This is a genomic window from Nonomuraea thailandensis, from assembly GCF_024172165.1.
Taxonomy (GTDB): domain Bacteria; phylum Actinomycetota; class Actinomycetes; order Streptosporangiales; family Streptosporangiaceae; genus Nonomuraea; species Nonomuraea thailandensis.
In genome coordinates this window covers 9835776-9891990 of the sequence record NZ_JAMZEB010000002.1, presented here as the reverse complement: position 1 = coordinate 9891990, position 56215 = coordinate 9835776, and the positions used below count along the sequence as shown (strand labels likewise).

Sequence of the window (56215 nt, the reverse complement as noted above, 5' to 3'; positions counted from 1 at the left end):
AGACGGGTCTGCTGCTGGGCTTCTTCCTGCCCGGCGACTCGCTGCTGGTGGCGGCGGGGATTTTCAGCTCGGCGTCGGTGGCCACGGGAATGGGCATCGAGCCCCTCTCCTTCCCCCTCCTGCTGATCGGCACGCCTCTGTGCGCCATCGCCGGCGCGCAACTCGGGCATTTCCTCGGGGCGCGATTCGGCCGCAAACTCTTCGACAAACCGGATTCGCGGTTGTTCAAGCGGGATCACGTGCTGCGGGCCGAGGTGTTCTTCGAGAAGTTCGGTCCCGCCAAGGCGGTGATTCTGGCCAGATTCGTGCCAATCGTGCGCACGTTCATGAATCCCGTCGCGGGCGTGCTGGAGATGACCCCCAAGCGCTTCTTCCTGTGGAACGTCGTCGGCGGCATCGTCTGGGTCGAGGGTCTCATCCTGCTCGGCCACTTCCTCGGCGGCCAGGTCGACCCCAAGCAGATCGACCGCTACATCCTGCCCGGCGTCTTCCTGATCGTCTTCATCTCCCTGATCCCGATCATCGTCGAGGCCGTCAAGCACCGCCGCGCCGCCAAGGCGCTCCAGGTCCCCAGCGGCAAGCACCACCGCGTCCCCTCCAGCTTCGACGGCCAGGTCTGACGTCCCTCCTGGGCGGATCACCGCGAGGTACGCTGCCCCTTGTGGGACGCCACAGGTCAGATCCGATGGGCCTCGCCCGATTAGCGCTCGCCGTCCTGGCGGTGGGAGCCGTCGTGACGCTCCTGGTCGTCGGCGGTCGCGCGCTCCTCGACCTCCTGGACGCGCCGCCTCCCGACCGCGAGCCCGCCGCCGCCCCTGCCTCCGGCACGGCCACCGGCCCGGCCTCCGCCGCGCAGGTCCCCACCGTGCGCATCGAGTGCGTCGCCGAGACCTGCCCCCTCGTCACGGTCCGCGTACCGGGGGGTGACGTGCTGCAGCACCGGGAGATGAGCCGGGGGGAGGAGGTTCGCTACTTCGAGCCCGAGCTCGACGTCGTCCTCAGCGACGCGGGCACGGTCCGCGTCACGGAGAACGGCGCTCCGCGCGCCCAGGGCAGGGCGGGCGCCCGCGAAGCCTTCACCGTCCGCGCCGACTGACCCCGTTGCGGGTGCCGCCCACCACCGTCGCGGGCCGCGCGACCGCCACCCGCCGTGCCCGCGCGACGCAGTCCCGCGTGCCCGCCCATCACTCGCCTGTGTGCCGTCCGGCATGCGCGAGTGCGCTGCGTGCCGGTGCGCCGTGCGCGAATGCGCCGGTCCACGCACGCCGCACCCCGGCCCCCGCCCGTGACGGCGCCGGGTCGGCTAGACGGTGTGCGGTGGTGTTCGGCGCAACACGTGCGGCGCCCAGGGCGGACGGCGCCCAACGCGTGCGGTGCCCAGGGCAGGAGGCGCCCAACGTGTGCGGAGCTCAGGCGGGAGGCGTCCAGGGCAGGCGGGGTTCAGAGGCCGAGGTCCTCCAGGGTGAAGGCCGTCCGATACTCCAGCCCCTCACCCTCGACCCGCTCCCGAGCCCCCCGATCGACGATCGTCGCCACGGCCACCACCTCGGCCCCCGCCTCCCGCAACGCCTCCACGGCGGTCAGCGGCGAGCCACCGGTGGTGGAGGTGTCCTCAACGGCGAGCACCCGCCGCCCCTTCACCTCGGGCCCTTCGATGCGCCGCTGCATCCCGTGCGCCTTCTGCGCCTTGCGCACCACGAACGCGTCCAGCGCCCGCCCCCGGGCCGCCGCCGCGTGCAGCATCGCGACCGCGACGGGGTCGGCCCCCATCGTGAGCCCGCCGACCGCCTCGTAGTCGAGGTCGGCCGTGAGATCGAGCATCACGCTGCCCACGAGGGGCGCGGCCACGCCGTCGAGGGTGATGCGACGCAGGTCGAGGTAGAAGTCCGCCTCCTTGCCTGAGGAGAGCGTGACCTTGCCGTGGACGATGGCCTTGCTCTTGATCTCGGCCAGCAGGTTGTCGCGATCAGTCATGCGTCCAAGCTTAGGACCAGCCGCCGCGGCGGCCTCTGCCCGTCACGAGCTCATGCTCCTGATCAGCGCCAGAGCCTGCCCGTACGCCTTCGGCAACGGCCGCACCCGTACCCGGGGCCGGTGCCCGTACAGGATCTCGGAGTCGCGCAGCCGCGCGACCTTCCCGCGCAGTTCCCCGTCCATCCGCGTCACGGCCCCGACCCGCACGGGCCCGAGCAGCGCCAGCGTCTCGTCGCCAGGGAACGCCCGCCGCAGCGCGGTGGCCAGGTTGAGTGCCGCGGCGAGCCGTTCGGCCAGTTCCGCGGGCGGCGCCGACGGCTCGGCGGCCACCAGGCACGTCCCCCTGGCCGTGCCGCGGTAGAGCTGCGCCAGCCTGGTCCGCAGGTACGCCGCCGTGACCAGCCCCGTCAGCGGGTCCTCGCAGTGCAGCTCCCCGAGCGGCGCGAAGCTGTGCTCGGCCCACCCGGCCGCGAACGAGCGCAGCGCGGCGAACGGCGGCCCGCCCGCCCCGGTGACGGCGAACAGGGCGGCGAGGTCGTTCATGCCCTCGGCGACGCCGACCCCGGCCGCCGCCCGTGCCGAGCCGAGTGCCCAGCACGCCTGTGACAGGTCGCAGGCGCCGCACACCGCCTTGACCACGGCCTCCACCTCGGGCGTCCACCAGTCCTCCGCGAGCGCCCAGCCGGCCGCCATGCTCCTGCGACGCCAGCGTGACAGCACGTCCGCCTCCATTCGTCCCCCTCCGTGGGATCTCCCCGGGAGTAAAGACGCGGGCGCGGTTTAGTCATGACGGGGAATGCGGAATGATTGCGCGGGGCAACCCCGCGTAATCGTGAGGTCACTATGGGTGTCGAATCGCCGCAAAGCGATGCAGATCTGCTTCAGGCGGTCAGGGAGGGCAACGCCGCCGCGTACGGGGAGCTCTACGAGCGCCACGTCGCCGCGGCGCGCGCGCTGGCCCGGCAGCTCGTCAGGGGCGCCGAGGTCGAGGATGTCGTGGCGGAGTCGTTCACGAAGATCCTCGACCTGGTGGGCAGGGGCGGCGGGCCCGACTCCGGCTTCCGCACCTACCTGCTCACGGTGGTGCGGCGCACGGTCTACGACCGCTCCAAGGTCGAGAGCCGCCAGGTGACCACCGGCGAGATCGAGCTGTACGACCCGGGGGTGCCCTTCGTCGACCCCGCGCTCGTCGGGCTGGAGAAGTCGTTGATCGCCAGGGCGTACCTGTCGCTGCCCGAGCGCTGGCGGGCGGTGCTGTGGCACACCGAGGTCGAGCGGGCCAAGCCGGCCGACGTGGCGCCGCTGCTCGGCCTGTCGGCCAACGGCGTGGCCGCGCTGGCCTACCGGGCCAGAGAGGGGCTGCGGCAGGCGTACCTGCAGATGCACCTGGGCTCCCCGCCGCAGCACGACTGCCGGCCCGTGCTGGGCAAGCTGGGCGCGTACGTGCGGGGCGGGCTGGCCAGGCGCGACTCCAAGGCGGTCGACGAGCACGTCAGCGCGTGCGAGGAGTGCCACGGGGTGCTCCTGGAGCTGACCGACGTCAACCGCGGGCTGCGCGTCATGGTGGGGCCGCTGATCGCCGGGCCGCTGTTCGGCGGGTACGCGGCGGCGCTGGCCAAGCCGGGCGTCGTGGGCGCGGGCGGCGCGCTGCGGATGCTGGGCCGGCTGCGCAGGGTGCCGAAGCAGCAGCAGGTGGCGATGGCCGGCGGCACGGTGGCGGTGACGGCGGCCGTGCTCGCCTCGCTGCTGCTGGTCGCCGACGAGAAGCCGATCGTACGTCCGCCCGCGATCACGCCGGTCGCCCAGCCGCCGGTGTCGGTGGCGCCGGTCCCCGTCCCGATGCCGCTGCCGACCGAGCGGCCCGCCCAGGTGCCGCCGCCGGTCAAGAAGGACAAGCCGGGCAAGGCGCGGCTGCGGGCCACGATCGACGCGCTCGGCTCCCTCGTCCGCGCCCAGCCCGGCATCGTCGGCATCCGCCTGCGCAACTACGGCGAGAGCGCCAGCGAGAAGCTGGCGGCCCAGGTCGACCTGCCCGACGGCGTCACCCTCGTCCCTCCCGCGCGGCACGGCCACAGCGCCGCGCGGCTCGGCCCTGTCGGCACGGTGGACGGCTGGGTCTGCCGCCCGGTCAGCGGCGGCGCCCGGTGCGCCAGGCAGGCGCTGCAGGCCGGGCAGGGCACGGCGGTGTTCCTGCGGGTGCTGGTGGCCGACGAGGCGCCACAGGGCGCGGGGCCCGCCGTCCGCATCGCCGCCGGCTCGCTGCGGCTGCAGGCGCGGGCCGAGGAGGGCGTACGGAGTTACGGCGCGCCCGCCAGGTTCGCCACCGACGGGAAGGTGGCGGTCAGGGCGATCGGCAACACGCTGCTGAGCTGCCCGGCCGAGCGCGCGGGCTGCTCGGAGACCCGGCGCAGGCAGGGCACGCAGCGCGACAACGACCTGTGGCCGATGACCCCGCTCGACCAGGACGAGCGGCCCGACACGACGTCCTCCAGCGGGGCTGAGCTGTCCCTGCCGAAGGGCAGTCAGGTCGTCTGGGCGGGCCTCTACTGGTCGGCGGCCGACGACGAGGCGGGGCCCATCAGGATCAGGCCGCCGGGGCGGCGCAAGTACCTCACGGTCCAGCCCGGCGAGGTGACGATGCGCGAGCTGCCGCTGGGCCCCGTCTACCAGGCGTTCGCCGACGTGAGCGGGCTGGTCGGCGACGTGCGCAGGAACGGCACCTGGTGGGCGGCCGACATCCCGATGAAGGCGGGCGTCTCGCGCCATGCCGGATGGAGCCTGGTGCTGATCGTCACCGATCCGGCGGAGCCGTACAGCCAGGCCGTGGTGCTCGACTCGGCCACCGTGGTCGGCGGCCAGGCGCGGCGGGTGCGGGTGCCGCTGGGCGGGCTCAGCCCGGCCGCCTCCCCCGCCAGGGTCGAGCTGGTCACCTGGGAGGGCGACGCCGATCTCAAGGGCGACAAGGTCTCGCTCGGCTCCGGCGCCCTGGCCTCGGGCGGCGGCGACCGGGATCCGGCCAACGTCTTCGACGGGTCCTCGAACGGCGTGGCGGGGATGACGTTCGGCACGGACGTCGATACGGTCAGCGCTGAACTCGGGGTGGATCCCGGGCTGACGATCGTCACGGACAAGGACGTGGTCCTGTTCGGAGTGGCCGCGCTGAGCGTGCGGGCTCGATCGTGACCGTGAACGGGACAAACTGGTACGGTCTGCCTAAGTGGCCTGGCGCTACGGCGAGCCGGGTTCGAATCGTCGGGATTAACCCTCGCGCGATCACCTGCTTTCATTACCCTGAGAGAGGGCCGCCGAGTCCGGTCTCTGACGGTGCAGAGCCAGCAAGGTCGGACCACCAGGAAAGGGGCGGTGTCAGTGGATCGCTGCGCGCTGTTCGTGGACGCTGGCTATCTGCTGGCTGATGGAGCGATGGCGGTGCACGGCACACGTCATCGCGAGGCGGTTTCCTGGGACTATCCCGGGTTGCTGCAGCTGATGACCAGCCTGGCGCGCGAGCGCACGGGGCTGCCGCTGCTGCGGTGCTACTGGTACGAGGCGACGGTCGAGGGCCGCCGCACGCCGGAGCACGACGTGCTGGCCGACATCCCGGGCCTCAAGCTCAGGCTGTCCCGCATCCGGCCCGGGCGGCGCGAGGGCGTCGACGCCCAGGTCCACCGCGACCTGATGACGCTCGCCCGCAACAACGCCATCTGCGACGCGGTCGTGGTCAGCGGCGACGAGGACCTGGCGCAGGTCGTGTGCGACGCGCAGGACCTCGGCATCAGGGTGAGCGTGATCCACATCGCGGCCGACGGCGGCTGGGCCGTCTCGCGGTCGCTGCGGCAGGAGTGCGACGACCTGGTGGAGCTGGGGTCGGCCCACCTGCGGCCGTACGTCAGCCTGCTCACCGGCGTCTCCGAGTCCTCCAACGGTCACCACCAGCCGATCAGCAACGGGCACTCCACCCCGTCGCTGCCCCCCGCGCAGCCGGCGTCCCTGCCGCCCACCTCGCTGCCGCAGAGCTCCAGCGGGGGCAGCCACGCCGCGCCCTCGTCCGCCGGCAACGGCCAGTCCTCCGGCTTGTCGCGTGGCCAGTCGTCCACGCCGCCCGCGCTGCCGACGTACACCAGCTACCAGTCCGAGCCGCCGACGCCGCCGCCCGCCGCCCCCGTCACCGGGCCGATCCAGGCGCAGCCCCAGGCGTCCAGCCCGAGCACCGGCCAGTTCTCCGCGCCGTCGAGCGGTACGTACCAGCCGTCGCAGCTCGGCCCGTACACCGGCCCGCAGCCCGCGCCCATCACCCCGCCCGCCGCCGCCACGGCGGGGGCCACCACGCTGGCCGACGCCGTCAAGGCCGCGCACCGCGAGGGGCACGACTTCGGCGAGTCGGTGGCCCGCGACGCGCCCGCGCTGTGGCTGGAGGCGGTGCTGGCGCGCAAGCCGCGCATGCCGTCGGACCTGGAGGCACGGCTGCTGCAGGGCTCGTCGCTGCCGATCGACTTCCTGCTGCACGACGAGGTGCGCCACGCGCTGCGGCGCGGCTTCTGGGACGCGTTGGAACGCGCCCGCCACTGACGCCCCGCCCCCAGCGCACCTCCGAGCACGCTGGGCTAGTTCCCACCCCACCCCAGGTCCCAACGCCAGCGCATCCCCACTGCAGCGCATCCCCGGCCCAGCGCATCCCCGGCCCAGCGCATCCCCGGCCCGCGACCCTGGCACAGGCGCAATTCCGGCTCAGTGCATCCGCAGGTCCCCAGGACAGGCGCGGCTCCCCCCAGTACAGGTGCTGGTCCCGACCGCAGCGCATTCCAGCTCTCGACCTCAGCGGGCCGACCGGGGTTCCATCGCGCCTCGCAGGTCTTGGCCTCAGCGCACCGCATAGCTTCCGAGCGATGGCTCCATGAGCCTGAACACCTCGCGCGCGGCCGCCGCCACGATCTCGGCGATCCGCGCATCATCCACCCCCTCCAGGGTGAGCTCCATGATCTGGCCGAGCAGCACCCGGTAGGGCGCGGCGAGCTGAGCCGCCACCACCCGGGGCACCGGTCCCCGATCACCCGTCTCCGTGGCCAGCTCCCGCGCCAGGGCCTCCTCCCGCTGCTCCAGTAACTCGCGCAGGCGGCCCACCAGCGTCGGCGACTCCGTGATCATCCGCCCGAACCCGTCGCGGGTGAACCCAAGCAGGGGATCGTGCCGCTCGGCCGCCTCCAGGAAGACCCTCCTGAGCGCGGCGAGCGCCGACTCTCCCGGCCGCCTGCCCGCCACGATCCCCGCCAGCGCGGCCACGAACTGCTCGTGGTGGTCGAAGGCGAGGTCCTCCTTGCGGGGGAAGTAGTTCGTGACGGTCTTCTTGGCCACCCGCGCGGCCTCGGCGATCTCGGCGATCGTCGTCTGCTCGAAGCCCCGCCGGATGAACAGCCGGGTGGCCTGGTCGGAGATCTCCTGACGGGTCTCCCGCTTCTTCTGCTCCCGGAGGCCGAGGATTTTTGTGTCGGACATAAATTTCCTCTTGACTCGTATCTAGTCTGGTCATAATCTTAGGACTGTCACAAGTTTAGGACCTGAAGGGGCTCGCATGCGAGAGACGTTCCAGATCAAACTGCCCGCCTCCATCACCGCCGCGACCGCTCGTTCCGGCCGCCCGAGCTCGCCGCGCACCTCCGCCGTACCGGCTCGCGGGCTGAAGCCCGTGGCGCAGCCCCACGTCACGCGGAGCGCCGCTCCCCGGCGCGCTGCGTACTGAGACGCCGCCTACTGACGCGGCTTGCCGCGCACTGACCCCGACCCCGCAACAACCCCCGGGAGGTCCCCATGTCAGTCACCACCACTGATTCCGTCGAGGGCTACCTCAAGCAGATCGGCCGGATCCGGTTGCTGGACGCCAGGCAGGAAGTGGCGCTCGGCGAGCGCGTCGAAGCCGGGCTGCTCGCCCAGGAGCGCCTCGACCGCGAGGACGATCTGTCCGCGCAGGGCCGCGCCGATCTGTCCGCGCAGGAGCGCGCCGACCTGTCCGCGCAGGAGCGCGCCGACCTGGAGTGGATCGCTGCCGATGGGCGCCTGGCCAGGGACCAGATGATCGAGGCCAACCTGCGGCTGGTCGTCTCCATCGCCAAGCGCAGGGCCGGGCACGGCCTGCCGCTGCTGGACCTGATCCAGGAGGGCAACCTGGGGCTGATGCGGGCGGTGGAGAAGTTCGACCACCGGCTCGGGTTGAAGTTCTCCACCTACGCCACCTGGTGGATCAAGCAGGCGATCGGGCGTGCGCTGGCCGACCAGAGCCGGACGATCCGCCTGCCCGCGCACGTGGTCGAGGACCTCAACCGGGTCGTCCGCGCCCGCGCCACGATGCTGCGGGAGCTGGGTCGCGAGGCCACCGCGAGGGAGCTGGCGGCCGAGCTCGGGCTGACGCCGGAGAAGGTCGAGCAGTTGCTGCGGCACGACCGCGTGCCGGTCTCGCTGCACACCCCGCTCGGTGACGACAGCGCCGAGCTGGGCGACCTGCTCGCCGACGACGCGCCCGGCCCCGCAGCCGAGGTCGCCGCCTCCTGTCTCCGCCGGGACGTGCGGGCGGCACTGGCGACGCTGACCGAGCGAGAGGCCGCCGTCCTCATCCAGCGGTACGGCCTGGCCGATGACACGCCGCGCACCCTGGACGAGATCGGCCGCACGTTCGGCGTCACCCGGGAGCGCATCCGCCAGATCGAGGCCAAGGGCATGCAGAAGCTGCGCCGGCCCGCCTGCTCCCGCGCCCTGGCCGACCTGCTCGCCTGACGCCTGGATCATGACCAAGTACATCTAGTGGAAGCGCGCCCTGCTCACCCAACGTCTCACGCAAGCGAGCCCCGCTCGCCTCACGAAGGCGTGACTTCTCGCAGAAGGGCTTTCTCCGCTGATTCCCGACCCGACGACCGGGCACCCGCTGCCCGCCCACGAGCGGGTGGTCTTCCTCAAGCCGCCGGTCACCTCGCCCACCATCGAGCTGGGCGGGTACTCGCCTGGTGGGACCGGCCCGTCGAGCCGGTGACCGAGCACGCCCGCACCATCATGGCCGGCACCCCGGCCGGCATCGCCCGTATCGCCGCTGAACACGAACTGGAGAAGAGCCCTTGACGCAGACCCCCTTCGAGCCGGGCGCCGAGTTCGACCGGCAGGTCCGCACCCTGATCGACCTCGGCTATCCCGCCATGGCCGGGCTCGGCCCCGCGACGCTGGCGCCGCTGCGCGAGCTGGCCGTCCGCCACGGGGGTACGACGTGCGACCCGGAAGGCGGCCGGGTGCCGTTCGTGCTCGTGTTGTCCCGCGAGATCGCGCCGATCGAGCAGACCATGCCGCTGACCACGGTGCACGGCAGGCGCAAGCCCGGCTTCGTCGATCACTCCTTCGAGCCGGGCGCACTGGAACGATTCGTCGCCGTCTCGGAGGTCGAGCAGGTCTACCTGCTGTTCGACGTCGAGCGCGGCGAGGAGTTCTGTGGCGCCGTCCCCAGCGCCGCGATGAACGTCATCGCGGCCCGGGGCCGCACCCTGCTCACCATCGAGGAGGGCATCGCCCTGATCACGCACTTCCCGCAGCTCCTGGCCAAGAACAAGTGCTTCTCCCTCGGCGGCTCCCGCTGCGGCGACCGCCGGGTGCCCGCCCTCTGGATCAGCCGGAACGCGCCCAAGCTCGGCTGGTGCTGGGAGGGCAACCCGCACACCTGGCTCGGCATGGCCTCCGCGGGCGGCAGGCGCGCGGCCGCGTGAACACCCCCGGGCGGACATCGGTCCCGGGGGTGGTGCGCGGAGATCAGGAGAGCGCGTCGAAACCGGCGCGCAGGTGACTCAGGCGATCGGTCAGGTCGGTCAGCGGCACGGTCAGCGCCGGGTCCTGCGACTTGCGGGCCAGCTCCCTGACCCGGGCCAGCTCGTCCTCCACCGCCGTCAGCCGCCGCGACAGCTCGGGCAGCACGGACGCGTGGTCGCCCGCTCCCGGCGGCAGTTCGCCGCTGAGGCGGTCGCGGAGCAGCGACCCCTGCTCCGCCAGGCGCTTGTTCATGTTGTACAGCTCGGCGAACACCGAGACCTTCGCCCGCAGCACCCACGGGTCGAACGGCTTGGTCAAATAGTCCACCGCGCCCGCCGCGTAACCACGGAAGGCGTAGTCGGGAGCGCTGTCCACCACGGTCAAGAAGATGATCGGGATGTTACGGGTGCGCTCCCGCCGCTTGATGTGCGCGGCGGTCTCGAAGCCATCCATGCCCGGCATCCGCACGTCGAGCAGGATGAGCGCGAACTCGGTGTTGAGCAGCGCCTTGAGCGCCTCCTCACCCGACCTGGCGCGCACGGGCACCAGGTCGAGCGAGCTGAGGATGGCTTCGAGGGCGATCAGATTCTCCTCGCGGTCATCCACGAGGAGGATCTTTGCACGATCCGGCATCGATCACGACCCTTCGGGCGACGAGGCTGACGAGTCGGACGCGGAGCCCCGGCCGCGGCTGAGCCAGCCGCGCAGCCGTTCGAGCAGGCGGTCCACGTCGACCGGCTTGGGCACGTAGTCGGACGCGCCCGAGGCGATGGACTTCTCCCGGTCGCCGCGCATGACCTTGGCGGTCAGCGCGATGATCGGCAGATCGGCGAACTGGGGCATGCGACGGATGGCCGAAGTCGTGGCCCACCCGTCCATCTCGGGCATCATGATGTCCATCAGCACGAGCGCGACGTCCTCATTACGTTCGAGCTGTTCGATGCCCTCCCGTCCGTTCTCAGCGTAGACCACGGTCGAGCCGTGACGCTCCAGCACGCTGGTGAGCGCGAAGACGTTGCGGATGTCGTCGTCCACGATCAGGATCTTGGCGCCGTTCAGCGGGTCGTCGCCCTGCCACTGGCTGGGCGTCTCCGCCGGCGGCTCGACCAGCTCGGGCAGCGGCAGGTCGAGCGGCAGCGGCGGCTCGGGCAACGTGGACGTCGCCGAGTCCTCGCTCGGCGGCGTCATGAGCTGCCTGCGGGCCGTGCCCGGGTCGGTCGCGGCCAGCGGGCCGGTGTACGAGGCCGGCAGGTAGAGCGTGAACGTGCTGCCCTTGCCCAGCTCGCTGTCGACGTGGATCTCGCCGCCGAGCAGCCGGGCGATGTCGCGGCAGATCGCCAGGCCCAGGCCCGTGCCGCCGTACTTCCTGCTCGTGGTGCCGTCGGCCTGCCTGAACGCCTCGAAGATGACCTCGCGCTTGTCGGGCGCGATGCCGATGCCGGTGTCGATCACCTGGAACGCCAGCAGGTCGGTGGAGTCGTGCAGGCTGTCGTCGTCGAAGTCGACCCCGGGCGGGGCCATCGAGACGCGCAGCTTCACCTCTCCGCGAGGCGTGAACTTCACCGCGTTGGACAGCAGGTTGCGCAGCACCTGCTGCAGGCGCTGCTCGTCGGCGCGCAGCTCGTGCGGCACCTCCGGCTCGACGTCCACGCTGAACGACAGCCCCTTGTCCTGCGCCAGCGGCGCGAACGCGGCCTCCAGCAGGTCGACCATCTTCGGCAGCGACACCTGGATCGGATGGATGTCCATCCGGCCGGCCTCGACCTTCGACAGGTCGAGCATGTCGTTGATGAGCTGGAGCAGCGCCGAGCCCGCGCTGTGGATCGTGCGGGCGAACTCGACCTGCTGCGAGGTCAGGTTGCCCTCGGCGTTCTCGGTCAGCAGCTTGGCCAGCACGAGCAGGCTGTTGAGCGGCGTGCGCAGCTCGTGCGACATGTTCGCGAGGAACTCGGACTTGTAGCGCGAGGAGACCGCGAGCTGCTCCGCGCGCTCCTCCAGCGTGCGGCGGGCCTGCTCGATCTGGAAGTTCTGGATCTCGATCGCGCGGTTCTGCTTGGCCAGCAGCGCCGCCTTGTCCTCCAGCTCGGCGTTGGACCTGCGCAGCTCCTCCTGCTGGCGCTGCAGCTCGTCGGAGCGCTCCTGCAGCTCGCGGGTGAGCCGCTGGGACTCGGTGAGCAGGTCTTCCGTGCGGGAGTTGGCGATGATCGTGTTCATGGTGACGCCGATGGTCTCGACGAGCTGCGTCAGGAAGTCGAGGTGCACCTCGCCGAACGGGGTGAAGGAGGCCAGCTCCAGCACGCCGAGCACGCGGTTCTCGAACAGGATCGGCAGCACCACGATCTGCGCCGGCGTGGACCGGCTGAGCCCGCTGTCGATGGTGATGAACTGCGGCGGAACGTCGTCCAGCACGATGTGCCGGCCCTCGCTGGCCGCCTGGCCGACGATGCCCTCGCCGAACTCGAAGCGCTGGCGCGGGCCGCGGTCGGGGCGCACGCCGTAGCCGCCGATGAGGATGAGGTTGCGCTCGTGCTCGGGCTCGATGCTGTAGAAGGCGCCGTAGCGGGCCGACACCAGCGGCGTCAGCTCGCTCATCGTCAGCTTGGCCACTTCCAGCAGGTCGCGGTGGCCCTGCATGAGCCGGGAGATGCGGGCCAGGTTGGACTTCAGCCAGTCCTGCTCCTGGTTGGCCTGCGTGGTCTCGCGCAGGCTGCCCACCATCGAGTTGATGTTGTCCTTCAGCTCCGCCAGCTCGCCCTGGGCGTCGATGGCGATGGAGCGGGTCAGGTCGCCGCGCGCCACGGCGCTGGTCACGGTCGCGATGGCGCGGATCTGCGTGGTGAGGCTGCCCGCGAGCTCGTTGACGCTCTCGGTGAGCCGCTTCCAGGTGCCCTCGACGCCCTCGACCCGGGCCTGGCCGCCGAGCTGACCCTCGGTGCCCACTTCCCGGGCGACTCGGGTGACCTCGGAGGCGAAGGACGAGAGCTGGTCCACCATCCGGTTGACGGTCGTCTTGAGCGCGAGGATCTCGCCCTGGGCGTTCACGTCGATCTTGCGGGTGAGGTCGCCGTTGGCGACCGCGGTGGTCACCTCGGCGATGTTGCGCACCTGGTACGTCAGGTTGTTGGCCATGGAGTTGACGTTGTCGGTGAGGTCCTTCCAGACGCCCGACACGCCCTTCACCCGCGCCTGGCCGCCGAGCTGGCCCTCGGTGCCCACCTCGCGGGCCACGCGGGTGACCTCGTCGGCGAAGGACGAGAGCTGGTCCACCATCGTGTTGAGGGTGTCCTTGAGCTGGAGCATCTCGCCCTGGGCGTCAACGGTGATCTTCTTCGACAGGTTGCCCTGCGCCACCGCGGACGACACGGCCGCGATCTGGCGCACCTGCGAGGTGAGGTTGTTGGCCATGGAGTTGACGTTGTCGGTGAGGTCCTTCCAGACGCCCGACACGCCGCGCACCTGCGCCTGGCCGCCGAGCTGACCCTCGGTGCCCACTTCCCGGGCGACTCGGGTCACCTCGGAGGCGAACGAGGAGAGCTGCTCGACCATCGTGTTCATGGTGGACTTGAGCTCCAGGATCTCGCCCTGGGCGTCCACGTCGATCTTGCGGGTGAGGTCGCCGTTGGCGACCGCCGTGGTGACCTGGGCGATGTTGCGCACCTGGTACGTCAGGTTGCGCGCCATGGAGTTGACGTTGTCCGTCAGGTCCTTCCAGACCCCGGACACGCCCTTGACCTCGGCCCGGCCGCCCAGCTTGCCCTCGGTGCCCACCTCGCGGGCCACGCGGGTGACCTCGTCGGCGAAGGACGAGAGCTGGTCGACCATCGTGTTGAGGGTGTCCTTGAGCTGGAGGATCTCGCCCTGCGCGTCAACGGTGATCTTCTTTGACAAATTGCCCTGGGCCACCGCCGTCGCCACGGTCGCGATGCTTCGTACCTGCGAGGTGAGGTTGTTGGCCATGAAGTTGACGTTGTCGGTGAGGTCCTTCCAGACGCCCGACACGCCGGTCACCTGGGCCTGGCCGCCGAGCTGGCCCTCGGTGCCCACCTCGCGGGCCACGCGGGTCACCTCCTCGGCGAACCCGGAGAGCTGGTCGACCATCGTGTTGACGGTGTTCTTCAGCTCGAACATCTCGCCCACGGCGTCGACCGTCACCTTGCGGCTCAGGTCGCCCTTGGCCACCGCCGTGGTCACCACGGCGATGTCGCGCACCTGCGCCGCCACGCGGGACGACATCGTGTTCACGGCCTCGGTGAGGTCGCGCCAGCTTCCCGACATGCCGCGCAGGTTGGCGCTGCCGCCCAGCCGCCCTTCGGTGCCGGCCTCGCGAGCGACCCTCGTGACCTCGGAGTTGAACAGCGCGAGCTGGTCGACCATGCCGTTGATGGCCTTGCCGAGGCGGCGCACTTCGCCCCGCGCGGAGCGGTCGAGGTCGATGCGCCGGGACAGGTCGCCCTTGGCCACCGCGTCGATGACGTCGGCCGCGCCGCTCACCGGGCTCACCAGGGCGTCGATCAGCATGTTGACCGACTCGACGCTCTCCGCCCACGCGCCGACACCCGGGCCGGGCGTCAGCCGCTCGCCGAAGCGACCTTCCTTGACGACTTCTTTGCGTACGCGTGACAACTCGTTGGCGAGGTGCTCGCGGCGGTCGGCCACCTCGTTCAGCAGCAACCGCACCTCACTGAGGATGCCAGGAGGCGCGTGAGGAACCCGACGCCGGAAGTCGCCGTCACGCCAAGAGAAGAGAGTCTCAAGGATGGGAACGAGATCCGACTCGGTGTAAGTCCTCTCCTCTGGGCTTAGCGCGGCCTTGGCCGTGGTCATGGGGCCTCCTTCACTCGTCGCTGCCGCACGGCGAGTGATTCAAGTCTGTCACGATGAGTAGCTCGTAGTCCTGTCCTTGGATTTACCCCAAGTCAGCGGGAAGTGTGGTAGGCACGTTGGGATGACTGCTTCTCCCCATGCGGTGCTGGCTGCGACGTTCGCGCCCGGCGAGACCGCTGTGACGGCTGCGATGAGGTTCACGCGCGAGGTGATGACCGCGTGGGCCACCGGCGGCGTGCTCCACACTGCCGAGCAGGTCGCCGCGGATCTGGCCGAGCAGGTCGCTGACGAGCCTTTTGAGGTGATTTGGAAGCATTTCGGGGACGCAGTCCAGGTGGAGTTGCGCCAGCGATACCTCTCCCAAAGTGATCCGAAGGCTCCTTCCGTCAACGTCGAGGAGTGGGGAGTCACCTTTGCGGGCGATTCCCGTGTCCATTGGGCAAGGCTCACGCTACCTGGCTCCGCGGACCGGGTGGCAGCCGAATGGCTGGAGGAGAGCAGCCGCGGGCCCCACTGGCTGGGGTTCCTGGCCGACGCGAGTGACCTGCTAGCGGGCACGCTCGACCCCGACATGGTGCCGGCGATCATCGCCCAGGTGGTGGTGCCGCGGCTGTCGAGCTGGTGCGCCGTCTACACCTCCGACAACTCCGGGCCGCTGCGGCTGGTCTACCTCTGGCACGCCGACGAGGCCAGGATCGACGGCCTGCGCGAGCAGCTCGCGGACATGGACATCGACGCCGCCGACACCCGCGTCACCTCCATGATCCACCTGCCCGAGTCGCAGGTGCTCGCCGTGCCGCTGATGGCCCGCGGCCGCAGTCTCGGCATGATGTGCCTGGGGCGGCCCGACCGCTTCCCCGACGAGGTCATCCAGTTCGCCGAGGACATCGGCAGGCGCGCCGCGCTGGCCATGGACAACGCCAGGCTCTACGCGCAGCAGGCCGCCGCCAACCGCGCGCTGCAGCGCAGCCTGCTCCCGCCGAACGAGCCCGAGGTGCCGGGCCTCGACTACGGCGTCATCTACGAGCCCGCCGGCGAGGTCAACGAGGTCGGCGGCGACTTCTACGACCTGTTCAAGGCCGGCGACGACTCCTGGCGCTTCGCCATCGGCGACGTCTGCGGCACCGGCCCCGAGGCCGCCGCCGTGACCGGCCTGGCCCGCCACACGCTGCGCCTGCTGGCCCGCGAGGGCTACGGCGTGGCGGCCGTGCTCGGCCGGCTCAACCAGGCGATCCTGGAGGAGGGCGAGCGGGCGAGGTTCCTCACGCTGCTGCACGGCGACATCACGCCCGTGCCCGACGGGCTGGAGGTGCGGCTCGTCTCCGCCGGGCATCCCGAGGCGCTGCGGCTGCGGCCGAGCGGCAAGGTCGAGGCGGTGACCACGCCGCAGTCGTTGCTGGGGGTCTTCCACGAGGTCGTCTTCGAGGCCGACACCGTGCATCTCGACCACGGCGACGTGCTGCTGGCCGTGACCGACGGGGTGACCGAGCGGCGCTCCGGCGGGCGGCTGCTCGACGACGACGGCGGGCTGGCCAAGCTGCTGGCCGAGTGCGCGGGATTGTCGGCCAGGGCCGTGGCGGAGCGCATCCGCAGGGGCGCCGCGGAGTTCGCCTCCGAGCCGAGCGCCGACGACCTGGCGATCGTGGTGCTGCGCGCCCGCTGAGCCCGGGGTCGTGCTGGTCAAGGTGCGCCTTTCCGGCTGACTACGGGTGGCGAGATGATGACAGCCCGGCTGGCCGAGCGTCAAGGTCCGTAGTCAGGAACGGTCGCAGAGCGTGACAAGTGTCACGGTGCGCCCACGTGCTTGCGGGCGAAGTCGAGCTGCAGCGCCGTCTGCGCGATCCGCTCGGAGACCACGAGCGAGCCCCTGATGGCGTCGTAGGTGTAGACCTCGTGGTGGCGGCCCTGCTCCTCCAGCTTGGTGACGTACTTCTCGATCTGGCGCAGCGGGCAGCGGGTGTCGTTCTCGCCCGCGAGGATCAGCAGCGGGCTCTTGACCTGGTCGACGTAGGTGATGGGGGAGCTGGCCGCGTACCGCTCCGGCTGCTCCTCGGGCGAGCCGCCGAGCAGCGCGCGGTGGTAGGCACGCAGGCTCTCCGCCTCGTCCTCGTAGGAGGTCTGGTGGCAGGCGATCGGCACCGCGGCGATGCCGCACGCCCACAGGTCGGGCTGGGTGCCGAGGCCGAGCAGCGTCAGGTAGCCGCCCCACGCCGTGCCGGCCAGGACGGTCTTGTCCGGGTCGGCGATGCCGTGGTCGACCACCCACTGCCGTACGGCCGCCACGTCGGCCAGCTCGATGTGCCCCACGTCGCCGTGCAGCGCGTCGCGCCAGGCCGAGCCGTAGCCGGTCGAGCCCCGGTAGTTGACCCGCACCACCGCGAACCCGGCGTCCACCCAGGCCGCCACCGTCGGCGAGAACGCGTCGCGGTCGTGCGCCGTCGGGCCGCCGTGCAGCAGGAAGACCGTCGGGTGGGGGGCCGTGCCGACCTCGGGCCTGGAGACCAGCGCGTGGATGCGGCCGCCCTCGCCCTCCACGTCGATGTCCTCCACCGGGACGCTGGGCGGCGCCGGCGGGCCGATGGGGTTGACCACGACCTGGCCGTTGCTGGACCGGACGATCGGCGGGCGGGAGGCGCTGGACCAGGAGTACTCGACGTGGCCGCCGGGCCGGGGAGTGGCGTCGTCGATCACGCCGTGCGGGGTCTCGATGAGGGTCAGGCCGCCGCCGCGGAGGTCGTAGCGGTGCAGGAAGCTGCGGGCGCGGTCGTCGCGCAGGATGAGCAGGCCGCGGCCGTCGTCGTACCACTCGGCGTCCAGGTCGCCCGCGTCGCGCAGCCAGATCTCGCGCTGCTCGCCCGTCACCGGGTCCCAGACCAGGGGCTCCTGCCGCCGGCGGCGCTCGTGCAGGGCCAGCAGGCGGCGGTCGCCCGCGACCGGGGCGAAGGCGAGGCCGACCACGCCCTTGCCGGGGCCGTCGTGCAGCTCGCCGACGACGTGGCCGTTCTGGCGCACGACGCGCAGCGCCGGATGCCGGAAGTCGCCGTACTCGCCGTGGTTGATCGCGATGAGGGAGCCGTCGAGGGACATGGCGGCCACCCAGGCGGCCTCCGGGTGCTCGTAGAGGGTCTCGGCCGGCTGGCCCGCGCGTACCAGGTGGATGCGAAACAGGCCCTCGCCGGCCACGCTGATCGCCGCGACGCCGGTCGTGGACAGCGCGATGCCGCCGGGCTGGCCCGGCGGCAGGTCCGGCGCGACCGGCTCGTCGGCGCCGCCGGTGAACGGCTGGCGCCACCAGCCGCCGTACTCGTCGCCGTCCGTGTCGGCGAACCAGTAGATCCAGTGGCCGGTGGGGTCGATCGCGGCGTACGCCGTGCCCTTGGGCTGGTCGGTGACCTGGCGGGTGGCGCCGGTCACGCGGTCCCAGGCGTAGACCTCCCACTTGCCCGTGGCGTTGGAGCGGTAGATGGCACGGTTCGGGGCCTGGCGCGCCCAGGACGGCAGCGTCATGCGCGACGCCCGGAACCTGGCCTGCCAGCGTTCCTCCGCCTTCATCCGGCGCGCCCCCTCCCGTTGATGTCCCGTGCCTCCGGGCCCGGGATGCCGTCCAGTATTGCGCCTGTGCCGGGGAAATACTCCGAGAATGTGGGGGAATTTCGGACTAAATGCCCCATCAGTAACACCAGTCGCTCATGTCCGTCAAGGAACAGATCTTGATCGGTGTGCCGGCTCGAAGATAGACAGATGAAACGCGGCGTGCGTTACTACTTTTTGCTGTCTTTTCGCGACATTTCGGGAGACAAATGCGGCGATCCGCTGATCGAGCGTGTTCGCCTGGTGATGCCACGCACTGGGGCCCATCCCGACGACCTGGGCGATGTCGCCGGGCTCCAGCTCCATCTCGAACTCGATCGAGCGCCGCCCGGTCTCGGCGAACCCCTCCAGGCTCCGAGCCACCCTGCGCTCTTTCTCCTCGTCCACGGAGAGCAGCCCGAGCTCCTCGACGAGCGGGCTGAGATGCTCGGGCGCGGGGGTGACGACCACCGCCGCCCCTCCCGGCCGCAGCACGCGGCGGAACTCGGGCCCGTTCCTGGGCGCGAAAACGTCGATCACCACATCAGCCACCCCGCTCCTGATCGGAAGCGGGCGCCACACGTCGGCCACGAACGCCCCTGCCCTGGGATGCACCCGCGCCGCCCGGCGTACAGCGTGCTTCGACACATCGAACGCCATCCCGATGCCATCGTTGACCGTGTCGAGCACGGCCGCCAGGTAGTGCCCGGTGCCCGCGCCCGCGTCGATGATCACCGGCGCGGTCCTGCCCTCCGCGCGGTGGCCCTCGACGGCTTCCGGCCCCTGCTCGCCGCCCGCAGGCGCCGCGCCGGAACCGGCCTCCACTTCCGTCCCACGGTACGCCCTCAACTCCGCGCCGTCATTCGTTTCGGTGCAGGACTCATGTTTTGCTGGAACGTTCTCCGGCCCCAGATGTGCCCGCACGGCCTCGGCCACCGCGTCCGCCAGCGGGGCGTAGTGGCCCTTGTCGAGGAAGGCCGCCCTGGCGGCCACCATCTCGGAGGTGTCGGCGGTGCCCGGCTGTCCCGAGCCGGTGAGAAGGCTCACGTAGCCCTGCTTGGCCACGTCGAAGGTGTGGTTGCCGGCGCATCGCACGGTCGCCCCGGCCAGGCGCAGGTCGGCGCGGCACACGGGGCAGATGAGGTAGTCGACGATGTCAGCCAGCATGGGGCCCATTGTGGTGCACGGGCGCCGGTCAGGCGGCGTTGGCCGCTTCCAGGAGGAATGCGGCGTTGGAGGGGGTGGAGCGGAGCTTGTCCACGAGGATCTCCAGGCCCTGCTGCTTCTCCAGCGCGGTCAGCATGCGGCGCAGCCGCCACACCACCTGCTGCTCCGACGAGTGCATCAGGATCTCCTCGCGCCTGGTCCCGGAGGCGTCGAGGTCCACGGCGGGGAAGAGGCGGCGCTCCGCCAGCTCGCGGACGAGGTGCAGTTCCATGTTCCCCGTCCCCTTGAACTCCTCGTACAGGTTGTTGTCCATCCGCGAGCCCGTGTCCACGAGGGCGGTGGCGAGGATGGTCAGGGAGCCGCCGCCCTCGACGTTGCGGGCGGCGCCGAAGAAGCGCTTGGGCGGGTAGAGCGCCCGGGCGTCGATGCCGCCCGTGAGGACACGGCCCCCGCCGGGCGGCGTGAGGTTGTTGTAGGCCCGCCCCAGCCGCGTCAGCGAGTCCAGCAGCAAGACCACGTCACGTCCCGACTCCACGAGGCGCTTGGCGCGCTCGATGGCCAGCTCGGCGAGGGCCGCGTGGTCGCGGTCCGGGTGGTCGAAGGTCGAGGAGAAGACCTCGCCCGCGATGGTGGCGCGCATCTCGGTGACCTCCTCGGGCCGCTCGCCCACCAGGAGGACCATCAGGTGCGCCTCGGGGTGGTTGCGGGCGATCCCGGCGGCCAGCGCCTGGAGGACCATGGTCTTGCCGGCCTTGGGCGGCGCCACGATGAGGCCGCGCTGCCCCTTGCCGATGGGCGCGAACAGGTCGATGACGCGCGTGCTGAGCGACTCCGTCTCGATGGTGAGCCGCTCGGTCGGGTGGACGGGGGTGAGCCGGTCGAACGCGGGCCGGTCGCGCCACGAGGTGGCGCCGTTGACCGACTCGACCCGGACCAGCTTGTTCCCGGCGAAGGACGCGGTGACGTGGTCACCGGGACGCAGGTCCCACTGGCGTACCTTCTCGGGGGTCAGGCGTACGTCGCCCGGCCCCGCCAGGTGGCCGGCCCGGATGAAGGCGGACTTGTCGCCCACGTCCAGGAGTCCCGCCACCTGACGCACCGGTGCCGAGGCACGCTGCTCAGGAATGGTGTGCACAGACATGATGAGCCCCTCTGGGGGAGATGCGCCGGAAGCCTCGGACGAGGACCGGCGGGTGATGAAGGAAAGGTGGCCGGGCTCTCGCGAGAAGGAGGGCCGGGGCCGAACTTGGAAGATCAAGCGGAGCTGGAGCTCGACGCTTGGTGGCAAGATACCACACCGTCCGACCCATACAACGCCTAGCCCTCTTGGGCTATTCCGGGGCGGTAATCGGCGCTTCTCCCACGTCTTCGGGGTGCGGCGCGTGACAATGTTCTTCTCGGCGACGTGCAGCGAGGAAAATTACCTCGCCCCGGTGTGCCGAGCAGCACAGAACCCCCGTCAGTGCAGCGTCATCGTGTCAAGTGGCATGCAGGGTCCCTGCAACTCGGTGAGGGTTCCATAGGGACGAAACAGAGAAATCTCCTTGGGGGAGCACCATCATGAAGACCGTCAGCTGCCCGCGGTGCCACCACGAGCTGGACGAAGGCCCGATCATGTACCGGTGCGCGAACTGCCGCCGCGCCGTCTACGCCGCCGACCTCGAGAACGAGTACGTTCCGGCCCAGCCTGTCGCCGCCTAGCCCGGCCCGCCTAATCTGGCGGGATGCCGCATCAACCGATGACCGTGTCCGGCGTCGAGGTGACACCGCTCTGCGACGCCGTCGGGCCCATGGGAGCGGCGATCCGCCGCCCGCCGGCCGAGCTGTTCCCCGGCTCCGGGCTCCGTGACGAGCCGTGGGTCCTGCACTTCCACTGCTACCTGATCCGTGACGCCGCGGACCGGCTGACGCTGGTCGACACCGGTATCGGCGGCACGGACTCCCCGGCGTCGAGCTGGGCGCCCGTTCCCGGCACGCTGGCCGGTGAGCTGGCCGCCGCGGGCGTCGCGCCCGCCGAGATCGGCACCGTCGTCCTGACGCACCTGCACAGCGACCACGCCTCGGGCGCGGTCGCCGAGGGCCGACCGATGTTCGGCAACGCCCGCTACGTGATCCAGCGGGCCGATCTGGACGCCGCCCGGGGTCCGGTGCTCGACGACGTGATCACGGTGATCAAGGCCCAGCTCCAGGTCGTCGAGGGCGACGCCGAGGTGGCGCCCGGCGTTCACGTGCACCACACTCCCGGCCACACGCCGGGCCACCAGATCGCCAGGGTCGGCGAGGTGGCCATGACCGGCGACCTGGTCCTGCACCCGGTGCAGCTCGACGACCCGGCCGTCCGCTACCTCTACGACGACGACCAGGAGGCGGCCGCGCGCACCAGGGCCGAGGTGCTGGCCGGGCTCAGGGCCGAGCGGGCGATCCTGGCGACCGCGCACTTCAGCGAGCCTTTCCTGCGTCTGTGATCAGACTCGGGCACCATGTCGTGCCATGAAGATTCTCGTTGCGGCAGCTGCCGGCGTCCTCCTGACCACCTCGCTCCCCGCGTCGGCCGCCGCACCCGAGCTGTCCGGAGCCGCCGTCTACGCCGGCGCCTCCGACAACCAGCTCAGCAGGTACGACGGCGGCGAATGGAGCACCATCGCCAAGCCCGGCTCCATGCCGCAGTACGCCGCCTCCCCCGACGGCAGGAAGGCGGCCTGGGTGACGACCAGCGGCCGGCTCCAGGTGAGGAGCGGCAGCAGGACCACCACGCTCGTCAGCGGCCTCCAGGGCGGCACGCCGTGCCTGACCCCGGTGTGGTCCGCCGACTCCACGCAGGTGGCCTACACCCAGGGCAGTGACACGATCATGGCCGTGAAGGCCGACGGCAGCGCGGCGCCGCGCAAGCTGGGCAGGTCGGCGGGCGTGTGCCACCTCGCCTGGTCGGCCGACGGCCGGTACGTCGCGGGTTACACCGGCGAGGCGAACGCCCTCTACCGGCTCGACGTCAGGACCGGCAAGGCGGCCAGGGCCAAGGGAGTCACGTGGATCACCCACGTGCAGAGCCTGTCGCCGAACGGCCGCACCGCCGTCGTGGAGGTGCCCGCCAACCCCGCCACGCTGGGCGACGGGAGCTGGCCGGCGGCGTTCAAGCCGGTCCTGCTCGACATGGTGACCGGCAAGAAGCGCGCGCCCGCCGTGAAGGGCAGGCTGCTCGGCGCCACCTACCTGAAGGACGGGCGGCTGGTCGTACGGGTCGGCGGCGCCACGCACAACACGCTGGTCGTGCTCGACGGCGCGGGCAAGGAGGTCCAGCGCCTCGCCGAGCCCGCCAAGGCCAGGAAGCAGGCCCTGCTGCAGGTGCTGCCCTAACCGCCGTCTGTCCCGCGCCGGCGCGGGACAGACGGCGCCCAGGGCTCTGCCTGCCGGCCGGGGGGACCGGCCGGGCGGTCCAGGGCTCTACCTGCCGGCCAGCGCGGGCTGGTCGGCGAGCAGGGCCGCGGGCAGGGCCACCGTCGCGGTCAGGCCGCCGTACGGCGAGGGCACCAGGGCGACCTTGATGCCGTGCCTGGCCGCGAGCCTGGAGACCACGAAGAGGCCGAGCCGGTCGCTCTGCGCCAGGTCGAACTCGGGGGTGTCGGCCAGCCGGTCGTTCAGCTCGTCGAGCTCCGCGCGCGGCAGGCCGAGCCCGCGGTCCTCCACCTCGACGACCAGGCCGTGCGGCGTGGCGGAGCTGCGCACGTCCACCCTGGTCTGCGGCGGCGAGAAGAGGGTGGCGTTCTCGATCAGCTCGGCCATCAGGTGGGCCACGTCGGTGACCGCGGAGCCGAGCAGCGCGACGGACGGCGGCTGCATCACCTCCACCCGCTCGTACTCCTCGACCTCGGCCACGGCGGCGCGCAGCACGTCGAGGATCGGCACCGGGTTGCGCCAGCCGCGGCCGGGAGCCTGGTCCGACAGGATGATCAGGCTCTCGGCGTGCCGGCGCATGCGCGTGGTCAGGTGGTCGAGCTTGAACAGGTCCGCCAGCGTCTCGGGCGCCTCCGTGGCCCGCTCCATGCTGTCGAGCTGCAGGAGCTGCCGGTGCAGCAGCGACTGGTTGCGCCTGGCCAGGTTCACGAAGACCTGGCTGACGCCGTGGCGCAGCCTGGCCTGGTCGACGGCGGCCTCGACGGCCGTGGACTGCACGTCGTTGAAGGCGCGGACGATGTCGGCCACCTCGGAGGTGTGCGCCTTGACCTCCAGCGGCGCCACCTCGGCGGACGTCGGCGGCTCGGCGTTGGTGCGCAGCCGCTTGACCAGCCCGGCCAGCCGCACCTCGGCCAGCTCGGTGGCCGCGTCACGCAGCGCGGCCAGCTCGCGGACCAGGCGCCTGCGGAAGCGCAGCGAGAGCAGGATCGAGGCGACGACGGCGATGAGGCCCAGGCCGCCCGCCACGCCGATCTTGACCAGCATGCCGATGGCGGTCGGCGTCACCCGGCTCACGATGCCCTGGGTGGCCTTGCTCTGGTTGTGCTCGACGGTGACCCACAGGTTCTGGGCGTCGATGGGCCAGGTGGCCGCGCCCGCGGGCAGCCCGTTGACGGCCGCCTGCCCCTGAATGGCGTCCTCGGCGCGCAGGAACTCCTGGTAGACCGGCGAGTCGGCGAGCTCGCCGTACGGCCCGCGCAGGTCGCCGTCGAGGTGCGACAGCGCCTGGGAGAACAGCAGCCGCCTGGTCGCCACCATCCCCGTGAACGACTCGCGCTCCCGCGGCTCGACCCGGCCCCTGGCCAGCACGATCGCGATCAGCGCCCGCTCCCTGGAGAGCACCTCCTTGGCCTCGCCGAGCATGGTCACCGCGCGGGCCTGCTGGTAGAGGGCCATGTCGGGGACCAGGACCATGGCGTCGTACATGCGGAAGGAGGCGTCCACGACCTGGCTGTAGCCGTCGATGACGTCGAGCGGCGGGACGAGCGTGCCGTCCACCTCCTTGCGCACGTCGGCGAGCTGGTCGAGCTTGACGTGCAGCGCGTTGAGCTGCGTGCTCATCTCCGGCGACAGGTCGCGCAGGTTCCCGGTCAGCGCGCGCAGGGTCTTCACGGCCCGGTCGGTCCGCCCGCGCTGCACGGCCATGGTGTCCGCGCCCTGCCCGGTCACCAGGAACTCCACCGAGGCCAGCCGCTCGTTCTGCAGCTCGATGTTGACCCTCTCCGAGGGCTGCGCCAGGTTGGACGCCAGGTCGTCGATCGCGAGCAGGCGCATGCCGGCGCCGCCGGTCAGGCCGGCCGCGAACGCCCACAGGCCCACCAGGGACAGCAGCGGGACGAGCAGGAGGATGAGAAGTTTCAGCGCGATGGGGCGGCCACGCGTGGGGGACATGCGACCTCCGGGTGCATGATGAGATCGCCTCGCAGAGTACACCCCCCTTTGGAAGGATTTCTGTGCGTCTTCCGCGTTCTCTCTCCGGCTGGACCATCGCGGTCTTCGGCTTCCTCGCCTTCGCGCTCGGCCTGCTCGGGTTGATCTCGCCCGACACGCTGCTGGCCGTGCTCGGTTTCGAGGTGCTCGACGTACGTCCCGCCGGGGACTACACGCTGGTCTATATGGCCGCCAGTTCGATGGCGGCCGTGAACATGGGCGTCTACTACCTGTTCGCCGCCTCGAACGACTACACCCCGTTCTTCCGCTGGACCGTGCCTTTCAGGCTCGTGACGTTCGCGGTCTTCACCACGCTGGTGCTGACGGGGGCGGCGCCGGGCAAGTTCTTCGGCGTCGGCCTCTGGGAGGGCCTGGGGGCGGTGATCACCGGGTTCGCGCTCTGGCGTGAGGGCAAGCTGATGCCCTCACGCCAGAGCGCGGACGCGGTCTAGCGGCGCTCGTCGCTGCCGGCGACGAGACGGTCACCGGAGTGGTCGCTGTGCGCGTGCACGCTCGTGTTCGTGTGCTCGCGCTCCAGCTTCCGCTCCAGGTCCCGCTTCTCGTCCTCCAGCCGGGCGACCCGGTCGGAGGCCTCGGCCCTGGCGCTGCGCAGCCGGCGGCGCTGCCTGGCGGTCCTGCGCGAACCCGAGCCCAGCAGCCAGACGCCCAGCAGCAGGACGGCCATGGCAGCCGCCCCCGCGAGGAACATCTCCACCTGATTGGGCTCGAAGGTGTAGCCGAACAGGATGTACCTGGCGCTCTCCTCGGTGAGGACCAGAGCGAAACCAGCGCCGGCGAGCAGGATCAGGAGCACTCCCAGTACGATCATCCAACTCACCCCTTGTCGTAAGAGGCGTTTCTCCTGCCCGTAGATCGGCGCGGTATGCGCGATGATGACGTCCATGAGACCCGACGCGGGCCAGGTCCTGCACTTCTCCGAGGACCCGACGATCGAGCGCTTCGTGCCGCACGTGGCGGTGACGAGCCGGCAGAGCGAGCCGTACGTGTGGGCGGTGGGCTACGAGCGCTGCCCCGACTACTGGTTCCCCAGAGCCTGCCCGCGCGCGATGGCCTGGGTCGGCCAGGACACCTCCGAGGAGGACACGGCCCGGATCATCGGCGCGGGCTGCGGCGAGCGGGTGCACGCCATCGAGTACTGCTGGCTGAAGGCGCTGATGGAGGTGCGCCTGTTCGCCTACCGCCTGCCGGCCGACGGCTTCACGCCGATCGGCGAGCCGGCGCACGCCGTGGTCTCCACGGCGCCCGTGGTGCCGCTGGGCCCGCCCGAGCCGGTGGGCGACCTGTTCGAGCTGCACGAGCAGGCGGGGATCCAGCTCAGGGTGCTCGACAACCTGTGGCCGTTCTGGAACGAGGTGACGGCCAGCAGCCTGCAGTTCAGCGGGATCCGGCTGCGGAACGCGCGTCGATGAGGGCCTGCAGGGTCTCCAGCGGCATCGAGCCGGGCGGCAGCTTCTCGCGGGCGGCCCTGTTGGCCTCGCGCCGCAGCGTCTCGTTGACCGGCGTGGGCAGCCCGTGCTCGCGGCCCAGCAGGACGATCTCGCCGTTGAGGTAGTCGGCCTCGATCGAGCCGCTGCCCCTGGCCAGGCTCTGCCACGAGGAGCCGCCGCTGCGGTCGACGCCCTCGATGGGGCGCGCGTCGACCTTGTGCCCGCGTACCTCGGCCTCCTCCTCGGGAGTGGCGTACGCGATGCCGGCGTGCTCCAGCACGCCCCTGGCCTCGGCCCTGGCGCGCTCGACCACCTCGGCCATGCCGGGCACGTGGCCGAGGAGCGCCTCGGCGGCGTTGCCCAGGTTGCCGAGGAGCTTGGCGTACTTCCAGCGCATCACGTCCGGGACGGCCCGGCCTACGAGGCCGCGCTTGCTCAGGTCGTCGGCGATGCGTGCCGCGAGCTCGTCGTCCACACCCTGTGGATAACGGCCGACGTGCAGCATGCCGGAGTAGGGGTGGGCGTGGGCGGCGATGACGCCGGGCTGGGGGATCTGTGCGGGCAACCACACGCACATGCCGTAGACGTGCTCGAACCGCCGCAGGACCATGCGCTCGTTGGCCACGCCGTTCTGGGCGCACACCACGGGCAGGTCGGCCGGCCAGGGGGCCAGCGCGGCGATCGTGTCCTGCGACTTGGTCGCCAGGATGAGCACGTCGTCATCGCGCGTGGGCACGGGGCCGTCGGCGGCGGGGATGTTCAGGGTCTCGGCGGACTCGGGGGTGATCAGTCGCAGGCCGTCGCGCTTGAGGGCCTCGTAGTGGGCTCCTCTCGCGATGAGAAGGACCTCGTGCCCGCCCTGAAACAGGCGGGCCCCGATGGTTCCCCCGACTGCTCCTGCTCCGATCACTATGTAGCGCATTGTCTGAGGATGTCACTCCCTACTTGGCGAGTGCCACTTGGGCCTGCGCGGTCGTCACGGCGGAGCCGCGCGAGCGCTCGCGCCAGATCGTCCGCAGCACCCGCCAGCCGTCGCGCACGGCGTTCAGGTTGCTGACGCCGTGGATGCGGGAGCGCTCGTGGCTGGGGACCTCGCGGATGATGAGGCCGGCCTGGGCGGCGCGGACGTTCATCAGGGTCTCGATCTCGAAGCCGTCGCAGTCGAGGTCGAGGGCGTCGAGGTGGCGCGCCCAGAAGGCGTTGTAGCCGTAGCACAGGTCGGTGTAGCGGGTGCCGTAGAGGAGGTTGGTGAGCCCGGTCAGGACCTTGTTGCCGAGCGAGCGGATCGGACTGAGGTCGTCCGAGCCGCCACCAGGGGCGTACCTGGAGCCCTTGGCGAAGTCGGCGCCGTTCACGAGCGTGGCGACGAAGGAGCGGATCTCGCGGCCGTCGGTGGACCCGTCGGCGTCGATCATGACGATGATGTCGCCACTGGCGGCCTCGAAGCCCTCGATGAGCGCGTTGCCCTTGCCGCGCCGGCTCTGCACGACGACCCGGAGGTCGGGGCGCAGCCTTCGCGCGACGGCGATGGTGTCGTCGGTCGAGTTGCCGTCGACGAGGATCACCTCGTCGATCCAGTCGGGCAGCGTCGCGAAGACGTGGGGAAGGTTCTCGGCCTCGTTCATCGCGGGAACGATGACGCTGACGCTGGCGGCGAAAGGCTGCTTGTTCATGTCACCAAGGTTCTCCGTGACGCATGCAACCCGCTTAACAGCTCCTTGCATAGATCATGCGCATGATGAAATCTCAGGTGATTTGGGCCTCCCCCGAGCGGGAAATGATCTCGTTCACGGTTTCCTCCACGCTCTGGCGCGAGGTGTCCAGCCACAGGCCGAGGCGTGGCGTCTCGTGCCGCAATGCCGCGTCGAGCTGGGCAATCGTCCAGCCCCCGGCGTAACCGGACTTGGCGCGGGCCGCCTCGCGGCGCGCCACCTCGCCGGCGCCGGGGACCAGGACGATCACGTGCAAGGGACGCGTGGCGACCAACGTCGTGAACAACGGCAAATCCGCACCGAGAATGACATCTTGAACTATTGGTGTGAATCCGGCGTCGAAATACATATCCGCCGTGTTGGCCGCGATTCGGTAACGGAGATGGAGTTGCCGCACCGCCTCACCGGTCAATTCCGGGGTCATGTCCGCGCGCCCGCCGACCACCATGCGGCGGAACGTGTCGCCGCGCACGTGGGCCGAGCGGGGCAGCCGCTCGGCCAGGGCCTGGGCCACGGTGGACTTCCCGGCCGCCGAGATCCCCGTGATCAGGACGGCACCCTTCAAGCGCCCACCAGCTTGCGCACCCGGCCGGCGCCCACGGCCATCAGGAGCGTGGGCAGCCTGGGGCCGGTGTCGGAGCCGACGAGCAGGCGGTAGAGCAGGGTGAAGAAGGCCCGCTGCGCCGTCTTCATCTCGGGCGTGGGCTTGGCGTCCACCGGCAGCCCGGCCTGGAGCTTGGGCACGCCGTACACGAGCGCCGTCAGCCCCTCCAGCGTCCAGTCGTCGAGGCCGTCGGCCAGCAGCCGCAGCGCCTCGTGCTCGGCCGGCTCCAGCGAGTCGAGCAGCTCCTGGTCGGGCGACTCCCGCACGCGGGTGCGCTGGTCGGCGGGCAGGTGCAGCTCGACCCAGCGCTGCGCCCGGCCGAGGCGGGGGCCGGCCTCCTCCAGCGTCTCGACGCCGTCGAGGTCGCGCAGGATGCGCAGGGTCTGCTCGGGGTGGCCGGTCGTGATGTCCACGACGGAGGCCAGCGTGCGGTAGGCGACCGGGTGCGGCGTGGCGGGCAGCGGGCCGGCGGCCGTGCTCACCGCGCGGTTGTGGGCGGCCAGCTCGGCGGGCTGGGCCTGCCCGGCGGCGACCTTGCGGCCCAGGGAGTCCCACTCGTCGTAGAGGCGCTGGATCTCCTGGTCGAAGGCGATCTTGAAGGACTGGGCCGGCTTGCGGCGGGCGTACAGCCAGCGCAGCAGCGGCGCCTCCATGATCTCCAGCGCGTCGGCCGGGATCGGCACGCCGCCCTTGGAGCTGCTCATCTTGGCCATGCCGGTGATGCCGACGAACGCGTACATGGGGCCGATCGGCTGCTGCCCGCCGAACACCTCGCCCACGAGCTGGCCGCCCACGATCCACGCCGAGCCGGGAGAGTGGTGGTCGACCCCGGACGGCTCGAAGATCACGCCCTCGTACGCCCAGCGCATCGGCCAGTCGACCTTCCACACCAGCTTGCCGCGGTCGTGCTCGGCCAGGCGCACGGTCTCGCCGAAGCCGCACTCGCAGGTGTAGGCCAGCTCGGTCGTCTCGTCGTCGTAGTTGGTGACCGTGGTCAGGTCGCGCCCGCACAGGTCGCAGTACGGCTTGTACGGGAAGTAGTCGTCGGCCGCCGGCTCCGCCTCCGGGCCCTGCTTGAGGCGGTAGCGCGACAGCACGGCGTCGATCCTGGCCCGCTCGCGCACGGCCGTCAGGATCTGCTCGCGGTAGACCCCGGAGGTGTACTGCTCGGTCTGGCTGATGGGGTCGTACTCGACGCCCAGCTCCGCCAGGGCGGTGACCAGCGGGGCCTTGAAGTGCTCGGCCCAGTTGGCGTACGAACTGCCGGGCGGGGCGGGCACCGAGGTCAGTGGCTTGCCGATGTGCTCGGCCCACGACGGGTCGATGCCCGCGGGCACCCTGCGGAAGCGGTCGTAGTCGTCCCACGACAGCAGGTGCCGGCACTCCAGGCCGCGCCGCCTGATCTCGTCGGCGACCAGGTGAGGTGTCATCACCTCGCGCAGGTTGCCCAGGTGGATCGGGCCCGACGGGCTCAGCCCGGAGGCGCAGACGATCGTTTTGCCCGGGGCACGTCGCTCCGCCTCGGAGATCACCTCGTCCGCGAACCTGGAGACCCAGTCGGTCTCGGCACTGTCAGCCATCGCGCCATTCTTGCGGGTCCGCGGGATTCAAGCCAACGCGTCACCGGTCATCGGGGTCCTGCGGCCCGACGCGTGGGTCGGAGAAGACGTCCACGAGATGGGCGGGGACCCGCCCGGCTGCGAGGTCGTCGATCAGCCGGCGGGCCGCCTCCTCGGTGACGCGCAGCACCCGCAGCCCGGGTACGACCGCCACCAGGCCGTAACCGGCGTCGGCGTCCTCGTCGGCCAGGCCGAGCAGGCGCAACGCGTCGGCGAGGGTGGCCTCGGGCGGCAGCCGCACCTGGATCATGGCCATGTCAGGCGGCGCGGTTGCGGTTCTGCCTGCCCAGCGCGGCCAGGATGGCGGGCGGGTCGATGACGCCGTAGCCGTAGTCGTGGTCGAAGCCGACCGTGCTGCGGTCGTCGGCGGTGCGGTGCAGCAGCGTGCGGAGCTGCGCGGGCGACAGCTCGGCCGCGGAGCGGTGCGTGCGCACGGCGGCCACCACGCCGGCGGCCACGGGGCAGGCGGTGGACGTGCCGGTGTCGGCGGCGCCGACCGCCTCGGAGCCGGCGAAGTGCGTGTACGCGCACAGGTCGGGCTTGCGCTCCGACAGCCGCCCCGGCCCCTGCGAGGAGTAGCCGACGCGCTCGCCCCGCGTGTCGACGCCGCCGACGGACAACACGCGCGGGTGGGAGTTGGCGCCCGCGATCGACCGGTCGGGGAAGCCGCATCGCCGGTCGGGGCACTCGCGCCCGCAGTTGCCCGCGGAGAACAGGATGTCGGCGCCCGCCTCCTCCAGGCTGCCGACGATCAGGTTGAACGGGTGCGCCGGGTTGTCGGAGTAGTTGCCCGGATGGCCGGGCGGGAAGTCCATGTCGGGCGAGAACAGGCCCCAGCTGTTGGAGACCACCAGGGACCTGGAGTCGGCGGGCATGGCCTGCAGCACGGCGCGCAGGTGGGAGTAGGCGGCCACCGCGTCGGACAGCAGCCCGTCGGCGGTCGGGCCCGGCCTGCGGCTGAGCAGGACCGGGATGTCGAGCAGGGTCGCCTTGGGCGCGGCGATCAGCGTGTCGAAGGCGCACATGGAGCCGTGGTCGACGGGGTAGCGGCCGGGCGTCTTGTCGACGCCGGGCGGGCTCCAGCTCCGGTCGGCGTCGATGGTCACGTCGTGGCCGATGCGGGCGGCGACGTGGTCGGCGTTGATGCCGGTGTCGACGATCGCGATGGCCACGCCCTCGCCGTCGTGGCCGGCGGACCACAGGTCGTAGGCGTGCAGCAGCCGCCTGACCTCCTCCCAGTCGCCGACGGGCCCGCTGTCACCGCAGGTCGGATGGGACTGGATCGTGGGATCGGCGAACACGCCCGCCACCTCGCGCACCGAGGAGGACAGCAACGAGCTGCGCGTGGTGAGCTCGGCGTCGGAGATCTCGCCGCGGACGAGCACGGAGGCGTCTTCGGGCGCCATCGAGAACTGCGCCCGCTGGTGCGGGGACAGCGGCGCGCCATGGGCGGAGACCGGCCTGGGCACGGCCACGGGGGTGAACGCCCGGTCGAGGAGGACTCCGGGCAGCTCGGCGACGACGTCGGAGACCGCGCTGCGGACACCGGGGTCGATCACGGACGCGACGACTTCGGGGGCCGGGCGGAGCTGGATCAGGACGCGCATGGGTTCCCCTTCGGAGTGCTGTTACGAAACGATTACTCAACGTAACAGTGCCCCGTCCGGCAGGTGGTGACTCCTTTGTGTAAGGATGATGTAACTTTCCGTGGGCGGCGGCGGTCCGCCGCCCACGGCGTCAGGACAGCGTGGCCGCGTACGGGTCCCAGCCCGCGGGCAGCGGCTCGGGGGCCGCCGTCGTGGAGGCGATGGGCCTGAACTCCGCCTGCTCGCCCGACTCGGTGATCGCCGACATGAGCTCCAGCACGTGGAAGGCCAGCTCGCCCGACGCGCGGTGCGGCGTGCCCGCGCGGATCGACCTGGCCATGTCGAGCACGCCGATGCCGCGCCCCGCCGTGGTGCCCGCCAGCGGCAGCTCCCGCCAGTCGGCGTCACCCGGCCCGCGGACCAGCAGCGGGCCGTCGAACGTGTTGGGGTCCGGCAGCGACAGGGCGCCCTCGGTGCCGATGACCTCGATCATCCGGCGGTTCACCGCGGAGTCGAAGCTGAAGGTGGCCGACGCCGTGGCCGAGCCGGGGAAGTCCAGCAGGGCGTTGACGTGGGTGGGCACCTCCACCGGGAACAGGGTGCCCGCCTTGGGCCCGGAGCCGATGACCCGCTGGTCGCGGGCCCTGCGCGTGCCGGCCGCCACGCGGGCGACCGGGCCGAGCAGCGACACCAGGGCGGTCAGGTAGTAGGGGCCCAGGTCGAACAGCGGGCCGCCGCCGAGCGCGTACAGGAACTCCGGGCTGGGGTGCCAGGATTCCGGGCCCAGGCTCTGCGTGGCGGCCGCGACGGCGACCGGCTCGCCGATCGAGCCCGAGCGCAGGGCGCGCACGGCGGACTGCAGCCCGGCGCCGAGGAAGGTGTCGGGCGCGCCGCCCACCCGCAGCCCGCGGCTCCCGGCCTCGGCCATGACCTTCGCGGCCTCGTCCAGGTTCATGGCCAGGGGCTTCTCGCCGTACACGTGCTTGCCGGCGCGCAGCGACTCCAGCGCGACGGACGCGTGCGCGGCCGGGATCGTGAGGTTGACGACGAGCTCCACCTCGGCCAGGGAGAGCACGGCGCCGAGGGTGCCGGACACCCGTACGTCGTGCTCCCTGGCCACGGCGGCGGCCCGGTCGGTGTCGAGGTCGGCGACGGCGACCACGCGCACGTCGGGGAAGGCGTTGAGGTTGCGGAGGTATTGGCCGCTGATGACTCCGGCGCCGACGATGGCGACGCCGACCGGGCCGTTGCTCAAGAGCTCTCCAGGGAGGTGAGGTAGGCGTGGCTGTCCGCGAGGGCGGCGAAGACGTCGGTCGCGCACTCGTCGAGCTCGACGATGCGCCACGCGCCGGGGGCGGCGGCGAGGATCCCGGGCACCGGCATCACGCCCGCGCCCACCGCGACGTGCGGCTCGCCCTTGACCCCCGGGCCGTCCTTGACGTGCAGCGCCTCGATCCGCTCCGACAGGCGGCCGAGCAGGGCGGGCACGTCGGCGCCGCCCACGGCCGCCCAGTAGGTGTCGATCTCCAGGAACACCTGCGGGGCGAGCAGGTCGGCCAGCACCTCGATGGCGTGCCGGCCGTCCACCCGCGGCTCGATCTCCCACCAGTGGTTGTGGTAGCCGATCCGCATCCCGTACGCGGCGGCCTGCTCGCCGAGGGTGTTGAGCAGGTCGGCCGTGCGCGCCAGGCCGTCGCGGGTGGTGAACTCCTCCTCGGCGATGCCGCCGGGGATGATCACCTTGTCGGTCCCGACCGTGGCGATCGCGTCGAAGACCTGCGCGGGCTCCTGGCTGAGCAGCGCGTACGCGTGCGTGCTCGACACCGTGAGCCCGAGGTCGTCGGCGACCCGGCGGAAGCCCTCCGGGTCTGCCGTGGGGTCGTAGGGCTCGACGGCCCGGTATCCGATCTCCGCGATCCGCCTCAGCACGGAGTCGCGGTCGGCGGCCAACTCGTCTCTGACGGTGTAGAGCTGGACACTGATCGGTCGGGTCATCCGCGTACCCCCATGAGGTGCTCGAGCGCGAGCTGGTTGAGCCGGGTGAAGTGGAAGCCGCGGGCGGCGGCCGCCTCGACGTCGAAGTCGTCCTTGGCCAGGTCCTGCCAGGTCTCGCCGGCGGCCAGCGTGGGCTGGGCCAGCTCGTCCACGCGGGAGTTGCGCAGGGCCTCCTGGACCTCGGGGTCGGCGCGGAAGACGCGCGACTTCTCCTTGAGGATCAGGTACGTGCGCATGTTCGCCGCCGCCGAGTCCCACACGTCCTGGGGGTCGTCGGTGCGCAGCGGCTTGTAGTCGAAGACGAGCGGGCCGTCGTAGCCGTGCGTCTCCAGCAGGTCCACCAGGAAGAACGCGCTCTTCAGGTCGCCGTGGCCGAAGATCAGGTCCTGGTCGTACTTGGGGCCGTGCTGGCCGTTGAGGTCGATGTGGAAGAGCTTGCCGTGCCACAGGGCCTGGGCGATGCCGTGCACGAAGTTGAGCCCGGCCATCTGCTCGTGGCCGACCTCGGGGTTGACGCCCACCATCTCGGGGTGCTCCAGCTCGTTGATCAGGGCCAGGGCGTGGCCGATCGTGGGCAGGAGGATGTCGCCGCGGGGCTCGTTCGGCTTGGGCTCGATGGCGAAGCGGATGTCGTAGCCCTTGTCGATGACGTACTGGCAGACCAGGTCGAGGGCCTCCTTGTAGCGGTCCATCGCGGCCTTGACGTCCTTGGCGGCGTCGGACTCGGCGCCCTCGCGCCCGCCCCAGCACACGTACGTCTTCGCGCCGAGCGAGGCGGCCAGGTCGAGGTTGCGCATGACCTTGCGCAGGGCGTAGCGGCGAACGTCGCGGTCGTTGCTGGTGAAGGCGCCGTCCTTGAACACCGGGTGGGTGAACAGGTTCGTGGTGGCCGCGGGGACCTTCATGCCGGTCTCGTCCAGGGCCTTCCTGAAGGCGGCGATGGCCTTGTCCCGGTCGGGCTCGACGGCGAGCAGGTCGTCGTCGTGGAAGCTGACGCCGTGGGCGCCCAGCTCGGCCAGGCGGTGCACGGTCTCCACCGGGTCGAGCGCGGGGCGGGAGGCGTCGCCGAACGGGTCGCGGGCCTGCCAGCCCACGGTCCAGAGGCCGAAGGCGAAGCGGTCGTCAGGGGTCGGGGTGAAAGCGGTCATTTCCATCCTTCGCGGGCTTTAGTCCATAATCTGTATTAATCCTGAGGAGGTGGGCATGGTGTCGTCAAGAGGGGTCCGGCATGATTCCATGCGCGCCCGTAACCTGGCCGTAGTCCTGGCGACCATCCACCGGTCAGGACCTCACACCCGCGCGGCGCTGGCTGAGAGGACCGGGCTCACCAAGACCACCGTATCCAGCCTGGTCGCGGACCTGCTGGAAGCGGGCGTGGTGGCCGAGGGCGGCGCCGTGCGCGGCGGCGAGCGGGGGCGGCCCGGCGTGGCGGTCGGCCTGAGCGGGCACCGGGTGGCCGCGCTCGGGCTGGAGATCAACATCGACTACCTGGCGGCGTGCGTGGTGGACCTCACGCGTACCGTGCGGCTGCGGCGCGTCAGGCCGGCCGACAACCGCAACTCCGACCCCGCCGCGATCCTGGAGGGGCTGCGGGCCCTGGTCAAGGAGATCACGGCCGAGGCCGAGGAGGCGGGGCTGCGGGTCATCGGCGCGGCGCTCGCCGTGCCGGGCACGGTGGAGGGCGGGGTGCTGCGCAGCGCGCCGCACCTCGGCTGGCGGGATGTGCGCGTGGCGGGCCTGATGGACCTGCCCGGCGAGCTCGGCCACTTCGAGATGGACAACGAGGCCAACCTGGCGGCGCTCGGCGAGTTGTGGTTCGGCGCGCGGGAGCCCGACTTCCTCTACGTGTCGGGGGAGATCGGCATCGGCGCCGGCCTGGTGGTGCGGGGGAGCCTGTTCAGGGGCACGTTCGGGCTGGCCGGCGAGCTGGGGCACGTGGTCGTCGTGCCGGACGGGCCCGCGTGCCGGTGCGGTGGGCGGGGTTGCCTGGAGGTGTACGCGGGCCAGGACGCGCTGCTCGGCGAGCTGGCCTCGGTCGGCGACCTGGTCGCGCGGCTGGAGTCGGGCGACAGGGAGGCGGAGCAGGCGTGCGAGCGGGCCGGGCACGCGCTCGGCGTGGCGCTCACCTCGGCCGTGCACCTGCTCGACCCGGGCCGGATCGTGCTCGGCGGGATCTTCGCGCCGCTGTTCCGCTGGCTGGAGGGGCCGGTGTCGGAGGGGCTGGGGGCCAGGCTGGGGCAGATGCGGGGCAGGCCGCCCGCGCTCGTGGTCTCGGGGACGGGCGGTGAGGCGGCCGTGCTCGGGGCGGCCGGGCTGATCATCCAGCAGATCCTCGCCGAGCCCGCCCAGTTGCTAGGGCTCTAAGTGGACATTCCGTACTATGTCGGGATGAAGATCGAGGAGCGGGCCGCCTCGGACCGCGAGCTCGCCGCCCTGCTCGACGCGGCCTTCGCCGAGCTGGTCGCCCGGTACGGGCCCGAGGGGCGCTCGCAGGTGAAGGAGGGCGCCAGATACCTGGTGGCCTCGGTGGACGGCCAGGCCGTCGGATGCGGCGCCGTGCAGCCGGTGGACGCCGTCACCGGCGAGCTGAAGCGCATGTACGTGGTGCCGGGGCAGCGCGGGCGCGGGATCGCCACCTCCCTCCTGTCGGCCCTGGAGGATCTGGCCAGGAGCCTCGGCTACGAGCGGCTGCGGCTGGCGACCGGGCTGCGCCAGCCCGAGGCCATCGCCCTGTACGAGCGGTGCGCGTACACGCTGACCGAGCCGTACGGCGGCTACGTGGACGCCCCGCTGACCCGCTGCTACGCCAAGGCGCTGGCGCGGTAGGCGCCGGCGACCACCACGCGGGGGCGATCGCCCTCGCGCTGGAGGAGCCGGCGCCCTCGCGCGGCCCGGCTACGCCCTGGAGCTGAGGGCGAGGACCTTGACGTCGGGAACGGCGGGGCTGGTGAACGAGACCGCTTCGCGGGCCGGGTCGGCCGGCACCGAGACGCGCCAGATGCTCACCTTGCGGCCGTCGGCGGTGCCGTTGACGTTGTAGCGGGTGTTCGCCGTGAGCGCCGCCTCCTCGCCGAAGCGCGGCGCCGCGGCCGCCCAGTCGGTCACCCTGAGCGGCGCGGTGGACGTCGTCCCGTCCGCGTAGGTGATCGTGAGCTCGGTCTGCTGGTCGCCGTTCACGGCCGTGACCAGCAGGTCGAGCGCCTGGTAGCGGCCCGGCGTGAGGTGGGTGCGCTGGCCGCGCAGGCTGTGGAAGTTGCCCGCCGTGCCCTTGGTGTCCGGGATCACGAAGCCCTCGTGCGGGCCGGGGGCGGGGAGCTGCTCCGCGGGGAAGCTCCAGCCCTTGCCGTCCAGGTTGCCCTGGGCCCTGGCGTCGGTGGAGGCCACGCCGTCCACGTCGTACTGGAGCCGCTGGGCGCAGGCGGCTCCGACGGGCTCGCACGCGGCGGGCAGGTTCGGGACCGGGGTCCGCGCGGCGGGCACGTGGTCCACGGGCAGGTCGGCGTCGGCGGTGGCCCACTGCCGGTTCGCGGTGGCGCCGACGTTCACGACGACCTCGCCGCCGCGGTTCAGCAGCGACTCGGGCAGCCAGGACCTGGTGTACGCCCTGCCGTCGACCTTCACGTCCTGGACGTAGATCGCGTCGGGACCGGCCTGCGGGGCCGTCACCGTGATCGTGCGGCCGTCGCCGCGCTTGATCCACGCCTTCGGGAACATGGGGCTGGACAGCAGCATCTCGGCGCGGCTCGGCGTCTGCGGGTACATGCCGAGCGCGGCGAAGACGTACCAGGCGGACATGGTGCCCAGGTCGTCGTTGCCCGGCAGGCCGCTGGGGCCCGTCCTGTAGACCAGGGACGCCATCGCGCGCACCGTCTCCTGGGTCTTCCACGGCTGGCCGAGCGCGTTGTAGAGCCACGGGACGTGGATGCCCGGCTCGTTCGTCGGGTCGTAGCGGAAGCCGTCGCCGCCGGTCGCCCACGAGCCGTCGGCTCGGTGGAAGAAGGCGTCGAGCCTCTTCGCCGCCTGCTCCCTGCCGCCCATGGCGGCGGCCAGCCCCGACACGTCGTGCTGGACCATCCAGGTGTAGGTGGCGCTGGTGCCCTGGGCGAAGCCGGCGTCCGAGGTCGGCGAGAACGGCCACAGCCAGCTCCCGTCGGCCTTGCGGGCCTGCTGGTAGCCGCCCTCCACACCGGCGGACGGGTTGAACGTGTTGCGCCACCAGCTCGCCCTGGGCAGCAGCTCGGCGCGCTCCCTGTCGCGGCCGATGCGCCCCGCCCAGTCCGCGAGCGCGAAGTCGGCCGTGGCGTCCTCCAGGGTCTCGGCGGCGCCGCCCCAGCAGTGGCAGGTGTCCTGGGGTGCGTACCCCAGGCGCAGGTACTCGGCCAGGTTCGGGCGCTGGCCCTCGCACTGGCCCGGGCAGCCCTTGTCGGACAGGCCGGACTCGTGCGGCACGGTGGCCTGCCTGTAGAGCGAGTCGAAGGCGCCGCGCACGTCGAAGTTGCGCACGCCGAGCGCGTGGAAGCCGGCCAGGGCGGGAGCCGACGGGTCGCCGGTCATGACGTGGGTGGGGCCGTTGACGTGCACCCAGCGGTCCCAGACGCCGCCGTTCTGCCGGGCCAGGTTGTACAGCGACTGGGCGTAGTCGCCGGCGACCTCGGGTTCGAGCAGGGCCAGGAGCTGGGTGTGGGCGCGGTACTGGTCCCAGCCGGAGAAGTTGCCGTACTGGACCCGCTGGCCCCGCGCCAGGCGGTGCACCTTCCGGTCGCTGCCCAGGTAGGTGCCCGCCACGTCGCTGGTGACGTTGGGCTGGAGGTAGGAGTGGTACATCGCGGTGTAGAACGTGGTGAGCTGGTCGGCCGAGCCGCCCGCCACCTCGATCGAGCGCAGGCTGTCGTTCCAGGCGCGGCGGGCCCTGGCCGCCACGGACGCCACGTCGTCGCGGCGGGAGATCTCCCTGGCCAGGTTCTGCCTGGCCGCGTCCAGGCTGGTGTAGGAGATGCCGACCTTCATGCGGACGTCGGCGTCCGCGGTGGTGTCGAAGCTGACGTACCCGCCGGAGCCCCTGCCCGCGCGGTCGGCGCCGGTGGCGTAGCCCTCGCCGCCGGAGGCCGTGGTGGTGTCCTTGCGCAGCTCGCCGTTCACCCACGTGCCGGTGCCGGAGAAGGCCCGGTCGAAGGTGGCGGCGAAGTGCAGGCGGTAGTAGCTCTTGCGGTTGTTCACGCCTCCGTTGGCGCGGCGGCCGCAGAACGCGCCGGTCAGGACGGAGCCGGTGACCGTACGGGTGGCGGGGTCGATCGTGATCTCGGCGTCCTCGCTGCCGTTCAGCGAGTTCGACACGCGGAAGAGCAGATTGGCCTGCTTGTCCCGGGGGAAGGTGAACTCGCCGACGCCCGCGCGGGTGGTGACCGACAGGTCCGTCTTGACGCCGGAGCCGAGGGTGACCGTGTAGCGGCCCGGCTGGGCGCTCTCAGCGGCGTGGCTGAACGTGCTCGCGTAGACAGCGTCGGTGGTGTCCGCGGTCGGGGACGAGGCGACCTCGCCGGCGAACGGCATGATCGGCACGTCTCCGGCGGCTCCCGGATGGCAGCCGGCGCCGTTGACGTGCGTGAGCGCGAAGCCGCGTACGCGGGGGGTGTTGTAGGAGTAGCCGTTCGCGCCGGCGGCGTTGGTCTGGTCGCCGGCCGTGTTGGTGGGGCTCCAGGAGATCATCCCGAACGGCAGGACGGCCCCTGGATAGGTGTTGCCGCCTCCGGCCGAGCCGACCAGCGGATCGACGTGGGCGGCGGGGTCGGTGACCTTGCCGGGGATGAGAGGGGATGCTGCTGTGGCGGGGACGGCGACGATGGTGCTGATTAAGGCGCCGGTGATCGCCGTGGCGAGCCACGAACGGGGAGAGAACACCTCGAGATCACACTGCCTCACCCTAACCGGGCCATGAACGCGTGAGTAAGCCCAGAAAAATCTCCGGCGGGATGTCGAGGACGCCCTGCCGGTGCCGTACGACGCGCCGGGCAACCGGCTCTGATCAGGGCCAGCAATCCGGGGACCGCTCGCCCGCCGCCACGACGGCCGCGCCGTCGAGCTCGACGATCGTCAGCCCGATGCCTCCCAGCGGCCACTCGACGGCGAACTCGAAGGGCTCGGGAGGTGGCAGCGGCCACAACCAGAGCCGGACCCCGGACTGCAGGGAGCCGGTCCTGATGTCACCGGCCGGCGTCAGCATCAGCATCGGGCCCTGCGGGTCGCTGCCGCGTTCGTCGAGCGTGGCGAGCTTCGTCCCGTCGGCGTAGCGGACGCCGAAGCGCAGCAGCCGCTCGGGCGCCAGGTCCCGCGTTCGCCCCTGGGAGGTCGGGATCAGACCGTGGTCCGCAGCGGGCCCCCGTTGTAGGCGATCGCGTCCGCCGCGGCCGCCACGATGTCGACCTCGCCCTCCGTGGCGGCCCTGTGCAGGTTCAGCACCAGCCGCTCCGGATCCCCCCACCCGGCGAACTCGCCCAGGTCGGCCTGCCGTGCGGCCTCCAGCGGGCTGAGCCCCCGAGCCGCCTCCTTCTGCACGAACCGGAAGTAGCGCTCCTGCTCGGCCAGCACGTACGGCAGCGCCCGCGCGTCCACCAGCGGCCCGTGACCGGGCACGACCAGCTCGGGCGCGAACGCCGCCAGCCAGTCCAGCGCCCGCAGCGACCCCTCCACCGACCCGCTGAGCGCCAGCGGCGTGACGCCGTTGAAGAGCAGGTCCCCCGCGAACAGCACGCGCTCCTCCGGCAGCCACGCGACCACGTCCCCCGCGGAGTGCGCGACGAAGCCGGGATGGCGCAGCTCGACGCGGCGGTCGCCGGTGTGCAGCGTCACCTCCGACCTGAACACCACCGACGGCGGCCGTCGCGAGACGTTCCCCCAGTCGGGCACCGGCGCCCAGAACGGCGGCGCGCCGTCGATGATGATGTCCGAGAGCACGCCCTCGCGGGTGCTCTCGTGCCCGACGATCACCGTGTCCGCGGGCAGCAGGCTGTTGCCGTGCGTGTGGTCGCCGTGCTCGTGGGTGTTGACGGCCGCCCGGACGGGCGCGCCGTGCGTGCGGGTGGCCAGCTTCATCAGGAAGCGGCGGGTGCGCCGCTCGCCGGCGCAGGTGTCGATCACCACGGTGCCGCCGGAGCCGGTGACCGCGCCCGCGTTGTTGACCCACCAGGTCCAGTCCGGCTGGACCCAGGCGTAGACCCCCGGGACGAGCTCGTGCAGCACCGCGTCGTCGATCCCGCTCATCATGCGTCCGGTCCTTTCGGGAGGGTGCGCCTCGATGGTGCTCAAGCGGGGTTCAGTACCGGTCGAGCCCCGGTAGATCCGGTCTGTGCGGAAATACCTGGAAGTCGCCGGGCGGCGGGGGCAGTATGCGTACGGGGGCCGTGGCTCGTTCGCTCGCGCGAAAGGGAGACACGCATGGAGCTCCGCATTCTCGGCCCGCTGGAGGCGCTGCGGGACGGCAGGGCGCTCGACCTCGGCGCTGCCAAGCAACAGGTGATCCTCGGCGTGCTGCTGCTGCACGCCAACCAGGTGGTGTCGGCCGGGCGGCTGGTGGACGAGGTGTGGGGCGAGTCGCCGCCGCCGAGCGCGCCCAAGGTCGTGCAGGGGTACGTCTCCGGGCTGCGCCGCGTCCTCGGCGGGGACGCGATCCTCACCCGAGGAGGCGGCTACCTGGCCGTGGCGCCTCCTGGCACGCTCGACGCCGAGCGTTTCGAGCGGCTCGCCGGGCAGGGCACGGCGGCGGATCCCGCGCGGGCGGTGGAGCTCTTCCGCCGGGCGCTGTCGTTGTGGCGGGGTGAGGCGCTGGCCGGGCTGGCGTTCCGGGCCTCGGCGGCCGGCGAGGTCGAGCGGCTGACCGAGCAGCGGATCGGCGTGGTCGAGGAGCTGATGGAGGCGGAGCTGGCCCTGGGGGGCGGGGCCGCGCTCGTGCCTGCGTTGCGGGAGCTGGTGGCGGCGCATCCGTACAGGGAGCGGCCGCGGGCGCAGCTCATGCTCGCCCTCTACCGGTCGGGGCGGCAGGCCGAGGCGCTGGCCGTCTACCGCGACACCCGCCGCCTGCTGGCCGCGGAGCTCGGCCTGGAGCCCGGGCCTGAGCTGCGGCGGATGGAACGCCAGGTGCTCGCCCAGGCGGCGGAGCTCGCCCCGGGACCCCAGGCGGCGGAGCTCGCCCCGGGACCCCAGGCGGGCTTGCCGGAGTCGCGCACGCCGAGCCCGGCGGCCTTGGCGGAGCCCCACGCCGAGCATCCGCCCGTGCCTGCGCCGGATTCAGGGCGACCTGCGATGGTTTCACGGGAAACCGACGAGCCGGCGGCGGGGACCAGGCGGCTGGTCACCGTCCTCGCGGCCAACGCGGCCAGCACCGCCGCCCTCGACCCCGAGCTGCTCCACCACGTGCTGGACACCCACACCCGCACCTGCGCCGACGTGGTCACCCGGCACGGCGGCAGCGTGCAGCGACCGCCGGGCCGGCCGATGACGGGCGTGTTCGGGCTGCGCGAGGTGCGCGAGGACGACGCGCCGCGGGCCGTCCGCGCCGCCGTCGAGCTGCGCGACGCGCTCCGGGCCTGGCAGGCGGACGTGCGACGCGACCACGGCGTCACCCTGCCGGTACGGCTCGGCGTCGAGTCGGGCGAGGCGTACGTGCCGGACGGCTCCCCGGCCACCGGGCACGTGTTCGACGCCGCGAGCCTGCTCCAGCAGGCGGCCCCGGACGGCGGCATCCTGCTCGGCGACCGCGCCCGCGCCCTGACCCGCACGCTGGCCACGACGGAGCCGCACGCCGCGGTGGCCGGCGCGCCCGCGTGGCTGCTGCGCGGCCTCCGGCCGGACCAGCCGCCGCTGGGGGAGTCGCCGGCCCCGTTCGTGGGCCGCCACCAGGAGCTGCACCAGCTCAGGCAGGCCCTGCACGCGGCCGTCGCGCGGCGGGCCTGCCGCCTGGTGACCGTGCTCGGGCCGCCGGGCATCGGCAAGTCCCGGCTGACCGCCCGCCTGCTGGAGGAGGACACGGTCGAGGTCTCGGTCGCGATCGTGCGCTGCGCCTCGTACGGCACGGGGGCGGAGCTGTCGCAGCTCGTCCGGCAGGTGCCGGCGGGGGACCGGCGCGAGCAGCGCAGCCGCCGGAGCCGGAATCCCGCGGGAGGCGACGACGAGGCGGCCGAGGAGGAGCGCAGCCGGATCCTGAGCGCGGCGGGGCGGCCCCTGCGGGCCGACGAGACGTTCTGGGCCGTGCGCAGGCTGCTCGAACGCGCCGCCGGCCGGCGCCCGCTCATCGTCGTGATCGACGACGCCCACCATGCGCCGCCCGAGCTGCTGGACCTGCTCGACTACCTCGTCGCCTGCTCCACCGGCGCGCCCATCCTGCTGCTGTGCCTGTCGCGCGAGCGGCGCCCCTCCTGGCCGGACGCGGTGGTGCTCGGGCCGCTGTCGGAGCAGGAGTCGTACAAGCTGGCGGAGAACGCGGCGAAGGGCGCCCTCGACCAGCGCGCGGTCGAGGCCGTCGTGCGCGTCGCGGAGGGCAACCCGTTCTTTCTGGAGCAGCTCGTCGCGGCCCGAGAGGAGACGGGCACGGCCGCGCTGCCCATGACCGTCCAGGCGGTGCTCGCCGCCCGCATCGACCACCTCGACCCCGGCGAGCGAACCCTGCTCCAGTACGCCTCCGTGGAGGGCGCCACCTTCCACTGGGGTGCGGTCGCCGCGCTGGTGCGGGACGGCGCCCGCGCGGCCCTCATGTCCCTCCTGCGCAAGAACCTCGTCAGGGCCGACACCCCGGAGTTCGCCGACGAGGACGCCTTCCGCTTCTCCCACGCCCTCATCGGCGAGGTCGCCTACGACAGCCTGCCCAAGCGCACCCGCGCCGACCTGCACGAGCGGCTCGCGGGCTGGCTGGCGGGCAAGCCCGGCGCGCAGCCGGCCGCGATCGGACACCACCTGGAGGCGTGCGTGCGGCTGCGCGGCGAGCTGGGCCTGTCGGGCGAGCGGGAGCGCACGCTGGCCGCCGAGGCCGCCGCGCACCTGGCCACCGCCGCCCCCGCCGCGCTGCTGCGCGGGGACGTGGCGGCGGGCGCCGGGCTGTGGCGCCGCGCGGTCACGCTCATGCCGCGCGGCGACCCCGGGCGCGCGGCGCTGCTGCCCAGGCTGGGCGCGGCGCTGCACGAGGCGGGCCGGTTCGAGGAGGCGCACGAGGTGCTGGCGGAGGCGAGCTCGCTCGGCGACCCGAGGGTGGCGGCGCTCGCCGAGGTCGAGCGGGAGCGCCTACGCCTGCAGGCCGGCACCGGCTGGGCCCTGGCCGACGCGCGGCGGGTGGCCGACCGGGCCCTGCGCGTGCTGCGCGGCGACGACCGCGGCCTGTGCAGGGCGTGGTGCCTGCGGGCCTCCATCGACTGGACCGAGGGACGGGCCGCCGCCGCGGACGAGTCGTGGCGGCACGCGGAGCGGCATGCCGTGCTCGCGGGCGACGACCGGGAGCTGTACGAGATCCTCGGCTGGCGGGCGTCGGCGGCGGCGTTCGGCCCCATGCCGGTGGCCACGGCGCTCGACCTGTGCGAGCGCAGCCGCGCCCGGGTCGCGGCCAGCCCGGCGGCGATGGCCGTCATCCTGCATCCGGCCGGCCTGCTGCTGGCGATGCGCGGCGAGTTCGGCCGGGCCCGCGAGAGCCTGCGCCGGGCCGACGAGATCCTCGGCGAGCTCGGCCGGCTGCAGTCGGCCGTCTCCCACCACGAGGCCATGATCGAGCTGCTGGCCGGCCGGCCCGCGGAGGCCGAGTCGCTGCTGCGGGAAGGCTACGAGCGGCTGTCGGAGCTCGGTGAGCGCACGCTGCTGGCGACCACGGCGGCGATGCTGGCCCGCGCGCTGCACCTGCGGGGCCGCGACGCGGAGGCCGAGCACGCGTGCCAGGTCAGCGCCCGCAACGCCGGCGACGAGGACGTGCCCACGCAGGTCATGTGGCGCGGGGTCCAGGCCGGCGTCCTGGCCGCCCGCGGCCACGCCGGGGCCGTGGACATGGCCCGCGACGCCGTACGGCTGGCCCAGCGCACGGACCTGTCGCCCATCATCGCGGACGCCCTGTTCGACCTCGCAGTGGTCCTGTACGCCTCGGGCGCGCGCGAGCAGGCTTGTACCGAGGCCCGCAGGAGCAGGGCCCTGCACGAACGCAAGGGGAACGTCGTGTCGGCCGAGCACGTGCGCGACTGGCTCGCGGCACGGTCATCGAGCGATTGAAAGAGCCATTCCATGTCCCTGTCTCAGATAATCAAGGTCCTGGTCTCGGACGACGAGGTGACGATCGTCGGCAGGCACACACCGTCGCCGGAGCACGAGGGCAGCACCGTGCACTACTACTACGTGGTCGGCAAGGACGGCGCCGCGCTCGTCCGCGGCGCCGCCGACGCGGTCCTGCCGCGCAGCGTGCCCCCGGACCCGGCTCCCGAGACCTCCTGGGTCGCGCCGCCCCGGCCCCGGCCGCAGGAGCTCAAGGAGGGGATGACCGTGCTCGCCACCGCGCTCGGCGTGATCGAGACCGAGAATCCGCCCGGCTTCCACACCCTCCTGTGGAGCCAGGAGCTGCCGGTCACCGCCATGGAGGGCTGACGGGCGAAGGCGCTGCTCAAGCTGAGCTCCTCCTGGCGGCGGGTCCGGGTAGGGGTCAGCCGTTTTCGTGCCGCGCCTCGGCATAGGCCAGCACGTGGTCGCGCAGCATGACCGCCGCCCGCGGGTCGTCCCGCTCGAACGCCGCCACCAAGGGCTCGTGGTCGGCGGCGTTCTCCAGGGCGTGCGTCCTGAGCAGGCGGATCGACAGGTGCGTCCACACCTCGATGCCCAGCGACTCCCACACCGACAGCAGCACCTCGTTCCCGGCGGCGCGGACGATCTCGCGGTGGAAGGCGACGGCGTGGCGCACCTGGTCGGCCAGGGTGCCGCCGGCCGCCTCGTGCAGGCGCTCCAGGTGGCCGCGCAGGGCCGCCACGGGCGGGCGGCGCAGGCGTACGGCCGTCTCCTCCAGGCCCGCCCGCACCACGTAGACCTCGCGCAGATCCGCCTGCGTGAGCTCGCGCACCCGCGCGCCCTTGTTGGGGGAGAACTCGATCAGGCGCAGCGCCGCCAGCTCGCGCAGCGCCTCGCGCACCGGAGCCTGGCTGACGCCCGCCTCGGCCGCGACCTGCCGCTCCACGATGCGGTCGCCCGGCCCCCACCGGCCGCCGATCAGACCGTCGAGCAGGGTCTGGCGGATCTGGTCGCGAAGCGGCGAACGCACGACGGGTTTCATTTCCCCAGACTACAGAACATCGGATGATCGATCATAGGGTGTTTAATGGAAGCATGGAGAAAGACCTGGATCCGCAGGAGACCGCCGAGTGGCTCGAGTCGCTGGAGGCGGTGCGGCGGGCGGCCGGCCCCGAACGGGCCGACTACCTGTTGAGGAGGCTCGCCACGAGCAGCCGCCCCATCAACACGGTTCCGACGGCCGAGGAGCCTCCCTACCCGGGTGACCTCGCGCTGGAGGAGCGCATCTCGGCCTACGACCGCTGGAACGCGGCCGTCATGATCACCCGGGGCAGCAAGCACGGCCTCGGCGGTCACCTGGCCACCTACGCCTCGGCCGCCTGGCTGTACGAGGTCGGTTTCAACCACTTCTTCAGCGGCGAGCACGACCAGATCTACTTCCAGGGTCACGCCTCGCCGGGCATCTACGCCCGCGCCTTCCTGGAGGGCAGGCTGAGCGAGGCGCAGCTCGACCTGTTCAGACGCGAGCCCGAGGGCGGGCTGCCGTCGTACCCGCATCCGCGCTCCATGCCGGACTTCTGGCAGTTCCCCACGGTGTCCATGGGGCTGGGCCCGCTCAACGCGGTCTACCAGGCGCGGTTCAACCGCTACCTGCACGATCGCGGCATCAAGGACACCTCGCGCAGCCACGTGTGGGCCTTCCTCGGCGACGGCGAGATGGACGAGCCCGAGTCCACCGCCGCGCTCACCCTGGCCGCCCGCGAGGGGCTCGACAACCTCACCTTCGTGGTCAACTGCAATCTCCAGCGGCTCGACGGGCCGGTGCGCGGCAACACGAGCATCGTCCAGGAGCTGGAGGGCGTCTTCAGGGGCGCGGGCTGGCACGTGGTCAAGGCGCTGTGGGGCCACGACTGGGACGGCCTGCTCGGCTCGGACGAGCTGGTGACGCGGCTGGGACAGGTGCCCGACGGGCAGTTCCAGACGTTCGCCGCCTCGACCGGCGGCTACATCAGGGAGCACCTGTTCCAGGGGCTGGACGTGCCGTACCCGGACGAGGAGCTGCGGCGCATCGTGGGCGGGTCGCGGGCGGGCCACGAGCCGCGCAAGGTGTACGCCGCCTACCAGCGGGCGCTCGCCAACCGGGGCGCGCCCACCGTCGTCCTCGTGCAGACCGTCAAGGGCTGGATGCTCGGCTCGGGCATCGAGGCGCGCAACGCCAACCACCAGATGAAGAAGCTCACCCAGGACGAGTTCCGGGTCCTGCGCGACCGGCTCCGGCTGCCGGTGCCGGACGAGGCGCTGGAGGGCGAGCTGCCGCCGTACGCGCACCCGGGGCCCGACTCCCCGGAGGCCCGTTACGCGGCCGAGCGGCGACGCGCCCTGGGCGGCTCGGTGCCGCGCCGCACGTTCGTCCCCCGGCCGCTGCCCGAGCCGGGCGAGCGGGCGTTCCGCGCGCTGGAGAAGGGCTCGGCCCAGCCGGTGGCCACGACCATGGCGCTGGTGCGGCTCGTCAAGGACCTGATGAAGGAGCCGGAGACCGGGCGCAGGTGGGTGCCGATCGTGCCGGACGAGGCCAGGACGTTCGGCATGGAGTCGCTGTTCCCCACGGCCAAGATCTACTCCCCGCTGGGCCAGCGCTACGAGGCCGTGGACAGGGAGCTGCTGCTGGCCTACAAGGAGGCCACCGACGGGCAGCTCCTCATCGAGGGCATCACGGAGGCCGGGTCGATGGCCTCCTTCGCCGCCGCCGCGTCCAGCTACGCCACGCACGGCGAGCCCATGATCCCGCTCTACATCTTCTACGCGATGTTCGGCTTCCAGCGGACCGGCGACCAGATGTGGGCGCTGGCGGACCAGCTCGGCCGCGGCTTCCTCGTCGGGGCCACCGCGGGCCGCACCACGATGACCGGCGAGGGGCTCCAGCACGCCGACGGGCACTCCCAGCTCCTGGCCTCGGCCAACCCGGCCTGCCTCGCCTACGACCCCGCCTTCGCGTACGAGGTGGGCACGATCGTCCACGACGGTCTCAGGCGCATGTACGGCCCGTCCCCCGAGGACGTGTTCTACTACCTGACCGTCTACAACGAGCCGATGCCCCAGCCCGCCATGCCGGAGGGCGTCGAGGAGGGCATCCTGCGCGGCATCTACCGCTACGCGGAGGGCGGCGGCCAGGCGCACCTGCTGGCCAGCGGCACCGCCGTCCACTGGGCGCTGGCGGCGCAGCGGCTGCTGCAGGAGGACTACGGGCTGGGCGTGGACGTCTGGTCGGTCACCTCGTGGAGCGAGCTGCGGCGCGACGCCATGACCTCCTCCGGCGTGCCGTACCTCCGGCAGGCCCTGGCCGGGGCGCAGGGGCCGGTGATCGCGGTCAGCGACTGGATGCGCGCCGTCCCCGACCAGATCCGCCCGTGGATCGACCAGCCGTGGACCTCGCTGGGCACCGACGGGTTCGGGCTGTCCGGCACCCGCGAGTCCGTACGCAGGCACTTCGGCGTCGATCCGCGCTCGATCGCCGACGCCGTGTTCAAGGCCGTCGAGGAGCAGGCCAGGCACTGATCAGTCGAGACAGAACTCGTTGCCCTCGGGGTCGGCCATGATGATGTGACCGGCCCCGAGCGGAGGAGCGGGCTCCTGGCGATGGAGCACGCTCGCGCCGTGGCCGACGAGCCGCTCCGCCTCCGCCTCCAGGGCCGCCATCCGCGCCTCGCCACCGAGGCCAGGAGCGGCCCGCACGTCGAGGTGCACGCGGTTCTTGACCTGCTTGCCTTCGGGCACCCGCTGGAAGAACAGCCGCGGCCCCGCGCGCTCCGGGTCGATCACCGCCGAGGCGTCGTTGCGGCGCTCGGGCGGCACGCCCATCGCCTCCAGGGCCTGCTCCCACGACTCGAAGCCCGGGGGCGGGTCGTCCAGCCGGTAGCCGAGCGCCTCGGCCCAGAACGCGGCCAGCTTGGCGGGGTCGGCGCAGTCGAAGGTGATCTGAACCTCGCGGGCCATCTCAGCTCGCCTCCCGCCGGGTGTGCAGGTAGAGGTCGCGCAGCAGGCACACCTCGGACAGGTGGTGGATCAGCTCGCGGTTGATGTGCAGCACCAGCGCCGACATCGGGTGCTCGGCGTACGGTCCCTCCGCCTCGCCGCAGGGGCGGGCCAGGCCGTCCTCGCCGAGCGACTCGACCCCGGCCAGCCACGCGGCGTACTCCGTGTCGAGCTGGGCCAGCGCCTCGGCCGCCGTGGCGGCGTACTCGAACGAGTGGTAGTCGGTGTGCTCGCGGCCGAAGTGGGAGGCGTTGCGCATCGCGAGCACGCCGACGATCACGTGCCCGAGCCGCCAGGAGATCGTCGTGAACGGCGCCGGGTCGGGCGGCGGCACGGCGAAGTCGATGGTCATCGCGCCGGTCCCGCCCTGTACGGGCGCGACGCCGGTGCCGCGCGGCCGCACGTTCCAGCAACCGGGGGCCGGCTCCCAGAAGTACTCGTCGTCGGTGAGCCCGTCGAGCCGCTTGCGTAGCTGGTGGGCCCAGTGCCAGTCGATCTGCTCGCGGAGCAGGGAGTTCCAGGTCATGGGTCCAGCATGGAGTGAATAGCGGACAGGAACGGTCCGTGTTCTGTGGAACGATGAGCGCATGACCGCCGAGGGGACGACCGAACGGGTCCTGCGCCTGCTCTCGCTGCTGCAGCGCCGGCTGTCCTGGACCGCCACCGAGCTCGCCGACGAGCTCGGAGTCACCGACCGCTCGGTGCGCCGCGACGTGGAGCGCCTGCGCGCGCTCGGCTACCCCGTGCACGCGACGGCGGGCGTCGGGGGCGGCTACCAGCTCGGCGCCGGCACCCGGCTGCCGCCGCTGCTCCTCGACGACGAGGAGGCGATCGCGACGGCGGTGTCGCTGCGGCTGGCGTCCGGCGGCACGGTGGCCGGGGCGGGCGAGGCGGCGCTGCGCGCGCTGACAAAGCTCGACCAGGTGATGCCGCCCCGGCTGCGCGCCGAGGTGCGGGCGGTGCACGGCGCCACCGACACCCTGGTCGGGTCAGGCGTCGAGATCGACGCCGAGCTGCTGGTGACGCTGGCGCGGGCGTGCCGCGACGCCGTGCGGGTGCGGTTCCTGTACGCCTCGGTGCGCGGCGGGGAGGAGCGCGAGCGGACGGTCGAGCCGGTGCGGATGGTCGCCACCAGCCGGCGGTGGTACCTGATGGCCTACGACGTCGATCGCGACGACTGGCGCACCTTCCGGCTCGACCGCATGCGCGAGGTGGGGGCGACGACCTGGCGCTTCCGGCCCAGGGAGCATCCCGACCCGGTGGCCTTCGTCCAGCGGGGCGTGACCGAGGCGCCGTACCGGTATCTCGCCCGCGTGCGGCTGCGCGCCCGCCCCGAGCAGGTGCGGGAGCTGGTGCCGCCGCAGGTGGGGCGGGTGGAGGACGACCGCGACGGGTGGTGCGTCCTGGTCTCCGGGGGAGACGACCTGGGATGGATCGCCATGCACGTGGCGCGGATGGGCTTCGAGGCGGAGATCCTGGATCCGCCGGAGCTGCGGGAGGCCGCCGCCCGGCTGGCCCGCAGCCTCGCGGCCCTGGCCGGGGCCGGGTGACCGGCGGCGCGGGTGGCGGGCGCGGACCGGAGCCGGACGCACGCGGAGCCGGATCGGGACATGGACCGGAGGTATGCGGGTACTGGCCGCCCCACCGGGAGTGAAGGATGGGCGGCATGGGTTTATGGACGAGGTTGCGAGGCCGGTTCGGGCGGCACGGGCGGAGGCTGCGGGCCACGGCCCGGGAGCGCTTCGGCTGGCAGACGCTGCGGCCGGGCCAGCAGGAGGCGATGGAGCACCTGCTCCGCGGCAGGGACGTGCTGCTGGTCATGCCGACCGGCGGCGGCAAGTCGGCGGTCTACCAGGTCCCCGCGCTGCTGCTCGACGGGCCCGCGATCGTCGTCTCGCCGCTGATCGCGCTCCAGCGTGACCAGGTGGCCGGCCTGCTCAGGGCCGACGCGGGCGGCGCCGTGGCGGTGAACTCGACGTCCTCCGTGGAGGCCGGGCTGGAGAAGGTGACGGCCGGGGACGCGGCGTTCGTGTTCCTGTCGCCGGAGCAGCTCGCCAAGCCCGACGTCGTCGAGCGGCTCGCGCAGGTGCGTCCGTCCCTGATCGCGATCGACGAGGCCCACTGCGTCTCGTCGTGGGGGCACGACTTCCGCCCCGACTACCTGCGGCTCGGCAAGGTCATCGAGCGCCTGGGGCATCCGCCGGTGGTGGCGCTGACCGCCACCGCCGCGCCGAACGTCCGCGAGGAGATCGTCCGCTCGCTCGGCCTGACCCGGCCGGCGACCCTCGTCAGGGGCTTCGACCGCCCGAATCTCTCCCTGGAGGTCCGCCGCTTCGCCCGCGAGGAGGACAAGAGGCGGGCCCTGGTCGAGTACGCCGCCTCCCGCGAAGGGCTCGGCCTCGTCTACGTCGCCACCCGCAAGGCCGCCGAGGAGTACGCAGCGGAGCTGGCCGGCAGGGGACGCCGGGCCGAGCCGTACCACGCGGGCATGCGCGGCGCGGCGCGCACCCGCGTGCACGAGCTGTTCACCGCTGGGGAGGTGGACACCGTCGTGGCCACGTCGGCGTTCGGCATGGGCATCGACCGGCCGGACGTGCGCTACGTGCTGCACGCCGCGCCGCCCGAGTCGCCCGACGCGTACTACCAGGAGATCGGCAGGGCGGGCCGGGACGGCCAGCCGGCCTCGGCCGTGCTGTTCTACCGGCAGGAGGACCTGGGCCTGCGCCGCTTCTTCACCGGCGGCCGGGCCGACGCCGAGGCGCTGCTGCGCGTGGCGACGCTCGTGCGCGAGCACGCCGGCACCGTGCCCGCCGGCGAGCTGGCCGAGCTGCTCAAGCTCAGCACCTCACACCTGTCCAGGCTGGTCAACCTGCTGGAACGCGCGGGCGCGCTCACCGTGACCGGCACCGGCGACCTGCGCTACGCCCCGGGCGGGCCGGAGCCGGAGCGGGCCGCCGCGCGGGCGGCCGAGCTGGACGAGACGCGCCGCCGCGTCGACGACTCCCGCATCGACATGATGCGCGGCTACGCGGAGACCAGGGGCTGCCGCCGCCGGTTCCTGCTCGCCTACTTCGGCGAGCCGTACGCCGCCGCCTCGTGCGGCGCGTGCGACACGTGCGAGAACGGCGACGCGCCCGAGCCGCCGCCGCCCGCGCGGGACCGCGGCGAGTTCCCGGTGCAGGCGAAGGTGACGCACAAGTTGTGGGGGCAGGGGACGGTCATGAGCCGCGAGCACGACCGGATCACCGTGCTGTTCGACTCGGTGGGCTACAAGACCCTGTCGCTGGCCGTGGTGGGGGACGTGCTCCGTCCGCTGTGACGGCCGGTCACAGGGTGGAGGTGAGCCCTTCGGCGATCTTCCGCAGCTCGGCGGTGACGGCGTCGGGGCCGGCGAACTCCTTGGCGTACACGGGGCTGAACATGATCTCGGCCCACTGCGCGTCGCCCATCTTGAGGAAGAGGGTCGGGGTGCCCGCCATGCCGTCCTCGCCGACGTTCGTCACGACCAGGTAGCCGCTCCGGTCGCCGACGGTCACGTCCTCGCCCTCGCCCTCGTCGCGATGGATCCGGAGCCGGTCCTCGAGCTCCTGGACGGCGGCGTTCTCGTACATGAAGATCTGTACGCGGTAGGTGCCCTCGTCGTCGCCCTTGTAGTTCCACGAGGTGGTGTAGCTGTCGCCGTGGTCCACCGACCAGTTGCCCCACCGCAGGCGCTCGGGCAGGTACCCCACCCTGACGTGGCCGAACTCCCTGCCGTCGCCGAGGTCCCCGAGGTCCGCGGGCTCGGTCCGCACGGGCGGGGTGTCGTCGATGGCGGGCGGCTCCGGCACCGCGGAGGTCGTGGCCCGTTCGCCGGCCGGGGCCGTCGAGCCGGCGGTCAGGTAGACGACGGGCGTGGCCACGACGGCCACGGACGCGATCACGGAGGCGGTCACCGCCGCCGTCCTGATCCTGCGCCTTCTGTCCCGGTTGCCGCGGATCACCCGCTCCAGCAGGTCCGGCGCGGCGCGCAGCCGGGCGGTCTCGTCCGTCATGAGCCGGCGGACCTCGTCCTCAAGCGTGGGCATTCCTGATCACTCCTTCCACTGTGTCGCGGCCGAGCGCCGAACGGAGCTTGGCCATGGCCTTCGACGCCTGGCTCTTGACCGTGCCGACCGAGCAGCCGAGCACCTCGGCCGTCTGCGTCTCGCTCAGGTCCTCCCAGTACCGCAGGACGACCACCGCCCGCTGCCGGGGCGGCAGCGCGCGCAGCGCGTCCATGAGCACGTGGACCAGGTCGGGGTCGTTCGCCCTGGCCGGCCGCTCCGGCGGGCTGTGCATGGGCACGATGCTGAGCACGGCACGGCGGCGGGCCCGGCTGATGGCCGCGTTGACGATGACGCGGCGCACGTAGGGCTCCGGGTTGTCGTGGCGGACCCGGTCCCACTTCCTGTAGGTACGCTCCAGCGCCGTCTGCAGCAGGTCCTCCGCCTCCGTCTCGTCGCCACAGGCGAGATAGGCGACGCGCAGCAGGCTCGTGGCACGCGCGGCCACGAAGGCGCCGAAGTCGTGCTCCACGCCGCTCACGGCTGTCTGTCCGATTTCACGCCTCCTAATACGCCCGGCACTCCACCGACCGTTGCCCGCCCGTGCCGGGCAATTCACGGGCAATTCACGGGCAACCCTCCGGGCAACCCTCGGGGCGGCCCGAGCGTATGGATGGTCGTGACTCGGAAACCAGTGAACAAGCTGATCACTCTCGGCGCCGGTCTGGCCGTGGCGGCCACCGCCCTGGGCGCGCCGCCCGCCGCCGCGGCGGCTCCCCCGGAGGGGGCCTACTGGCACACCAGGGCCGTGACCACCATCGCCCATCCCTGGCGCTTCGGCACCAAGTCCGACCCCTACGAGCTGCTCCAGCGGCGCGTCTCCGAGCTGTGGAGCGCGCCCGACGGCAAGCAGTGGTACGGGTTCCGCGAGCTGGGCGCGCAGCCGGCGACCGAGGCCGACAAGAAGGCGTGGCAGCGTGACGGCTCCCCCGCCAAGTGGAGCAGGTCGATCGACGGCAAGGTCGTGAAGCTGTCCGCGGAGCCGTCCAGGGGCCACGTGAGCCCGGTGCGCACGGAACGCGACCAGTTCCAGTTCGCGGGGCAGTGGCTGACGTACGACGAGGTGCAGCGCCTGCCCGCCGACCCGGACCGGCTGAAGGACTGGGTCACCAAGGCCGGCCAGGTCTTCGGGATCACCGCCGAGTCCATGACGCACTGGCTCTCCTCGAGCCTGCCCCAGCTCCTGCACGCGCTGCCCGCGCCGAAGGAGGTCCGCGCGGGGGCATACCAGGCCCTGCTGACCCTGCCGGGCGTCCGCGCCGGCGGCGACGCGAAGGACACCCTCGGCAGAGCCGGCGCCGCCGTCGTGATCGAGAGCTCCAGCGGCACCGGGAAGAAGGCGTCCACGGTCAAGCAGACCCTGATCGTCGACACCGGCAGGATGGTGCTGCTGTCGCAGGGCCGGGCGGTCGCGGTCGGCGGCAAGGCGTTCGGGGCGAAGTCCTACAACGAGATCCTGGTCGAGGTCGGCTGGACGAACGCACGGCCCGCCGTCCCCGCCCCTTCCTGAGCGGGCCCCGGCCCTCGTCCACGCCGGATGTGCGTCCAGGAGAGTAGGCTCTTAGCACTGCATTTCGTGCGTAAGCGTCCGTAAGCCATCGTTCTGCTGGACATCCTTCGTGGGGAAGGTACGTGTGCCCAGTTTCAGTCCTCTGCGGCCGGCCGACCCGCGCCACGTAGGTCCCTACCGGCTCACGGGCTATCTGGGCGCCGGCGGCCAGGGCACCGTGTACGTCGGGGAGTCGCCCGAGGGCCAGGTCGTCGCGATCAAGGTGCTGCACGCCCGGCTGTCGGAGGAGCCGCAGGCCCGCGAGCGCTTCCTCCAGGAGATCGCCGCGACCCGGAAGGTGCGGCAGTTCTGCACGGCCCGCGTGCTGGACGCCGACACCAGCGGCGACCAGCCGTACGTGGTCAGCCAGTACGTCGAGGGCATCTCGCTGAGCCGGCTCATCGCCACGCAGGGGGTGCGCGACCCCGACGCGCTGGAGCGGCTGGCCGTCGCCACCGTGACCGCGCTGGTCGCCATCCACCAGGCCGGCATCGTGCACCGCGACTTCAAGCCCAGCAACGTCGTCTGCGGCCCCGACGGGCCCAGGGTGATCGACTTCGGGCTGGCGCGCGCCCTGGACTCCACGGTCGCCGAGAGCAGCGAGATCCTCGGGACACCCGCCTACATGGCGCCGGAGCAGTTCAGCGCCGGGGTGGTGACCGGGGCGTCGGACATGTTCAGCTGGGCCGCGACCATGGCCTACGCGGCCGGCGGGCGGCCGCCGTTCGGGTCCGACAGCATCCCGGCGCTCTTCCAGCGCATACTCAACGAGGAGCCGGATCTCACCGGGCTCACCGAGCCGGTGCGGTCGCTGGTGGTGGCCTGCCTGGACAAGAATCCGGCCGCCCGGCCGTCGGCGACCGACGTGCTGTTCCACCTGCTCGGCCACGGCGTGCCCGATCCCGCGGGGGAGGCGCCGGGCCAGGAGTCGCTCTTCCCGCTCGGGACGCCGCCGCGGGCGGGCGGCGGCGAGGGCGCCGCGTCCAGGACGGGGTCGCCGTCGCTCGCGGCGTCACCCTCGCTGCCCGGCTGGTCCTCGCTGTCAGGCTCGTCCTCCTTGCCGGGCTCGTCCGCGCGGTCCGGCCCCGCCTCGCTCTCCTCCGGCCCGGCCCTCACCTCCGGCGGGGCGCCGCTGTCCGGCTCCGGGCCCGTGTCGGCGACGGAGTCGCTGGTGGGGCCGCCCGCCCGCACCGGGCTCAGGTCGCGGCGCACCCTGATCACCGCGTCACTCGGGCTGGTGGCCGTCGGAGCCGCCGCCACGGTCGCCTACATCGCGCTGGGCAGGCCGGTGACGCCTGTGGCCGTGATCAGGCCCGCCGTCGTCCCGGGGCCCACGACGCCGGTGATCTCGCCGGAGGTGACCAGGACCCTCGACCCGGACCCCGCCTACGCCGTCGCCTACAGCCCGGACGGGAAGACGTTCGCGACCGGTGGGGCCGACGGCGCCGTGCAGGTGTGGGACGCCGCCGGCCGCCGCGTCACCGCCTCGCTCGACGGCCACACCAAGGGCGTGCACGCGGTGGCGTTCAGCCCCGACGGCAGGACGCTCGCGACCGGCAGCGACGACGGGACCGTACGGCTGTGGAGCCTGCCCTCGGGGCGCGGCAAGGGCACGCTCACCGGCCACACCGGAGGGGTCGGGTCGGTGGCGTTCAGC

At 72.3% G+C, this 56215-nt stretch carries 49 protein-coding genes (2 of these 49 only partly in view); 22 read left to right on the top strand and 27 right to left on the bottom strand.

All coding sequences use genetic code 11. The features are described from left to right. Positions 1–620 carry the 3' portion of a DedA family protein gene (locus HD597_RS49540; protein WP_253754172.1) on the top strand. Its footprint begins 94 nt before the window's first position, so 620 of the gene's 714 nt are visible here — the last part of the coding sequence; its start codon lies off the left edge, out of view; it ends in the stop codon at positions 618–620. A 41-nt stretch (positions 621–661) separates the two neighbouring features. Next, the gene (locus HD597_RS49535; RefSeq protein ID WP_253754169.1) at positions 662–1096 is read left to right on the top strand and encodes a hypothetical protein; all 435 of its coding nucleotides are present in this window, start codon (positions 662–664) and stop codon (positions 1094–1096) included. Between the two features lie 344 nt (positions 1097–1440). Here the strand turns inward: HD597_RS49535 and pyrE are convergent, their stop codons facing one another. Together pyrE and HD597_RS49525 are read right to left on the bottom strand one after the other, a co-directional pair. After that, positions 1441–1974, bottom strand: a complete 534-nt coding sequence (gene pyrE / locus HD597_RS49530) for an orotate phosphoribosyltransferase (RefSeq protein ID WP_253754167.1) — start codon at positions 1972–1974, stop codon at positions 1441–1443. 42 nt (positions 1975–2016) lie between these two features. Then, positions 2017–2706: a hypothetical protein gene (locus tag HD597_RS49525; protein ID WP_253754165.1), complete on the bottom strand. Its 690-nt coding sequence runs from the start codon at positions 2704–2706 to the stop codon at positions 2017–2019. Positions 2707–2817: 111 nt separating this feature from the next. Between HD597_RS49525 and HD597_RS49520 the strand changes: the two genes are divergently transcribed. After that, on the top strand, positions 2818–5157 hold the full coding sequence (locus tag HD597_RS49520; protein WP_253754163.1) for a sigma-70 family RNA polymerase sigma factor: 2340 nt from the start codon (positions 2818–2820) through the stop codon (positions 5155–5157). A 180-nt stretch (positions 5158–5337) separates the two neighbouring features. After that, entirely contained in the window at positions 5338–6543 is a 1206-nt protein-coding gene (locus HD597_RS49515; RefSeq protein WP_372513580.1) for an NYN domain-containing protein, read from the top strand. Positions 6544–6834: 291 nt separating this feature from the next. On the opposite strand, the gene HD597_RS49510 is transcribed toward HD597_RS49515, so the two are convergent. Continuing rightward, positions 6835–7467: a TetR/AcrR family transcriptional regulator gene (locus HD597_RS49510; RefSeq protein ID WP_253754162.1), complete on the bottom strand. Its 633-nt coding sequence runs from the start codon at positions 7465–7467 to the stop codon at positions 6835–6837. Positions 7468–7543: 76 nt separating this feature from the next. Between HD597_RS49510 and HD597_RS49505 the strand changes: the two genes are divergently transcribed. The 3 genes from HD597_RS49505 to HD597_RS49495 all read left to right on the top strand — a co-directional run bounded on the left by HD597_RS49505 (position 7544) and on the right by HD597_RS49495 (position 9710). Next, positions 7544–7711, top strand: a complete 168-nt coding sequence (locus HD597_RS49505) for a hypothetical protein (protein ID WP_253754159.1) — start codon at positions 7544–7546, stop codon at positions 7709–7711. Between the two features lie 68 nt (positions 7712–7779). After that, positions 7780–8739, top strand: coding sequence for a sigma-70 family RNA polymerase sigma factor (locus HD597_RS49500; protein WP_253754157.1), 960 nt, complete (start codon positions 7780–7782; stop codon positions 8737–8739). A 335-nt stretch (positions 8740–9074) separates the two neighbouring features. Next, positions 9075–9710, top strand: a complete 636-nt coding sequence (locus HD597_RS49495; protein WP_253754154.1) for a DUF5701 family protein — start codon at positions 9075–9077, stop codon at positions 9708–9710. Between the two features lie 43 nt (positions 9711–9753). Here the strand turns inward: HD597_RS49495 and HD597_RS49490 are convergent, their stop codons facing one another. Both HD597_RS49490 and HD597_RS49485 read right to left on the bottom strand, forming a co-directional pair. Beyond that, on the bottom strand, positions 9754–10383 hold the full coding sequence (locus tag HD597_RS49490; protein WP_253754151.1) for a response regulator: 630 nt from the start codon (positions 10381–10383) through the stop codon (positions 9754–9756). A 3-nt stretch (positions 10384–10386) separates the two neighbouring features. Continuing rightward, positions 10387–14574 (bottom strand): hybrid sensor histidine kinase/response regulator, encoded by a 4188-nt coding sequence (locus HD597_RS49485; RefSeq protein WP_253754148.1) that lies wholly within the window; start codon positions 14572–14574, stop codon positions 10387–10389. 472 nt (positions 14575–15046) lie between these two features. Here HD597_RS49485 and HD597_RS49480 point away from each other — a divergent pair, with 472 nt between their 5' ends. Beyond that, a complete protein-coding gene (locus tag HD597_RS49480) occupies positions 15047–16237 on the top strand; it encodes a PP2C family protein-serine/threonine phosphatase (protein ID WP_253754145.1) in 1191 nt (396 codons plus the stop codon). 122 nt (positions 16238–16359) lie between these two features. On the opposite strand, the gene HD597_RS49475 is transcribed toward HD597_RS49480, so the two are convergent. The 3 genes from HD597_RS49475 to rho form a co-directional block, all read right to left on the bottom strand. Beyond that, complete coding sequence (locus HD597_RS49475) at positions 16360–18126, bottom strand: S9 family peptidase (RefSeq protein WP_253754143.1); 1767 nt, start codon at positions 18124–18126, stop codon at positions 16360–16362. 144 nt (positions 18127–18270) lie between these two features. Further along, positions 18271–19311: a putative RNA methyltransferase gene (locus HD597_RS49470; RefSeq protein WP_253754141.1), complete on the bottom strand. Its 1041-nt coding sequence runs from the start codon at positions 19309–19311 to the stop codon at positions 18271–18273. A gap of 28 nt (positions 19312–19339) precedes the next feature. Then, complete coding sequence (gene rho / locus HD597_RS49465; RefSeq protein ID WP_308210853.1) at positions 19340–20452, bottom strand: transcription termination factor Rho; 1113 nt, start codon at positions 20450–20452, stop codon at positions 19340–19342. Between the two features lie 419 nt (positions 20453–20871). On the opposite strand from rho, the gene HD597_RS49460 reads away from it, so the two are divergent. From HD597_RS49460 to HD597_RS49450, 3 genes are read left to right on the top strand one after another with little or no spacing between them, the layout of a single operon-like run. Then, positions 20872–21012, top strand: coding sequence for a hypothetical protein (locus HD597_RS49460; protein WP_253754139.1), 141 nt, complete (start codon positions 20872–20874; stop codon positions 21010–21012). 23 nt (positions 21013–21035) lie between these two features. Further along, the gene (locus tag HD597_RS49455; RefSeq protein ID WP_253754136.1) at positions 21036–21776 is read left to right on the top strand and encodes an MBL fold metallo-hydrolase; all 741 of its coding nucleotides are present in this window, start codon (positions 21036–21038) and stop codon (positions 21774–21776) included. A gap of 25 nt (positions 21777–21801) precedes the next feature. Beyond that, positions 21802–22665 (top strand): TolB family protein, encoded by an 864-nt coding sequence (locus HD597_RS49450; protein ID WP_253754134.1) that lies wholly within the window; start codon positions 21802–21804, stop codon positions 22663–22665. Between the two features lie 87 nt (positions 22666–22752). On the opposite strand, the gene HD597_RS49445 is transcribed toward HD597_RS49450, so the two are convergent. Continuing rightward, positions 22753–24654: a sensor histidine kinase gene (locus HD597_RS49445; RefSeq protein WP_253754132.1), complete on the bottom strand. Its 1902-nt coding sequence runs from the start codon at positions 24652–24654 to the stop codon at positions 22753–22755. 62 nt (positions 24655–24716) lie between these two features. Between HD597_RS49445 and HD597_RS49440 the strand changes: the two genes are divergently transcribed. Then, positions 24717–25145, top strand: coding sequence for a hypothetical protein (locus HD597_RS49440; protein ID WP_253754130.1), 429 nt, complete (start codon positions 24717–24719; stop codon positions 25143–25145). On the opposite strand, the gene HD597_RS49435 is transcribed toward HD597_RS49440, so the two are convergent. Continuing rightward, on the bottom strand, positions 25142–25522 hold the full coding sequence (locus HD597_RS49435; RefSeq protein ID WP_253754128.1) for a hypothetical protein: 381 nt from the start codon (positions 25520–25522) through the stop codon (positions 25142–25144). The genes HD597_RS49440 and HD597_RS49435 overlap by 4 nt on opposite strands. Positions 25523–25595: 73 nt before the next feature. Here HD597_RS49435 and HD597_RS49430 point away from each other — a divergent pair, with 73 nt between their 5' ends. After that, positions 25596–26123 carry a DUF6886 family protein gene (locus tag HD597_RS49430; protein ID WP_253754126.1) on the top strand — a complete coding sequence of 176 codons (528 nt, stop codon included), beginning with the start codon at positions 25596–25598 and terminating at the stop codon, positions 26121–26123. Here the strand turns inward: HD597_RS49430 and HD597_RS49425 are convergent. The 9 genes from HD597_RS49425 to xylA all read right to left on the bottom strand — a co-directional run bounded on the left by HD597_RS49425 (position 26089) and on the right by xylA (position 34805). Then, positions 26089–27063, bottom strand: a complete 975-nt coding sequence (locus tag HD597_RS49425; RefSeq protein WP_253754124.1) for a ketopantoate reductase family protein — start codon at positions 27061–27063, stop codon at positions 26089–26091. The two genes, HD597_RS49430 and HD597_RS49425, sit on opposite strands and share 35 nt — an antisense overlap. Before the next feature lie 19 nt (positions 27064–27082). Beyond that, positions 27083–27814, bottom strand: a complete 732-nt coding sequence (locus HD597_RS49420) for a glycosyltransferase family 2 protein (RefSeq protein ID WP_253754122.1) — start codon at positions 27812–27814, stop codon at positions 27083–27085. Between the two features lie 73 nt (positions 27815–27887). Further along, positions 27888–28418, bottom strand: coding sequence for an AAA family ATPase (locus HD597_RS49415; protein WP_253754120.1), 531 nt, complete (start codon positions 28416–28418; stop codon positions 27888–27890). Then, positions 28415–30037: a lysine--tRNA ligase gene (lysS, locus tag HD597_RS49410; RefSeq protein WP_253754117.1), complete on the bottom strand. Its 1623-nt coding sequence runs from the start codon at positions 30035–30037 to the stop codon at positions 28415–28417. The genes HD597_RS49415 and lysS overlap by 4 nt, the downstream gene beginning before the upstream one ends. Before the next feature lie 40 nt (positions 30038–30077). Continuing rightward, a complete protein-coding gene (locus HD597_RS49405) occupies positions 30078–30332 on the bottom strand; it encodes a hypothetical protein (protein WP_253754114.1) in 255 nt (84 codons plus the stop codon). A 1-nt stretch (position 30333) separates the two neighbouring features. Next, the gene (locus HD597_RS49400; protein ID WP_253754112.1) at positions 30334–31683 is read right to left on the bottom strand and encodes a S8 family serine peptidase; all 1350 of its coding nucleotides are present in this window, start codon (positions 31681–31683) and stop codon (positions 30334–30336) included. A gap of 130 nt (positions 31684–31813) precedes the next feature. Further along, positions 31814–32917 carry a Gfo/Idh/MocA family protein gene (locus HD597_RS49395; protein WP_253754110.1) on the bottom strand — a complete coding sequence of 368 codons (1104 nt, stop codon included), beginning with the start codon at positions 32915–32917 and terminating at the stop codon, positions 31814–31816. Next, positions 32914–33657, bottom strand: coding sequence for a sugar phosphate isomerase/epimerase family protein (locus HD597_RS49390; RefSeq protein WP_253754108.1), 744 nt, complete (start codon positions 33655–33657; stop codon positions 32914–32916). Before HD597_RS49390 ends, HD597_RS49395 begins: the two co-directional genes overlap by 4 nt. Next, positions 33654–34805 carry a xylose isomerase gene (xylA, locus tag HD597_RS49385; protein ID WP_253754106.1) on the bottom strand — a complete coding sequence of 384 codons (1152 nt, stop codon included), beginning with the start codon at positions 34803–34805 and terminating at the stop codon, positions 33654–33656. Before xylA ends, HD597_RS49390 begins: the two co-directional genes overlap by 4 nt. A gap of 88 nt (positions 34806–34893) precedes the next feature. Here xylA and HD597_RS49380 point away from each other — a divergent pair, with 88 nt between their 5' ends. After that, positions 34894–36021 carry an ROK family transcriptional regulator gene (locus tag HD597_RS49380; RefSeq protein WP_253754103.1) on the top strand — a complete coding sequence of 376 codons (1128 nt, stop codon included), beginning with the start codon at positions 34894–34896 and terminating at the stop codon, positions 36019–36021. 24 nt (positions 36022–36045) lie between these two features. Next, positions 36046–36483, top strand: coding sequence for a GNAT family N-acetyltransferase (locus tag HD597_RS49375; RefSeq protein ID WP_253754101.1), 438 nt, complete (start codon positions 36046–36048; stop codon positions 36481–36483). A gap of 69 nt (positions 36484–36552) precedes the next feature. Here the strand turns inward: HD597_RS49375 and HD597_RS49370 are convergent, their stop codons facing one another. From HD597_RS49370 to HD597_RS49360, 3 genes are all read right to left on the bottom strand, one after another. After that, a complete protein-coding gene (locus tag HD597_RS49370; RefSeq protein WP_253754098.1) occupies positions 36553–39555 on the bottom strand; it encodes a GH92 family glycosyl hydrolase in 3003 nt (1000 codons plus the stop codon). A gap of 124 nt (positions 39556–39679) precedes the next feature. Next, a complete protein-coding gene (locus HD597_RS49365) occupies positions 39680–39883 on the bottom strand; it encodes a hypothetical protein (RefSeq protein ID WP_253754095.1) in 204 nt (67 codons plus the stop codon). A gap of 125 nt (positions 39884–40008) precedes the next feature. Further along, entirely contained in the window at positions 40009–40917 is a 909-nt protein-coding gene (locus HD597_RS49360; protein WP_372513579.1) for an MBL fold metallo-hydrolase, read from the bottom strand. Between the two features lie 171 nt (positions 40918–41088). Between HD597_RS49360 and HD597_RS49355 the strand changes: the two genes are divergently transcribed. Together HD597_RS49355 and HD597_RS49350 are read left to right on the top strand one after the other, a co-directional pair. After that, entirely contained in the window at positions 41089–44889 is a 3801-nt protein-coding gene (locus HD597_RS49355; protein WP_253754093.1) for an ATP-binding protein, read from the top strand. A 12-nt stretch (positions 44890–44901) separates the two neighbouring features. Continuing rightward, positions 44902–45258 (top strand): hypothetical protein, encoded by a 357-nt coding sequence (locus HD597_RS49350; protein ID WP_253754091.1) that lies wholly within the window; start codon positions 44902–44904, stop codon positions 45256–45258. Positions 45259–45313: 55 nt separating this feature from the next. Here HD597_RS49350 and HD597_RS49345 read toward each other — a convergent pair whose 3' ends face one another. Then, positions 45314–45934 carry a GntR family transcriptional regulator gene (locus HD597_RS49345; RefSeq protein ID WP_253754088.1) on the bottom strand — a complete coding sequence of 207 codons (621 nt, stop codon included), beginning with the start codon at positions 45932–45934 and terminating at the stop codon, positions 45314–45316. A 53-nt stretch (positions 45935–45987) separates the two neighbouring features. Here HD597_RS49345 and aceE point away from each other — a divergent pair, with 53 nt between their 5' ends. Next, a complete protein-coding gene (gene aceE / locus HD597_RS49340; protein WP_345694531.1) occupies positions 45988–48447 on the top strand; it encodes a pyruvate dehydrogenase (acetyl-transferring), homodimeric type in 2460 nt (819 codons plus the stop codon). Here the strand turns inward: aceE and HD597_RS49335 are convergent, their stop codons facing one another. Continuing rightward, positions 48448–48885 carry a VOC family protein gene (locus tag HD597_RS49335; RefSeq protein WP_253754086.1) on the bottom strand — a complete coding sequence of 146 codons (438 nt, stop codon included), beginning with the start codon at positions 48883–48885 and terminating at the stop codon, positions 48448–48450. Between the two features lies 1 nt (position 48886). Further along, complete coding sequence (locus tag HD597_RS49330; protein WP_253754084.1) at positions 48887–49450, bottom strand: DinB family protein; 564 nt, start codon at positions 49448–49450, stop codon at positions 48887–48889. A 61-nt stretch (positions 49451–49511) separates the two neighbouring features. Between HD597_RS49330 and HD597_RS49325 the strand changes: the two genes are divergently transcribed. Together HD597_RS49325 and HD597_RS49320 are read left to right on the top strand one after the other, a co-directional pair. Further along, positions 49512–50474 carry a helix-turn-helix transcriptional regulator gene (locus tag HD597_RS49325; RefSeq protein WP_253754082.1) on the top strand — a complete coding sequence of 321 codons (963 nt, stop codon included), beginning with the start codon at positions 49512–49514 and terminating at the stop codon, positions 50472–50474. A 116-nt stretch (positions 50475–50590) separates the two neighbouring features. After that, entirely contained in the window at positions 50591–52243 is a 1653-nt protein-coding gene (locus HD597_RS49320) for a RecQ family ATP-dependent DNA helicase (RefSeq protein ID WP_253754080.1), read from the top strand. A 7-nt stretch (positions 52244–52250) separates the two neighbouring features. On the opposite strand, the gene HD597_RS49315 is transcribed toward HD597_RS49320, so the two are convergent. Both HD597_RS49315 and HD597_RS66225 read right to left on the bottom strand, forming a co-directional pair. Beyond that, positions 52251–52991 (bottom strand): hypothetical protein, encoded by a 741-nt coding sequence (locus tag HD597_RS49315; protein WP_253754078.1) that lies wholly within the window; start codon positions 52989–52991, stop codon positions 52251–52253. Then, entirely contained in the window at positions 52978–53490 is a 513-nt protein-coding gene (locus tag HD597_RS66225) for a SigE family RNA polymerase sigma factor (RefSeq protein ID WP_253754075.1), read from the bottom strand. The genes HD597_RS49315 and HD597_RS66225 overlap by 14 nt, the downstream gene beginning before the upstream one ends. Positions 53491–53628: 138 nt before the next feature. On the opposite strand from HD597_RS66225, the gene HD597_RS49305 reads away from it, so the two are divergent. Both HD597_RS49305 and HD597_RS49300 read left to right on the top strand, forming a co-directional pair. Continuing rightward, positions 53629–54519 (top strand): hypothetical protein, encoded by an 891-nt coding sequence (locus HD597_RS49305; protein WP_253754072.1) that lies wholly within the window; start codon positions 53629–53631, stop codon positions 54517–54519. Between the two features lie 124 nt (positions 54520–54643). Then, on the top strand, positions 54644–56215 hold the 5' portion of the coding sequence (locus tag HD597_RS49300; protein ID WP_253754070.1) for a WD40 repeat domain-containing serine/threonine protein kinase. The gene runs 570 nt beyond the window's last position; the window shows 1572 of its 2142 coding nt (coding positions 1–1572); its start codon is at positions 54644–54646; its stop codon lies off the right edge, out of view.

What these genes read in the sequence shown, in the direction of transcription:
- xylA (WP_253754106.1), bottom strand. Translation starts at nt 34,805, where the DNA reads ATGACCGCTTTCACCCCGACCCCTGACGACCGCTTCGCCTTCGGCCTC.
- HD597_RS49470 (WP_253754141.1), bottom strand. Translation starts at nt 19,311, where the DNA reads ATGCTGGCTGACATCGTCGACTACCTCATCTGCCCCGTGTGCCGCGCC.
- HD597_RS49505 (WP_253754159.1), top strand. Translation starts at nt 7,544, where the DNA reads ATGCGAGAGACGTTCCAGATCAAACTGCCCGCCTCCATCACCGCCGCG.
- HD597_RS49345 (WP_253754088.1), bottom strand. Translation starts at nt 45,934, where the DNA reads ATGAAACCCGTCGTGCGTTCGCCGCTTCGCGACCAGATCCGCCAGACC.
- HD597_RS49400 (WP_253754112.1), bottom strand. Translation starts at nt 31,683, where the DNA reads ATGCGCGTCCTGATCCAGCTCCGCCCGGCCCCCGAAGTCGTCGCGTCC.
- HD597_RS49435 (WP_253754128.1), bottom strand. Translation starts at nt 25,522, where the DNA reads ATGATCGTACTGGGAGTGCTCCTGATCCTGCTCGCCGGCGCTGGTTTC.
- HD597_RS49405 (WP_253754114.1), bottom strand. Translation starts at nt 30,332, where the DNA reads ATGGCCATGATCCAGGTGCGGCTGCCGCCCGAGGCCACCCTCGCCGAC.
- HD597_RS49335 (WP_253754086.1), bottom strand. Translation starts at nt 48,885, where the DNA reads ATGGCCCGCGAGGTTCAGATCACCTTCGACTGCGCCGACCCCGCCAAG.
- HD597_RS49525 (WP_253754165.1), bottom strand. Translation starts at nt 2,706, where the DNA reads ATGGAGGCGGACGTGCTGTCACGCTGGCGTCGCAGGAGCATGGCGGCC.
- HD597_RS49455 (WP_253754136.1), top strand. Translation starts at nt 21,036, where the DNA reads ATGCCGCATCAACCGATGACCGTGTCCGGCGTCGAGGTGACACCGCTC.
- HD597_RS49375 (WP_253754101.1), top strand. Translation starts at nt 36,046, where the DNA reads ATGAAGATCGAGGAGCGGGCCGCCTCGGACCGCGAGCTCGCCGCCCTG.
- rho (WP_308210853.1), bottom strand. Translation starts at nt 20,452, where the DNA reads ATGTCTGTGCACACCATTCCTGAGCAGCGTGCCTCGGCACCGGTGCGT.
- HD597_RS49430 (WP_253754126.1), top strand. Translation starts at nt 25,596, where the DNA reads ATGAGACCCGACGCGGGCCAGGTCCTGCACTTCTCCGAGGACCCGACG.
- HD597_RS49390 (WP_253754108.1), bottom strand. Translation starts at nt 33,657, where the DNA reads ATGACCCGACCGATCAGTGTCCAGCTCTACACCGTCAGAGACGAGTTG.
- HD597_RS49520 (WP_253754163.1), top strand. Translation starts at nt 2,818, where the DNA reads ATGGGTGTCGAATCGCCGCAAAGCGATGCAGATCTGCTTCAGGCGGTC.
- HD597_RS49510 (WP_253754162.1), bottom strand. Translation starts at nt 7,467, where the DNA reads ATGTCCGACACAAAAATCCTCGGCCTCCGGGAGCAGAAGAAGCGGGAG.
- HD597_RS49330 (WP_253754084.1), bottom strand. Translation starts at nt 49,450, where the DNA reads ATGACCTGGAACTCCCTGCTCCGCGAGCAGATCGACTGGCACTGGGCC.
- HD597_RS49355 (WP_253754093.1), top strand. Translation starts at nt 41,089, where the DNA reads ATGGAGCTCCGCATTCTCGGCCCGCTGGAGGCGCTGCGGGACGGCAGG.
- HD597_RS49380 (WP_253754103.1), top strand. Translation starts at nt 34,894, where the DNA reads ATGCGCGCCCGTAACCTGGCCGTAGTCCTGGCGACCATCCACCGGTCA.
- HD597_RS49320 (WP_253754080.1), top strand. Translation starts at nt 50,591, where the DNA reads ATGGGTTTATGGACGAGGTTGCGAGGCCGGTTCGGGCGGCACGGGCGG.
- HD597_RS49460 (WP_253754139.1), top strand. Translation starts at nt 20,872, where the DNA reads ATGAAGACCGTCAGCTGCCCGCGGTGCCACCACGAGCTGGACGAAGGC.
- HD597_RS49475 (WP_253754143.1), bottom strand. Translation starts at nt 18,126, where the DNA reads ATGAAGGCGGAGGAACGCTGGCAGGCCAGGTTCCGGGCGTCGCGCATG.
- HD597_RS49325 (WP_253754082.1), top strand. Translation starts at nt 49,512, where the DNA reads ATGACCGCCGAGGGGACGACCGAACGGGTCCTGCGCCTGCTCTCGCTG.
- HD597_RS49485 (WP_253754148.1), bottom strand. Translation starts at nt 14,574, where the DNA reads ATGACCACGGCCAAGGCCGCGCTAAGCCCAGAGGAGAGGACTTACACC.
- HD597_RS49490 (WP_253754151.1), bottom strand. Translation starts at nt 10,383, where the DNA reads ATGCCGGATCGTGCAAAGATCCTCCTCGTGGATGACCGCGAGGAGAAT.
- pyrE (WP_253754167.1), bottom strand. Translation starts at nt 1,974, where the DNA reads ATGACTGATCGCGACAACCTGCTGGCCGAGATCAAGAGCAAGGCCATC.
- aceE (WP_345694531.1), top strand. Translation starts at nt 45,988, where the DNA reads ATGGAGAAAGACCTGGATCCGCAGGAGACCGCCGAGTGGCTCGAGTCG.
- HD597_RS49365 (WP_253754095.1), bottom strand. Translation starts at nt 39,883, where the DNA reads ATGCTGATGCTGACGCCGGCCGGTGACATCAGGACCGGCTCCCTGCAG.
- lysS (WP_253754117.1), bottom strand. Translation starts at nt 30,037, where the DNA reads ATGGCTGACAGTGCCGAGACCGACTGGGTCTCCAGGTTCGCGGACGAG.
- HD597_RS49425 (WP_253754124.1), bottom strand. Translation starts at nt 27,063, where the DNA reads ATGCGCTACATAGTGATCGGAGCAGGAGCAGTCGGGGGAACCATCGGG.
- HD597_RS49445 (WP_253754132.1), bottom strand. Translation starts at nt 24,654, where the DNA reads ATGTCCCCCACGCGTGGCCGCCCCATCGCGCTGAAACTTCTCATCCTC.
- HD597_RS49500 (WP_253754157.1), top strand. Translation starts at nt 7,780, where the DNA reads ATGTCAGTCACCACCACTGATTCCGTCGAGGGCTACCTCAAGCAGATC.
- HD597_RS49450 (WP_253754134.1), top strand. Translation starts at nt 21,802, where the DNA reads ATGAAGATTCTCGTTGCGGCAGCTGCCGGCGTCCTCCTGACCACCTCG.
- HD597_RS49350 (WP_253754091.1), top strand. Translation starts at nt 44,902, where the DNA reads ATGTCCCTGTCTCAGATAATCAAGGTCCTGGTCTCGGACGACGAGGTG.
- HD597_RS49360 (WP_372513579.1), bottom strand. Translation starts at nt 40,917, where the DNA reads ATGATGAGCGGGATCGACGACGCGGTGCTGCACGAGCTCGTCCCGGGG.
- HD597_RS49420 (WP_253754122.1), bottom strand. Translation starts at nt 27,814, where the DNA reads ATGAACAAGCAGCCTTTCGCCGCCAGCGTCAGCGTCATCGTTCCCGCG.
- HD597_RS49315 (WP_253754078.1), bottom strand. Translation starts at nt 52,991, where the DNA reads ATGCCCACGCTTGAGGACGAGGTCCGCCGGCTCATGACGGACGAGACC.